Origin of the sequence: Thalassotalea castellviae (assembly GCF_031846185.1) — a bacterium.
In the GTDB taxonomy this organism is placed as follows: Bacteria; Pseudomonadota; Gammaproteobacteria; order Enterobacterales; family Alteromonadaceae; genus Thalassotalea_H; species Thalassotalea_H castellviae.
Window position 1 is genome coordinate 403698 of record NZ_JAVRIF010000001.1, and the last position, 57671, is coordinate 461368.

Genomic DNA, 57671 nt, shown 5'->3' on the forward strand with positions numbered 1-57671 from the left:
ATCCTGTGAAAGCCTTTTCGCTGTCATATTATTTTGCTGAAAATAGACTTGAGCATGAGTTGATTGCTCTGAGCGATGCAAATAATACAAGGTTTTAGTGGTACTGGCGTAAAATGGATTAAAGGCACTCCCCATGGTTGAAGTGACAGGTTGTCGATCTACAATTTTTACGTGAGCAGTTTTTTTAGCATCATTGAAAATTAAAATAAATATCGCCATCAGTAAAACTGAACTTACAATCCAAATACTTTTGAGGCTAAACAATTTTAAACGTTGAGTGATCTTGAGCTTAGGTTTGACATTCTTACTGTCATTTTCAAAAGAGCCGATTAAACGTGGTTTGACTGTAAGTCGATAACCAACTTTGCTGACGGTTTTGATCCATTGTGGCTTAGATGGTTGATCTTCGATTAATTTTCTTAACTCTCCAACCGCTCTATTTACGGCTGCATCACTGACAATTCGCCCATCCCATACTTCGTTGACTAATATTTCTCGGGGGATTGCTTCTAAAGGGTGTTGACAAAAAAAGACTAATAGCTCAAAAACACGCGGCTCAAATTCTAAAGGCTCACCTTGCTTAGTGACGATTATTTGTTCTGTGTCTACAACAATACTGCCAAAAGCGTAGTGCATTAAGTACCTTATTTGTCATTCATTACCATTTCATTATCTATTCATTGTCACCTCTTTATTGTGTTGAATCAATAAGCTGACAAACTAAAGCCAATTAACATCAAACAAGTTTTGTAAACAACAAGGAATGAAAATGCGTTCAATTATTTATATATTTTTTCTGCTTTTTCTTTTGTCTGCTTGCTCTAGCGACTCAAAAAGCGCGAAGACTTCAATATCAGAAAAAGATAAAGCGGTGGTGGAAACTGGATTATCGTCTTCAAATCTAGCCATACCTGATAATCGCTTTGCCAGTCATTATCAAATTTTAATGTTTGGTAATAGTCATACTGCTGGCTTAGACTCGCTGATAAAATTACTGCTCCATGCAAGTAATGAAAATCTAACCGTCAATATTGTTAATGCCGGAGGAGGCTTTCTCGATAACCAAAGTAGCCAGCAAAGACGCTTAACATTATTAGAAAGCCAACCATGGACACATCTTATTTTACAAGGACAAAAATATTCGCAATCAGGTGCGTATGATTACTCAACAGCTTCTACGAAAGCATGGATAAATACAGCAAAGTCATTGAACATTACACCAATTTTATTTCCCGAACATCCCCAAAAAGGGAATACCGAGGAAGGAAAACGTATTCACGCGCTTCATACTAGCATAGCTGCCACACAAAGAGCTTGTGTGGCACCGGTTGGCTTAACTTGGGACAAAGTGATGATGACTGAGCCCACAATAAATTTACATCATGACGATGGTAACCACGCCTCATTAACTGGCCGGTTATTAACCGCTTTTATTTTCTACGAAGTGATCACCGGTCAATCAGCTGAGTTACTGCCTGTGCTCAATTCAAATGAAGTCGACGGGGCTACCCAGCAACTTTTAAAACAACTTGCTTCAACAACCATTCAAACGAACCTTCCTTGTACCTTCGAAAATGAGTAACCATTTCGACTTCACTTTCGTCACTTATCGTTTTTTATTGAGAAATAATTTACGATAAATGACGACTAGCTTTCATGTTTCTGTCATTTTCATAAGCGATAATCTAGTGTAAAAGTTTATTTAAGGTATAGTTATATAATCTTAAATAATAGCAATATAGAAGAGTCAAAAAATTAATCCTGCTACCCCTTTGTTACCTCCGAAGATAAGCCATAGTCAATTAAAAATCGCGACATTCAATTTATTTAATTATCTTGAACCACCGAACGCTTACTATGAATTTGAACGAATTTATAGCCTTGAACAATGGCAAAAAAAACAACATTGGATAGCGAATTATCTCAATGAATATCAACCAGATATTATTGGCTTCCAAGAAGTTTTTAGCATTGAATCTTTAAAAGCGTTAGTTGAGAAACAAGGCTATAACCACTTTGCTGTTGTTGATGAACCACATATTGAAGATGACTTTATATATTCGAAACCCGTTGTCGCCATTGCATCTAAATTCGCTATTATTCAAACCAATTCAGTAAAAGTGAATAATGAATTAGCCTCTCTTATAGGATTATCTGATGAATTTTCCTTCACCCGTCAGCTGTTAAGAGCGACGATTGATATTCCTCATTTAGGTCATACCGACTGTTATGTCGTCCATTTCAAGTCTAAACGTTCGATGATCGAATATGATGAGCAAAATGCTAATCAGTCAGCAGAAAAAACAATCATAGAAACGCTTAAAGCTCAAGTGGTTGGTGGTTGGGGATCAACCGTACAACGCGGTAGCGAAGCCACACTATTGATGGCAGAAATAATTTCTCGGCGTGAACAAACACAATATCCCATCATATTATTGGGAGATTTTAATCACCCGTTAGACGATGGCGTTTTAAATCAATTACTAACCAATACGCTCCGCTTCGCTTCAACATCCGATTGTGATAAATACCTAGCCAAATATTGCCTACAAGATGCTTGGCAATTAAGTCAAAAAGTGGCATTAAACAACACCACTTATGCAAATAAGAATCACGAGAAGCTTGATGGAAATACTTTATTGGTCTCTAACTCACGTGAAGCAAACCAGCAAAAAACAGCAGAGCGTATCCCTACTCATTATTTTGCTGGAAAAGGATCAGTGTTAGACTACATTTTATTGTCTTGTGAATTTGATGCTAGTAATCACAACAGTCTTTATCAAGTAAGTAACCATCAAACTTATGATAAACATTTAATCAATCCTATCTTTGACTACGATGGTGAGAGTACCGACCATGGCATTGTTTTAGTCACTTTAACGTTACGATCGTAAAAATTAGCGCTAGTCGAATAACTAATTCTTACCTTATTACCTTATCGGTGCTACTGTTAAGGTAAAGGCGAAAGGGATTGAGTAAGACCTATTAGCCACTTCAGCTAAAGATTTACTCTTCGATTGTTTTAAACCAGCGATAAATAAAGAGTGAATATGAAACTTAATATTAAGAAGTTTTTCATACGTTTATTGACTTTAATGATGGTGAGTTTGTCATCTATTAGTGTTGCTGAACAACTCATTTTTGTTGCTGAAGATTTACCTCCTTATCATTTTAATGGCCAAAATAATCAACCAACAGGCATTTTAGTCGACTTGATTGATGCCGTCATGTTGCAAGCAAAAATACCCTATAAAATTGAGCTAATGCCGTTTGCTCGTATTTACACGGTAACCCATGAAACCCCCAATGTCGTTATGCTTTCATTGATGAAAAGTGATGACAGAGCAGCAGAATTCAAGTGGATTGGCAAAAGTTTCAAAAGCAAAGCTTTTTTAGTAGGTCTAAAAAATAGAGAGGATATAAATATAAAAAACCTCGAACAAGCAAAGCAACATATTGTCGGCACGATACGGGGTTATCATTCTGAAAAATATTTAAAAGATGCTGGATTTACTGTCAATAAAAACATGCATTTGTCGGTTAATTATAAACATATGTGGAATATGTTATTTGAACAGCACATTGATTTCATCTTAACTAATTTTATTGCTATCGAAAAAGAAATGACCAGTATCGGTTTTAAGCAAAGTGATATAAAAGCGGTTATTGAATTAACTGACTTTCCAGGAGATTTATTTCTTGCCACTGGATTATCAACACCAGACAAGACAGTTGATAAACTATCAAAAGCGTTAGCGCAGATTAAGGAAAACGGCACTTATGATAAAATAATGAGCAAATGGGGAGCATAAATTACAATAACGCTTGTTATTAAGCCATTTTAACTTTATCTGCTTTTATTAACATATCGCCGTATCCTTCTACTTTACAGTCGAGAGGATGATCGCCCTCAATTAACCGTTTTATCGTAGCTTTGCTGCCAATTTTTAGTACTGTCGAACTTCCCTTTACTCGTAAGTCTTTCACTAAGATTAGCTTATCACCAACGGATAATTGATTACCGTGAATATCTTTGACAATCAATTCATCTTCATCAGGCTCATCAGGGTTCCATTCATAATGACATTCAGGACAAATGAAAAGCGCTTGATCTTGATAAACATATTCTGAAGAACAGTTAGGGCAATGTGGTAAAGTTTCACTCATGGTTGATGTAAAAAAATTAATAAGACACTGAAGCTTATTTTATCAAGGTAACTTAAGCATTGAAAAGTAAAAATAACCCGCTAAGCCAAACATTTAAGGTGTACCTTCTGTCGTTTCTCGTTAAAATATTGAATCATCCTAACGCTATATCGCAATCGTAAGGTACAACCGTGATCAGAATATTATGTTTAAGCTTGGCAATTTTATCTTTTTCTTTTACTACCTTGCCGTTGAATGCCGCCAATACCAAAGGACAATATATTCAACCCGATAATTTATCACCTAAAGTGCGTATTGATACTTCTATGGGCAGTATAGTGATAGAGCTTGATCGCCTAAGGGCTAAAATCACCGTAGATAATTTTTTAGGTTATGTGATTCGTGGCCAATATGACCAAACACTTATTCATCGAGTCGAAGAAGGATACTTAATACAAGGTGGCGGCTTTATGACAAATTACACGGAAGTAGAACCTGATGAGCCTATTTTTAACGAATCAGGCAACGGTTTAAAAAACAAAGAAGGCACCATTGCCATGGCGAAACAGCTAAGTGATGCTCATTCTGCCACCAATCAATTTTTTATCAATTTAAATGACAATACAAATTTAGATCCCGGAAACTCATGGGGTTATGCGGTATTTGGCGAAATAATCGAAGGCTATGACGTGGTTGAAGCTATCTCTAAAGTAGAAGTAGGTTATAGTGAGCAATTAGGCTATCCAACCGTGCCGAAAAAAATGATCACTATTTTAAGGGTGGTTGTCCTTGATGAAGAATAGGCTGTCTGATTTTTCTACGATTTACCAACAAGCTATTTTTAATTGAATGATTAATTCTTGCCATGGCTAACATAATTAACTTACGGGGAAAATTGTGAATATTGGGTGAACAAGCTTAGTCACGAATTAATCAAACCAGCTTTGTGTGTTATTGATGATATAAACTAAAGACAACATCACCGGCACTTCCACCAAAACCCCAACAACGGTTGCTAACGCTGCACCTGAGTGTAAACCAAATAACGAAATAGCCACGGCAACGGCCAATTCAAAAAAGTTAGATGTACCAATTAAACAAGCCGGTGCGGCAATATTTTGAGGTAATTTCATCCATTTTGCCGCGACATACGCAATAATAAAAATTCCATAGGTTTGAATCATTAATGGGATGGCAATTAAGCCAATAGTGGCAGGGTCTGAGGCGATAGTATTTGCTTGAAAACCAAATAATAATACCACGGTTGCTAACAAGCCGATAACAGAATAAGGTTTTAAGCGCGATAGAAATTGCTCTATTGATTGTTCCGCATGCCATTCATTTAGTGCTTTTCTGGTGATAATCCCCGCTAGTAATGGTAATAGCACATACAAGACAACAGAAATAATTAAAGTTTCCCAAGGCACTTGAATATCACTAACCCCCAATAAATAGGCAGAGATTGGCGCAAAAGCAAAAATCATAATCACATCGTTTACTGACACTTGCACTAAAGTGTAATTTGCATCACCTTTGGTTAATTGTGACCACACAAATACCATAGCTGTACAAGGCGCCACTCCTAACAAAATCATACCTGCGATATACTCTTGTGCAGAAGCGGGATCGACTAAATCGACAAATATAAAATTAAAGAATAACCAGCCTAGGGCCGCCATAGTAAAAGGTTTGATGAGCCAATTTATCACCAAAGTTAACATCAACCCCTTGGGATTCTTTCCAACGTCTTTGATTGCTGAAAAATCAATTTGAACCATCATTGGGTAAACCATTACCCAAATAAAAACTGCGACAACAATATTGACGTTAGCCATTTCAAGGTTTGCGATGGCTTGAAAAACATTCGGCTGCCACAAACCTAAAATCACACCTAAAACAATGCTTAAAGCCACCCAAATAGAAAGAAAACGTTCAAAAATACCCACAAAAAATCCTTATTGTTTTAAGCTAGCTTACACCCATAATTCATCAGCATTTAAAAATAATAACGTGTCGGTTACCAAGCATAAATTAACACCGTAAAACACTTTGCTCTTCAAGAGTTATATCACTGGATCTAACAGAGGTGATAGTTATTTATATTGGTCAGTCTCTTTGGGGAGATACTTATAACCATTCACCATTGAAGACACTAAAGCGCTTCGCTCTCGTCTCTCCGCAATGATAACTCCAATAATATGCAGTGGGATCAAAAATATCAGTCCATAAAAGCCATATACATGTGCAGTAATAAAAGGTTTGCGAACTTCTCTCATTTTTTTATAAGCGATTTCATCTACGTTATCCTTTGAATATGGCTTAATTTCATTCGCTTTGTCTTTATCAATAGCAATAGAATGGGCAAAATATTTTCCCAATGGAGGGTAGTAAATGTCTGTTCCTGCAATCACTAACCCTGAAATCATTTGAATTGTCATTAAAAAAAGTAAAGCAAATACCATCAATTTTCCCGCAGGGTTATGGCCTTTGTAAGTGCTCTTTTTCCCTTGAATAAAGTTCACTAACTCGGCTTTAAACCCTTTTTGAAAAGGTAAAATTTCAGTCCATCGTTCATGTGTTCTGCCTATAAAGCCAACCATAATTCTAATGATTAGGTTGAAAGCAAAAACGTAACCGACAAGCACATGTATCGTTTTTAATAACACTTTACCGTCAGTACTAACCCCAATCAGTTTACTATTAAGAATAATGACACCAATAATGATCAGTAATGAAATACAAATGACATTAATCCAATGAAAAAGCCTAATTTTACGACTCCAAACAAACACTTGCTCTCTTTTGTTACTCATAATATGTTCCTTTTCTGAGTTCATTCAAAATGACCACTGTCTAATACTGGAGTGATCCAATATTTTAACTTGGCACTAGGACAAACTGAACTTACGTTGCTTTTTAATTTATCAATATTGACTTTTGAAATCAGCACTTCAATTTGAAAATATGATTTATAGCCTTCAACCTGCTCCGAGATATCATATAAACTATGTTCTTTGCTATAACCATGAATATTTTTTAAATTAAACCCTGTGATGCTAGGTAAGGCAATTAACACATCAACAACATCATCTTTTAGCTCAGTTGGTACATTTAATGTGAATATGACTTGATCAACCATTTTTTTTCTCCAACCAAAAGTAAAAAACTGGCAATAAATAAAGGGTGGTTATTGTTGATGTTATAAGCCCACCAATAACAACGATAGCCAATGGTTTTTGAATCTCTGCGCCTGGACCTGTCGCAAAAGCAAGTGGCATTAATCCAAACATGGCAGTTGTTGCAGTCATTAACACAGGTCTAAGTCGTCGGTTTGCTCCATTGATAACACGAAGAATTAAATCTGTTGCAAAGACCTTTGTTTGTTCAAAATAACTTACCATTACAATGCCGTTTAACACCGCTACCCCTAGCAAAGCAATAAATCCAACCGAAGCGGGTACAGATAGATATTCTTTGCTTATATATAACGAAATCACGCCGCCCATCAAAGCAAAGGGAATATTGGCAAGAATTAAAGTAGATTTTGCAATTGAGTTAAAGGTTGTAAATAAAATAATAAAAATAAGCACCAGTGCTAATGGAATTAATAATAGTAAATTATTGGTTGCTCTTTGCTGACTTTCAAACTCTCCACCAAAAGATAAGGTATAACCTGTTGGGAGTTTTATTTTATCTTTTATTTTAGCTTCTAACTCATTCACATAACTGACAACATCTCTGTTGGAGATATTAACACTCACAGATGAAAATCGATTGCCTTTTTCTCTTTCAATAAGCAAAGGACCAGATTTGAAACGTATCTCTGCAATTTGCGCTAAAGGTAATAACGTATTATCAGGCATAAGTATCAACTGTTTTTTAAGTGCTTGAATAGACGATAGTTCTCTTTGATTTAATTTGTGATTATAGTTTCCATTAAACACAATGGGGATAGTGCGATTCCCTTCAAGTAACGAAGATACTTGTACCCCTTCGACTTGAGATTTTAAATAATCACTGAGTGCGTCAGTCGATAAAGCAAATTGACTCGCCACTTCGGGAAGCAGCTTAATATTGATAAATTTTCCACCTTCAATAATAGCCATTTGAACATCTGAAGCCCCGTCAATTTCTTTTGCTAATTGGGCTATTTGTTCCGCTAACTTGGAAAGTGTTTGCATTTCATTGCCAAAAACTTTAATAGAAACATCTCCTGTTCCCCCCGTTAACATTTCAGAAACTCGCATTTGAATTGGCTGAGTGAAACCAACATTCATGCCAGGGTAATCACTGAGTGTTGCCCTGATATTTTCAATAAGTTCTGCTTTACTATTAAATCGCCATTGCGCTTTCGGTTTCAATTCCATAAAAACATCTGTTTCATTAAGCCCCATTGGATCTAAACCAAGCTCATCAGAGCCAGTTCTTGAAACAATTTGTTTTATTTCCGGCGTATTTTTTAATAAGGCTTGTTCAACTTGTTCATCAATATCGATTGAAGCAGACAATGAAATACTTGGTGACTTTTCTAATTGAACGATAATATCCCCTTCGTCTAAGGTTGGCATAAAGTTCTTTCCAAGTCCTTGGAAAAGAAAGAAACTAAAAATAAAAACACTAAACGATAGTACTATTATTACGACAGGCTTATTGATCACCTTTGTAAGTGTTTTCGTATAAAAACTCTGTAACACTGTGATTAATTTCGGTTGAGTCACAGGGCCATTTTTTAATATGAATGAAGCTAATATAGGAATAATAGTCAGTGACAAAACTAAAGCGCTTAACATTGCAAAAACAATAGTTAGCGCAACCGGCTTGAATAGCTTACCTTCTAAACCAGATAGCAATAAAAGCGGAGTAAAAACAATAATAATGATCACTGTTCCTGAAAAGACTGGTGTTGCAACTTCCTTACAGGCTCGAAAAATCACATGTAACCGGGGTAAATGTTGATTGTTAGCTAACCTGTTGACTATATTTTCAACAATGACAACGGATGAATCAACTAACATGCCAATCGCAATGACTAAGCCACCTAAACTCATTAAATTTGCCGATAATTCAAATTGTTTCATTAAAATAAAAGTAACCAAAGCTGCCATAGGTAATGACAGTGAAACTACCAACGATGAGCGAATATCCCCTAGAAAAATAGCGAGTAAAATAATAACCAAAATCACTGCCTGACCTAAAGCAGTTGTTATTGTGCTTATAGCTGTATTAATTAAATTGGAACGATCATAAAAAACATTAATCTTGGTTCCATCAGGTAAAGATTTCTCTATTTCTTTTAATTTATTTTTTACATCTTCAACAACTTGTGCTGTATTGCTATTCTTTAATGCAATGATTAAACCTTGCGTTGCTTCAACACCATCTTTAGTGACCGCACCATATCGGGTTAAAGCACTTTCATTGACATTGGCAATATCACTAAGGCGAATCACTTTATTATCGATTATGCGAATAACGGTGTTTTTTATTGAATTAATGTCTTCAAATTTCCCTTCTGTTCTTAAAATTAAAGCATCATTACCTTTGATTAATCGGCCAATTCCGCCATTTCTATTCAGTAAAGAAATTGACGTTTCAATGTCTTTGTATGAAATGTTGAACTGTTGCATGGTTAAAATATTTGGCACAATCGCATAAGTTTTTACATAACCACCCAAACTATTTACATCAGCAACACCGGATACGGTTCTTAATAATGGCCGTATTTGCCAATCAAGCAATTCTCTTTTCTCAGTAAGCGATAACAAAGGGTTTTCAACCGTAAACATAAACACTTCACTCAAAGGCGTACTCATTGGCGCCATACCGCCACTAATATTAGCGGGAAGTGATGACATAATACCCATCAAACGTTCATTTACTTGCTGTCTTGCCCAGTAAATATCTGTGCCATCTTTAAAATCAATCGTAATGTCTGTGATGGAATATTTAGTTGTGGATCTAAGCATCTCTTGTGAAGGTATACCTAGTAATTCAGTTTCAATTACTTTCGTCACTTGAGATTCTATTTCAACCGCATTCATGCCTGGTAGCTTAAGCACTATTTTCACTTGAGTAGGTGAGATTTCCGGGAAAGCATCTATAGGAATACTTAACCACGAATTAACTCCAGCAAACATCGCCATTAAAACAAATACACTGACAAAAAGTCGCTGTGTTAATGAGAATTTAACCAGTAAATTCAGCATCATTCTGCTCCCAGTTTAAGTAAGTAACCTTGCAAAATGCTTACTGAACTAATTAATGCTTTTTGGTTTGCAATATTCTCATCGCTTGTAAAGTAATAATCTCCCCCTGTCGACCCCATTATATTAATTGGAGTTAATACGACTTCGTTGCTCAATTTTATAGCAATATAATTAATGTCCTCAAATTCAAAAACAGCTGATTTATTTATTTGAAACCCATTGAAATTTTCTATTAGCGTAGCTTGTAAAACTTGTCCAATTGTGAAATTGCATTCAGAGACTTTTCTTGGTGTTGCCCATAATATTTTATAATATTTATCTGCTATATTTTCTATGTTATTGATCTTTAACAAACAGTTCGGCGATACTTTAATGTGAGATATTTGAGTTGCGCGAAGTAACGGAAGGGATACTTTGACTTGAATAGCATCAGCATCAAAAAGCTCAAAAGCAACCTCTCCTTCTAAGCTATTTTCTGATAAGTCTGGTATTTTTACTCTGCCTGCTCTAGGACTGATTAACGTCACTCTTTCATTTTCATCAATATTTAGAAAGGCCATTTGATGTTGGAAATGTTCAAATTTTAACTTCAAGTCGAAGTAGTTTTTTGTGATCGCCAGCCATTGAGAGCTTTTGATTATGTTGTTTTTAAAATATTCTTTATTGGTTTTATAATGTTTTTCAGCCGTTATAAAAAATGTTTGAGCTGCTTTATATTCATCAATAAAATGATGAACATCAAACCCTTCTACGGTTGCAACAGTATCTCCTTTATTAATCAAACTTCCATTATTTATAAGGTAACGAACACTTTGTACATTAAATGGAAAATTGACCGAATACATCTCACCGGGTTTAATGCTAACTTCGCCAATAACATTTTGCCCTTCAATAACGCTAACTTGTTTGATCTCATTAAAGTGAGTCTCAAAACTTCCAAGTGTTGATAATGCAATTTTTTTTACATTATCGTAAGAAAAAGCGTGCGGTGTTTGAAGTAAAACAATAAATAAAAGACAAAAAAGTGTATATTGAAACGTAGAATAATTTAGACTTTTTTTTATAAATAATAACATCATATGATTCGATTAACGTTTAAGAAATGTATGATGTGATAATTGCTTATTTTGAAAAGTCAATCATGAGACAAATGTCGAGCTTCCATAAATAAATTGTTTTTTTGTTGTATGGTACAAATGTCTATTGTTATTTTAAATAATTGTTAAATAAAGGTTTTACTATGAGAGATGGTGTAATAGCAATAATTTTATTACTCATAATGATCTTAAATTTTTTTGATGTACTAACAGATATTTCATTAGGTGTGCCCCTATGGCATATTTTTTCTGAGAGTTTAATTGTTGTTGTTTCTGCGATAGGTGCATTATTTTTAATTAGAGATATGAAAATTAGAACATCTAATATTGTTAATTTAAAGAAAGAGTTAAATTTATCTGATGACAAGTTAAGAAATATTTCTGATGAAATGAAAAATGCTCGTCATGAATACAGTGCCATTATTCAAAATCAATTCGATCGTTGGGCACTGACCTCAAGTGAACAAGAAGTCGCTATGCTGCTATTAAAAGGCCTCAGCTTTAAAGAAATGAGTGCTGTGAGAAACACCAAAGAAAAAACAATTAGACAACAAGCCTCAACTATCTATAGTAAGGCGAATGTTGAAGGTAGACATGAATTCGCTGCTTGGTTTTTTGAGGATTTTATACAAGATTAAATGCCCCAAAAGCTGCTTTGTTTAAAACTCATACTCAAGTGCCACTCTTAACGTATGATCTTTGCCTGCATTTGAAATTTCGGAGATAAAGGCCGCTTCCCATTTTAATTGTTTTTGTCCATCAAATCGTTGAATCCCCATAAATGCTGGTCCAATTCCAACAAAGTTTTCACCGGTGTAAATTTCAATCGCAGGTTGAATTTGAGGGATCCAGCGGTAGCGATATTTCATTCTAAACTCAACTTCGACTTCGTCCTGTATATTGTCGCCCCATTCATAAATACCAAACAAATTCATCGTAAGACTAGTACGGCCAAACTCTTTTTCAAATAAAACGCCAGTCGTTACTTCCCAGTCATTGCTAGAATGCATTTTCTCAACTTCAAATAACATCCCCCAGTCAGCCCACAACTCTCCTTGTTCGGTAAGCATCCAGCGCACTTCTATTTCGTATGCTTGTAAATCAAAATCTTCTTCAACCGTTTTTTCCCCTACCAAATAGCCTTCAACGACAACAGAATCACTCACAGATTGTCCATAAGCAATTCTTTGTCCTAACAAGCTATTATCTTCTGTTTGTCGTGACATTAACCGCCATTCAAACTCTTTTTCATTGGGTAAGACATAAGGATGATAAACTTTATCAACAACGATACCATCTGCCCAAACCACTTTTGAGCCTATTAGTAAGATCAATAATAGCAATCGATAGTTCATCATTAATTCCCCACTCTATTATTTATAGATTCATCCGTTTTACTGTGTGCATAGCAATAAAAGTAACTAGTAAGCATGAATAAACTCAGGCTATATAACGAGATAAACTCAAATGAAGGCTGTGCTTCATAACCTACAAGTGCATTTAATAAGTGACCATACTCCGAACTGTCTTCAATAAAGCTTGAACTGTCCCATAATGCCCCACTCATATTAACAATATCGACTTGTTGCAATAAGTTGATAACTTCGCAGAGTTGTCCAGTTAGAAAGAGAGTCCAAAAAGTATACGTAACTCCACGGTAGTTTTTTTTATTCAACCACAATAATAAAAATAACAATAACGCACTAAAACTTAAGGAAATACCAAACCCAATGGTTAATCCCGCAACGACAATATTGATTGATTCACTATTGCTCAAGTAACTTTCTAAAAAAACAATAAAAGTGCTGGTATTTAACACAACAAACACCACAAAGGCCGCCGCTACAATATAAAGTTGCGGAGAAGTTGGCGGCTGATTTTTGATCGCAAACGAAGCGGTAGTGCCTAAAGCCAGATATACCAATAAAATTTCAAAGGTTGTAAGTATTTCTATGCCTGCCCCGCCCCATAATTCGCTTATAAATGGCAACCATTTAAACGTGGCAAAGATACCGATCCCACTGGCTAAAAAAATTAAGCCAATAGCGCGTTTACTAAGCTGCATATTAGCCAGATTCGCTTTAAGTAAACAAAATAAGATAAAAATTGGCAGTAAATCTTTTAGAAAGAGAATAACGGTATTAATTAGCATTATTAACCTCCACTAAAATGACTCCTCTGGCAATATTGGGATGATATTCACCAAAGTACTCATACCTTCCCGGTGAAAGAGGACCGACAAAAATAGTTGTTTTTCGACCGGGAAAAAGGACTTTTTCTCGGTTTAAGTCAAAACTATCAAATTCTTCCGAAACATTATCTTTGTTGTAAATAATCAACTTTACTTTGCTATTTGCAGGAATAGTTAACTCTGAAGGAGAGAAAATATGGTTTTCAATGGTTAAGTAAAACTCTTTAGTTTTTGCTAATAACGTAAACGGCAAAAGTACCATACAAAAACCAATAATTAAGCTAGTGCTCTTAAACATGACCAGCCCCGCGGTTAATATTTTGAGGAAATATTAAAGAAACACTAAGTCCTCCTAGTGGAGATTGAGTTAATGCTATTTCACCATGATGCAGGTCAACGATATGCTTTACTATCGATAATCCTAAGCCACTCCCCGTTTCAGCATGTTGTTTTATTCGATAAAAGCGTTGAAAAACTTTGTCGAGTTTATCTGGCGAAATTCCAATCCCAGAATCTTCAACAATGACTTCAATCCTTTGTGCCGTTGTGTAAATTGAAATCATTATTTGGCTATTATCGCCGCTGTACTTATTCGCGTTTTTAATTAAATTATCAAAAAGTATTTCCAGTGAAAATGCGTCACCATAAAATGGCGTAGCTTTAGCATTTAAGGCAATAGACTGTCCTACTTTATCAACTTTCTCGTAATTATCCGAAATCACTTTTTGTAATAATTCTCTTAGATCTACCAGAGCGGTATTCTGTGAAAAATTTTCAGGTGTTGTTCTATTAAGCGTAATAATTTGTTCAATAACATGTGCCATACGCAGTGTATTATCATTTAATTCGTCAATATGTTGTTGGCTAATATTATTGGCTTGATAGGCAACAGATAAATTATGTGCTGTAATTTTCAAGACACTAATTGGCGTTCGTAATTCATGAGCGGCATCAGCAGATAATCTTTTTTCTCGCTCAAAAGCATTATCTAAACGCTCTAGTAATAAATTCAGAGTTTGCTCTATCGGCTTTAATTCAGCAGAGTTTTCATTTACTTTTACTGGGGTCAAATCATTAACGTTTTTTTGTTTAAGCTGTTTCGATAATAAACTCAGTGGTTTTAAACTTCGGTTTATCGCAAAAAACACCACTAATCCTATTATGGGGATCACATAAACAATAGGCAGTATCGCTTCTAATAAAACATGTTCTACCGACTCAACTCTTTGTTCTATCGCTTGTGCAACAATGACCTTAATATTGCTATTCACTAAAACAAAAACACGCCATCTTTTATTTAAAAAATTATCGTCTACAAAGCCTTGGTTATTCGTTGTCATCGCTTTATCGGGCGCATTATTACTTTTTAATAATAATGAATTATTGTCAAACACCTGATAAGCAAATGTGGAAGGTAGCGTTGTTTGTTGACCGCCTAATTTTATAGGGCTATTCATCAAAGCCAGCGCAAAAGACTTCATTTCTTCATCAAAAATTTGCGTAAGACGCTCTCTACTGGCTTTATACCCTTGCAAGGCAGCCGCAAAAGATGCCAATGTAACCACTGACAAAATCACAATTAACAAATAACGTTGAACGCTCACTTAAGCTTTACTCACCACGTAACCGACTCCTCTGACAGTTTTAATAAATGCCTTGGGTAATTTTTTTCTAATATTACTAATGTGAACCTCAATGGTATTTGAAGCAACCTCTTCACCCCATTCGTAAAGTTTACTTTCTAACTGTTCTTTTGATTGAATTCTTCCAATATTTTCCAATAAAGACTTCATGATCATGTATTCTTTACGTGAAAAACTCACTTCGGTTCCATCATGAACAATCGTATGAGCTTGAGTATCAAGAGCAATACCATGATGTTCGATAATCGAAGAAGTGTGCGTTCCTATTCTTCTCTCTATAACCCGCAACCTTGCGAGGAGCTCAGCAATACTAAAAGGTTTTGCTAAGTAATCATCTGCTCCTAAATCAAGGCCTTTTACTTTGCTTTCAATACCATCTCTCGCGGTTAAAATGAGAACTGGCAGTGCCTTGTTGATATTCTTCGCTTGTTTTAAAACCGCTAAACCATCGATATCAGGTAAACCTAAATCAAGTATCACCGCATCAAAATCACCACTTTTAATTGCTAATAAACCATCATTTCCATTAAATACCGTGTCAACACTATAGCTTTCGTGCCTTAATGACTCAGACAAGCCTTTAGCAAGCTGTGTATCATCTTCAATTAACAGTAATCTCATTTGGTAGCTTTCCCAATATTAAGGTGGTAATTATTAACGTATCGACCAATGTGTAATGCCTTGCTCTGCAAGAAACGTTTCCGCATTTTCGCCTTGTAATAATGATAATGTTGCTAAAAAGCCAGCTTGAATACATTTAGGAGCTGCCACCGTGATAGCGTTTGGCGGTTTTTCCACCGGCCAACCAGTCGTAACATTTAAAATATGGCTATATCTGTGCCCTGCTTTTAATAAATACCTATTAGCATCACCACTGGTGGCTATTGCACCATTATATAAAGTAACTATGGATGATTGATTTGCGTTAAAAGCAGGATGTTCAATACCAACTTGCCATGCTTCATTATTTTTTCTCTGTCCGCTAACCGCTAAATCACCACCATAATTAACTAAAAAAGGAATATCGGCAGTACGGCTTAACAATAACACCGTGCGATCAACCGCATATTCTTTACCTAGGCCACCAAAGTCAATTTCCATGCCTTTTTTTAACTGGATATAATGATGAGAAAAAGTAACCTTTTCCCAACCAATATAAGGTAATAAAGCTGCAACACTTTCTGCACTGGGTAGGTTATCACTGCCATCAAAATGCCAAACTTTACGTAAAATACCTGACGTAATATCAAAAGCACCGTCACTAATGTCATAACATTGTTGAGCAAAACTGAGCAGATTAAAGGTTTCTTCATCTATTTCAATCTGCGTTCCTGCGTTGTTATTAATTTGACTACACAAGCTGTTTTGATCATACCGAGAATATTTATCTTCAATACGCCACGCTTCATTGGCGGCAATATTACCCATTTTAATAGCCAACGCTTTATCATCAGTATCAATTAACACTTCACAAGTACTTGCCATTGAAAAAAAAGAAAGCGTAAACCCCTCCGCGCGGGATTTACACTTCACAATTCTGTTCGGTTTAGCTATTTTCCTCATGAAACTCGCTTAAAATGAATAAGTTACCTGTGCAATTATAGCATCTACTTGCTCATATAACTCAACATCATTTAATACACCAACGGCCTCTATACCATTATTTTTAGGGGTTTGATGATAATATTCCAACCGAAAAGCTAGTTCATTTCCATTGCCAACAGGTAAACCATATTTAATGCCAACCGTGTAAGTGTCTAAATCGCCGATACGGTAATCAGAACTGATATATTGCGGCATGATCTGATCATCACTGAAAAAAGGTTGATAAAAATCAGCGGCACTTTGCGTATATACCCTTAGATGAGGCTCAATGTAATGCCCATTATCAAATGGAATTCGATACATGACATCAACGGTATGAGAATCAATCTCCCAATCGTCGGTCATAAACCGATAACTTGCGTCTAATATTCCTGTATCAAAATGATATTTTGTTTGGCCAAAAAATGAATGTTTAGTTCGTTCATCCGGACGGTTTTCATATATATAATCTTCCGCGACACCACTGGCATTAATGGCACTCACCACCTTAAATGGGTCGGTTAAATAACCACTAGCCGTTGAATATGAATAATTCAACTGAACAATCATATTTCGGTTGATCACTTGTGTAACACCAAATAATAAATCAAGTGTTGTTTTAGAATCATCACTCCCCATTCGTGTGTGATTAAACGCTTCATCAAACCCTGACTCATTTGAGTCACCAATAACCATTGAAGAAAATGGCGTTGGTAAGCCACCTTCAGGTTCAATCACATCATAAGCATATGACATACCTGCCGACAAGGTAGTATTTTTTTGATTAAAGTCTCTCGCTAAATTTCCGTTGATGGAAGCAGACATATAATCATATTCTTTCGAAAAATTACCACCGACACTTACCACATAATCAGATAATAATGGTTGGCTCCACTGGCCAGTAAGCTGAACACGCGTGTCATGAAAAGTATCATCTAACGGAGTTTCTCCGGCGTTTACAACATATTGTCCATTACCTGAAGGTCGTGTGAAAGTTTGTGCCGTGGGTTGTGCCGTTGCACCATTAGGAGATGCCCCAGTTAACGCATCAACAGTCAGTTTAAGATTAAGCACTTCATCATTAGCAAATGTTTTTTTACCGGCAATAATCGCTTCGGTTGCAGAAACTCGGTCAATTTCAGCATAATGCATAATTGCGGTATCAAACTCCCAGCTTTCTTCTGTTGAAGCCTGCGAAGCAGTACCTAATAACGCGCAAGTTGCAGTGCTTAACAGTACTTTTAAGTTAGGCTTTGTTTTATTTTTTAATTGCATCCGCAACCTCCACCACCAAAACTACGGCCACCACTTGTTGCCTCTTTACTAAAATAGATATGATCATTAAGTGCAGCATCAATTGGAGCACTGGTTAAAGCCATTTCTTTTTTCGCCAATAAGTCTCTTTGCCATGGCTGTACACCAAGGCTAGAGCAACCACTTAAAAGAGTGACGCTAACAATCAGTAATATTTTATATTTATGCATATTAATCCCCTTGCACTAAGCTAATTATTTCTTGCTCATATTGTGATTTCTTGTTTTCCGTGAAGCCGACATGCGCACTTATTACCCGACCTTTTGAGTTAATGATAAAACTGCTTGGCATTCCCTTTAATTTCATTTGTGTTGCGATATTCCCTTTAGGATCATACAACACAGAAAACGTGGCGGGATTTTGTGCTAAAAACTTTTCAGCAAGTGACTTTTCAGCATCCAGATTAACACTGATCACCTTAAAGCCTTTTTTGCCGTATTTTTGCTGCATTGCATTCATCCAAGGAAATGATCTTCGACAAGGTACACACCAAGATGCCCAAAAATCTAAATAAATAACATAACCTGCATTTTTATTAACAATATCTTGCAAATTCACTGGCTTGATTTCATTTGCATTCACCCAAGGCATGGAGAGAACTGTAATAGTGACAAAGCTGATTATTCTTTTCATCGCTCACCTACGGAAAAACTGATTTTAAATACGATAAGTGACTTTCCTTAAGAAACTCTTAAGAAACGTTGTTAAATTTGAAATGAAAAAAACTGATAGTTTTACTGCCACTAAAAGCAACCAAATACAATTGCTAATAACAAGGCAATTAAATAAGGTTGCATCTGTATTAGCAATCAAATATAGTTGCATGAGAGATAACCATGAGTAAATAACGATGATTGCAGTATTAACAGGAGACCTTGTACATTCTACAAAAATGACAAATAAAACCTATGCAAATGTCATTCAGAGTCTTAAAAATTTATTAAACGAAGCCAATGAAAAATATGATGCGATTGGTGAAATATATCGAGGAGATGAATTTCAAATTCAGTATCCTAACCCGGTTTATGCGTTAAAAAGTACCCTTTTACTTAAACTGGCGTTACATTTATCAAGTTTTTCACCTAAGCCTATTCAATGTACGTTATCGTTAGCATTTGGTGATCATAATATTTACGGAGAAACACCAAACACTTCCTCAGGGGAGGTTTTTATACAGTCAGGTAGAGGCTTAGCAAAAACACAACGTGGTGAATTATCAATACAATTTGCTCAACAAACTCACACATACGAATTAAACCTATTAACCCAATTTTTAAATCATTTGCTAAATAGACTGACTAAAACACAAGCCGAATTATTATTTCAATACATAGAAAGCAGTTTCGCTGAACATAAAAAGTTAGCCGAAATTACCGGTACAACACGTCAAAACATCAGTAACAGGCTAGCTAACATAGGCGCTTTTCTTGTACGAGATTATATGGAAGTTATTAACGAAAAAGTCATGCAACTGCAAAGGCAGCGCTAATGGAATTATTACTGTTATTACTTACTGTTCACTTTATTGGTGATTTTTACTTGCAACCAACCGCGTGGATTGAGCGTAAAAGTGAAAATCATTTAAAATCGATTAGGTTGTTAAGTCATATTCTTATACACACAATACTTAATACGGTAGTTTTTCTCCTCACAGACTATCCGTTACTGCCAGCAATAATCGCCATTAGTTTCATCTCACTTTCACATTTAATAACGGATCTATTCAAGCCACATAAAAAGCAAAACCTCAGCTACTTTTTAATTGAGCAAAGCATTCACCTAATTATTATCATTTTAATATGGCTCTATTTCTCAGGGTTCACGGTTGAACAAGTGGCAACTTTTACCGCCAACTTATTTAGTACCCAAAATATGATCATCGCAATATCTTATTTACTTGCATGTAAACCTGCTTCGGTCATCATCTCTCTTGCGTTAAAAAAACATACCGATAGTTTAATCAAACACAGTGAAAATCAAGAACTTGGTTTAGTATCTGCAGGAGCATGGATCGGTTACTTTGAACGCTGTTTAGCCATTTCATTTATCTTTATGGGCCAATTTGCCGGTATTGGCTTTTTAGTCGCAACCAAAACCATCTTCAGATTTGGCGACTTAACGAAAAACAAAGACATGAAATTAACCGAATATATGATGCTTGGTACCTTACTCAGTTACGCCATTGCCTTGTTCATTGGTTGGAATGCGCAACAATTATATTTCGCTTTATAGCTTACTTGATACGGAACTTACAAACTCTATGATAACAATAAAAAAAACCATCAGTGCCCTTTTCATCTTAGCGCTAACCTTTGCGCTTGGTTGGTATGTATCCTCTCTTTCTGTCACACCAAAACCACAAGACGAAAAACAACATACCGCCGCAGACAATGTGCAAAACCCAATTACCTTAGAAATGACAGCGTTAAATCGCAGCCGTAACCTTCGAATATATTTACCACCAAACTACAACACGACGAATAAACGTTATCCGGTACTTTACATGCACGATGCGCAAAACTTATTTGATGAATTTACCAGTTACAGCGGCGAATGGGGTGTTGACGAAGCACTTAATACGCTAGCGCATACTCATCAGTTAGAGTTAATTGTTGTTGGCATTGATAACGGCGAAGATAAACGCATTACCGAATTGAATCCTTGGGACCACGCCAAGTATGGAAAATCAGAAACAGATGGCTATTTAGACTTTATCGTCAATCAAGTAAAACCTTATATAGACGAACATTTTCATACTCTTAAAGATCGCGATAACACCGGCATTATGGGCAGTTCACTTGGCGGTATTACCAGCCATTACGCCGCATTAAAACACCCGCTAACTTTTGGTAATGTTGGGGTTTTCTCGCCTTCTTATTGGATTGCCTCTGACATAACTACTTTTCTTCAACAACATACTATTGAACTACCTCAACGATATTTCTTTCTAATGGGCGAAGCAGAAGGCGGTGAAATGTTGTCAGACTTTAACAAAGTTAAAGCACAATTGAAGACACAAAATACAGAAAACTCCAATGCTGATTTAATATTCAGCACCGTAGCCCATGGCAAACATCACGAATCAATGTGGCGTACACAATTTTCCGCCGCAGCCCTTTGGTTATTTCAACCACCGATAAAAACGGCTAATGAAATAAAATAGCCACAAAGTATAAAAACCAATAGGCAAATCGATATCAAAAAGGCGAGCCTAATGGCCCGCCTTTTCAAATCTTTATGAGTCACAGACTTTATTAGAGTACGACAACAACTATCATGCTTAACTAAGGGGGCCAAAATCGTTATATCACTACATTCCTAACTAGTAATGGGACACTAACGAGTCAAATTGAAAGCAGCTCGCCTCATTTTAATTTATGTAGCTATTTTATTGTTTTCTCATGGGTTGTGATTTGTGTTTCCCCAAATGAAAATTCCATAACCCATTTATCTTTTTTAACTTTTGGTTTTTCTTTGTATTGATCAATGTTTACTGAATACTGATGTAGGTTTGCCTTAAATAACTCTGAAGGATCTAATTCTCTGTGTTGGATTGCTTTAAATAAATTACTGTTAGTAGTTATTTTTGCTAATTTGTTAGTTGAATCATTGTAGATCAATTTCGGTTCTACATTTCGAACTCTTTGAAGAGCTAATTTATAACTAAGGTTTAAATTTGAATCATATCCATTATATTTCTTCTTGGATAACTTTCCTTTCGTTTTAACTTTATTTCCTGAAAGAGTTACTCTTTTTGTGCAACGATATTTATTACTATCATCTGCTTTACAAAAAGAAGGATAATGTGTAGCCGTTCTTGTAGTATTTCCTCTCCTTGATTTCACTTTATGCTTTGGTTTGAGATTACCTTTATCGAAGTATCCTCTTACTGAAGACTGGTTAGGATAATATAAGGACCCATAACCTTGGTACTTGCCATCTTTTAGCTCCCCTTCGTAAATTGTTCCGTCAGTATATAAAATGTTTCCAAACATAAATTCCGAGTTTTCAAAATAACCAATGTATTTGGTTTTACTGGATTTAACAGTATAAGCCCCCATACCATGTAATTTATACTTACCTTTTTGAGGGTCACCTAAAACAGCCCCTTCATACAAGAAAGTTTCATTATCGATCGTTACATCGCCAACTCCGAACTCAGGTGAATACTGACCGTCAATCGTCCTTTGTCGGTTTGATTCAGATATATTCCGATACCATATTTTTAAATCCGTAAAAGGGGTTTGATTTTTTTTCCAACTTTTCTTTATTGACTTTTGGTCATTAAACGAAATTTTGCCTTTTTTTGGCATTCCATTCTCGTAGATTTCACCTTTAAATTGAAATCCTTCAGCTAGATCCGTACCACTGAAATTTATAGTTCTAATGTTTGTGGTTTTAGAGTCGATAATATGGGTTTCTGTACCCCAAGGTTGTTCTTTCAATTGCACATTATTACCGTTTTCCAACTGAAAGTTATAATCGTCAGTCCTAGATTTAGCCAATTCAATTAAGTAATCTAAATACTTTAATGGTTGATTAATTGTATAGAACCAAGGTTTTGAATACCTTAGCGGCATTTTAATACCGATAGACTTTCCAACGTTCATCACTAAGCTTAAACAGTCTCTTGAACCAAGCGAATAATCACCATCATTATAAAAACCACTTATAGTCTTCTTTGCATTTTTTAATTGATTTTCATCAACTCGAAAAAACAACTGATTTAATGAAGAGTCTAAGGAACCATTGAACCAATCGTTTCTTAATTCATCTTCTGTAGGTACAACAATCGAAGATATTACTTCAGCATCTAATTTTGGGTAGTAACCAATAACTTCTTGAATAGTCATTCTATTGTTTATTGGGCGGCCTATGACAACGAATGCATGACCTGACAAACTACTGACTTCGTCACCATTTATATCCTTATAATTCTGTCTTGAAACTAAACCTACATAGAATTCTTTTGACGTAATATTTTCTCTAATATCTACAAATTGCTTTTCTACTGCATTTGATTTCAAGGGAATAAGAGCCAATAAGAACAGAAATAAAGGTATTGTTTTCATTAAATTATCCAAGTTAATTTAAAATATAGTTTTACAACCCAAAACGAGCCCTAAAGTATTTAATTTATACTAGACGGTTGAAGTAAAATAACCAGTAAAAATCGATTTAAACATAAACTCGGCAAAATCACTTTATGTAACTTACGATAAAATTTCACAACGTCTGTTGTCCATATAGACCAAAGGAACATTATCTTTTTATTGCAATAAAAGTGGTGTTATGGACTGGACTTCTCGGAGTTTGAAAATGCGACTGAAAGTGTATGTCATTTTATTGATAAATTATGTGGCAAACTAAAAGAGCTAAAAAATGAAATATCTAAATAGACTTGAGATTAAAAAAGCGAACCATCTCTGGTTCGCTTTTTTCTTATTTATGCGTTCACAATCTTAATTGCATTCACATTTTTAATTGCAGCGTTCACAATCTTAATTGTTGATCGCCAAAACTGTCGTGCTCGAATAAAGTTTGTGACTTAGCCTCTAAAAACAAAGGAATACAGGAACACACAATTTGAATTAAGTTTCTATCGCTGAGTATTTTACCACATGAAAATTCAATAAAGTTTGTGACTTATTCACCCTATTAGAATTCACGTAATATTGCTCTAATTGCTTGAATGTTAGCCTAAATACTTTAAGATTAAATTTCATACAAATGTATAAGATATTAAAGGGATTTAAGTGTGATTTCGATTTTAAGTTTATTTCTTGGTTTGACCCTGATTGGCTTAGCATGCACCATTTTCGGAATTGTATTAAGCTTCGTAATGGGACTTCTAGGTTTCACCAGTAAAAAAATAAGCTTTTCCGATTCTTTTGAAGCCGCTTTCGAATCAATGAAACCTGCATTTATTACAGCCGCAATTCTTGTTGTCCCTGGCTGTTACAACCTCCTTAGGCCAAGTAATGAAATACCCGACTTTTTATATTATGAAGATAGGTTCGGAAAAAATAACGATACCACCAGCGGTTTTTTCCTTTTCATGTATATTTTCGCTGCCGTATTTTTAGTGTTGTACATAATAAAAATTAAAGAACGAATGAAGTGAGCTAACGACTTACTCTCAATCTAAAATAAAAAAGGACAATCATGCCAGCACCACTTCTCCCTCCCAAATCGCTAAATGACGATGGTCTTTTGTTGGCTTGGTCTTTAGAACACGAACACCAACGGTTGCCTATAGGTTTTAACTACGGTGAGCAAACAAATCAAGCAAATATTCCAGCAAGTGACTTCCTAGATCCTGTAATTTTAGAGTCTGGTGGTCATGTGGTTACAATTGCTCCAACAGGTACAGGCAAAGGCGTTAGTTGTGTTATCCCTAACCTGCTCCATTATTCAGGACAAGCTGTTGTTATTGATCCCAAGGGTGAAAACTATGCTGTTACAGCAGAGCATAGGAAGAAAATGGGGCAAAAGGTTGTAGTTATAGACCCCTTCAATGTAGCCAATGCCGAAAAGAAAGATTGTTTAAATCCTTTAGATTTAATCTCTATCGATAAAAATGCGATGCCTTCAATGTTAGACGAATGTTCCGCGTTAACAGCTTTATTAGTTGAAGAAACCAATAGAAAAGACCTTTTTTGGGATCACGCTGCGCATAGAGTTATTGCAGCTTTAATTGGTGTAGTGGCTATCGATGGTAACGAAGAAAGGCACTTAGATAAAGTTGCAGACCACCTCAACCAAAGCGAAAAAAAATTACGAGAATTATTTTTTGTTTTAAATAAAAAAACTGACAATTTATTTAATGGATACTCATCAATTTTAGATACAGCCGCAGGTAATACTGTTGCCAGTATAGTTACAACAGCTAAGCAACATTTACAACATATTCAAAAAGGTGCTGTTGGTGATTCAATAGGGAGCACAAGCTTTTCATTACTTAATTTTATATCAGGTAAACCAATGACTATTTACTTAGTTTTACCTCCTGACAAATTGTATACACACAGAAAGTTATTGCGCTTATGGATAGGAACATTAATTAGATTGATATTAAAGCGCCCAGGCTCTCCTGCCAAACCAACCTTAATGATGTTAGATGAAGCAGCACAACTAGGACACTTAACAGAATTAGTGCAATCTATAACATTACTGCGTGGTTATGGCATGCAAGTATGGACATTTTGGCAAGACATTAATCAACTTAAACAACTCTACCCTGACAATTGGCAAACCTTATTAAACAACTGTAAAGCAATACAAGCTTTTGGTTTTCCAAATAAGCTGGCTTGTGACGAAATATCAAATATTACCGGATACAACCAAGTAACAGACCTACTCGATTTGGACCGAGACGAAATGTTGTTGCAGTTGGCTGACGATGAAGCAGTTATCGCACAAAAACCTAACTACCTGCAAGATGACACATTCTCAGGTAAGTTTAATAACAACCCTTTTCATAGTGCAATTGACGCAAAGGGCTTTGTCCCTATTCATCCTCAAAGAATATATGTAAGGCCGAAAGTAAAAAAGACCATAATATCTAAAGAGAAGAACAGTCCAAGCATTCCGAATATAAACCTAAGGTCACCAAAAAAGGTAAATGAGAAGTTAGAAGAGTTTTTAAAGCCTTGGCAAGAATATAGTGGTAAAAAAAATGAAGATTAACGAAAAACAAGTTACTCACATTTGTTTAATTGGTGATGACCCAACAGCGAACCTCACACCAATTATTGATAAAGTTATCCCTAGTGATAGAGTAATCATTGCTCATGAACAGTATCAACAAGAGCAAGTTGAACAACTTAAAAAAGTGATTCAAACCAGAGGCTATAAAGTTGATAAATGGTTGTTACCAACAACATTTAATACTGAAGAAATTAAATTTAACTTCATGCAGCTATTCGAGCATGAAGCTACTCACCCAAGTGAAACATGGCTAAATGCAAGTAATGGCTCTCGTTATCAAATACTAGCCGCTTATGAAGTCGCAAGAGCTTATGATGCCCAAATTTATATTGTTGAACCAAAATACGATGCACTTTGTTGGCTATCACCTGAAAACAAAAAACTAACACCCGTTGCGGACAAAATTAAATTACATGAATTCCTTTCGGTTAATGGCTGTACATTAACATCACAGCAAAATAAAAATGGTATATCTGCTGATTTAAGAGCTATTGGCGAGAACTGGCTTAAACAAGCTGACAAACTACAAACAGGTTTAGCTAAACTCAATTACCTTGCACAATTTACCCATGACGATACATTTGTAAGCAAAGAGCAAGACAGTGTGATGCTAAATGATGAATCATTACAATGGTTACTTAATGACTTAGAAACATTAGACCTAATTAAAGTTGAAGATAAAGCAGTACACTTTCAAAACGAAAAAACGCGTTTTTTTGCTAATGGTGGTTGGCTTGAAGAGATCACCTTTAGCTATATCCGTAGCTTAAGTAGTGAAATACCTGAACTACAAGATGATGGTCATAGTTTGGAAATTGAACGATCTATTAATGGCAAAACGATTAAGAATGAATTAGATGTGGTAGCACTAGTAAACAATAAACTTCATGTTATTGAGTGTAAAACTAAAAAGTTCAAAAATGGAGATGGCTCCAACATGCTTTATAAAATAGATTCTCTAGCAGAGCGACTAGGCGGACTAAAGTGCAAGGCAGCTCTAGTTACTTTTTATCCATTAAATAAAAGTGAATTAGCAAGAGCTAAAGAATTAAATGTCGAAATATTTAGTGGAATAGCTTTGTCTAATTTAAAAAACAAATTGAATGACTGGTTACAAAATAATAAACAATAAAATATAGGAAATCATTTTGAAAAATAATGCCAAAGACTCGTATTGGATGCTTGCAGAAGTAGCGCTCCCTCTCGCATCAAATATTGAATACAAAAACTCTTTTGAAGCTTACTTTAAACATGGGTTACTGTTTAACTCCAGGTTAATGATTTCAGACACCCAAGCCTTAAACTGTACTAACTTAAGGCAATTAATCATAGATAATGAAGGTTTTGAGCAGTTTATTTCCCCTGATTTTTTAAGTATTGCGTTACGAAATGATGCTAGTTCATCCTATAACCCAAGTTTAATAGACTTAAGAGATGAGTTTTATAGGGAGAATAAAACTGCGGGTTCTGATAAATCATATTTGAGTAATGGGGAACTAGAATTGCTCCAACAAAATAGCAACATAGTAGAGTATGGCTTCAAAGATCTAGCTCAAAATTTCACATCTAAAACCATTGATATTTTCAATAATGATAAATCCAAAAAGCTGTTTGGAGATGATGCGAGTAAAATTATAACCGAAAGGATCAATATTGAATATGAGAAGAAGAAAAGCCTCTCAAGGCAATTCCTTCATATAGATCTTAAATCTGATTTAAATAGTTTAGGTTGTGGTAATATTTGGGAAACACATAAAGAAAATATAATGAAATTGGCTGATGCACCATATATCACTGGAATACCGACTGTATTAGACGCCAATCCAATTTATTCTCCTGTACATCAAGAAAGCTTTACTTTAGCTAGTCGAGCGCCTAAAACAGGTAAAGCTGAAAAAACAGGATTCGAATTAGACTTATCATTAATGGACGACTTAAGCGTTTATGAACACGCATTATCAATTTTGACGGCTGAAGATATCCTTATTCTAAGAAATACGGGAGAGTATCAAAAATATCAAAGGTACATTACAGGCGGTGTATCAACGGAAAGAGAGCAACAAGATGCAATGGTCTCATTATCTCAATACCAACAGGTAATTAATGAGCATATTCTGAGTAAAGTTCTTGGAAAAAAAGTAGGAAAACAATCATTTATAAGAAAAAACCTTCAAGCTATCAAACACACAAATGATGGGGCTAATCAAGTTTTAGGGCTATTAGTTGATATGGGTGGGCTTGGAAGTATTTACGGAATAATTAACTATTTTGCAAGTAAGAAACTTGATAGTCATGGATATCTTTCCGAAAAAGAAAAAACTCAGGGAAAAACATTATTAAATAAAGAAATTAAAATTAATACCAATAAAATTGATGCTAAATTGAGTGCCACGGCAAGTAATAATGAAGTGATTTACTCTTCCATCATTGAATAACTTAAAAAAAACAAAGTAATTGGATCTGAGACTTCGTCATTAAAAATTAATGATTGAAACTCTTTTTTACTAAAAAAACGCACTTCTGAGATAGACTCACCAACTTCTGGAGTGCTTTGTTCTTTCTTGTGAAGTATCGTAACATTATAAATATGAGTCTCAAAATCAGAGTTTTTCAATGTTTTAAGCTTGTTCCAGTTAATCCCTTCGAAACCTGTTTCCTCTTCCAACTCTTTTTTTGCACACTCTAATGAAGATAAACCTATTTCCCCAAAACCTTTAGGAACTTCCCACGTCCAACTTCTATTTTCATGTCTAAAATTTCTAATTAACAATATATCCCCTTGAGAATTTTTAGGAAAAATCATAACTCCGTAAGGGGCTTTCCATTCAGTGCGCAAATATCGACCATCCCCTTCAGGGAATTTAACATAATCATCATAAATTACAGCAAAATCATTTTCATATACAACTTGCTCTTTAATAATTTCAATTTCGCCTTTCTCTGTATTACCTAAATATACAGCCATTAAATCTCCTTATGTGTCATTGTAAATAAATTGTTGAGCTGTAAATTATGTACTTTTATTTTGCTATTTGATATGTTCAATAAATATACAGCAATAATATGCTTTTTTGTATTTTAAGCTATAAACAAGTTAGACGTACAGTAAATTAAGGAAGATGACTAAATGATTGAGCTACTTACCATAGTACTAATAGTATTTGTTTGTTATATGTTTGTTAAAAAACAAAATAAAAAAAATCCGAACATTATAAAAACTACTGTACCAGATATAAGTCCCCCAGAGATCGAAAAGCCAAAATTCCTAGATGGAAGGGATATTCCCGCAGAATGTTTGGATTCATACGAGAAAAAAGGTGGCTTTCACTATATTAGAAAAGTAAATAAGGAACATTTATTTTGGGATGACTCTGTAGAAATAACATGTACTGATGATGGAGAATGGTTTTGCGTTGAATGGATAACAACACAATACCAACCAGAAGCTATTTTTGATGGAGAGCGAGTTTGGACAAACAAATGTAGTTCTAGAGAGTCAATGGATTATTTAAACCTATTAGTGAAATACTCATCGAATTCTGATTTAAATTTAGGCGTTTATGATTCAAAAGATATCAAAAAGTTAGTTGATGAAAAGGATGGAGCAATTTATTCAGATCCCAAAATACCAAGAAAAATGGAAATTGAAATATTAGAAAATGTAATATCTAATTTTGAAGGTCATACTTACCATTTCCCTCCAGGATTCTACGATACAAAAGTACGATTACATGATGCAAATTCGGGGGATGTCTCTGAATTACAAATACTAGGCAATGTTGAAGGGAAAATGGATCAATCAAAGTATGATGAACTTGTTAACAACAATAAGTTAAAAATTCTAAACGTGATATCTCTGAACTAATAAAGTTAGGCAGTATTAGTAACTTAAACTGTTATATTATTAAAATGGCAGTTTTAAAAAGTAATAATTAGCTATGCGAAAGCAGCAAAGCCGAACTTTGCTGCTTTAAATTATGATATTAACGTTTATTTTTTTCTGGCGTATCCCCCTGATAACCATCGTCTATAATTTTTTTAGTTTTTTGGAAATTCCTTTTGACTAAACCTTTACTATCGCCACGAAATACATCTTTCGCTTGATAACTTTTACCGTTATCAAAAATTAACTCACTAGGAGTGCCCTTGGTTTCAAATTCAGCTTTTTCATTAGTCATTTTATTTCTCCGGTTTTCTATTTAGTTTGCTGGGTGGTAGGTTTTGATAAAGCCATTGCTTGTCATTCTTGAATAACCACAAATAACTAGCGCTCACTTTTAGCTTTAACTTAGTACGTGAATAATTTGGATTTTTTGCCATAGCAGCAGATAGTATTGAACGATGCTTTAGTTGTTTTTCTCTAAAACGAAAGTGCTGCCTTTGGCTAGCGATGTAAGGATGTTGAGTTAAAATTTGCTCTACCGCCCCCACACTGACCTTAAAATGTTTTGCGATAACATAAGTAGGTATGCCTTTAAATAATTTTAGTAAAATTGCCCTACGCTCTTATTTAAATATTTTAGAAGCATGTGAATTTATTTTTCCGCCAGCAGCAACAACTTTTGATTTAACCGCTACAACGCTTAACTTTAACGCCCTACCTATTGAACGTAAGCTTTGGCCTTTACTAAACATTTTCATTATCTGGACTTCCCAGATTTCACTAGACAGTTTCTAGTTCAGAAAAATACGCTTCCTCAAATTTAGCAGGTGAAACACCGCCTGTATGTGAGCGACGCTTTTTAGGATTGTAAAACATTTCTATAAAATTAAATATCTCAGCTTTCGCATCATTACGTGTTGAGTATATCTTGCGTTTAATTATCCGTTTTTTAATCGTAGCAAAAAAACTCTCAGCAACCGCATTATCATGACAATTTCCTGCCCGACTCATTGATGGCACAAGATTATGTTCTTTCATAAACGCTAAGTAATCAGCACTACCATATTGGCTGCCTTGATCGCTATGTACCATCACTTCAGCTTTGGGTTGTCGTTGATAAACAGCCATGAGTAATGCTTTAATTACCAGGTGTTTGTCCATGTTCTTATCCATCGACCAACCAACAATACGCCTTGAGAATAAATCCATGACAGTTGCTACATACAAGAAGCCTTCATAGGTTCTCACATAGGTAATGTCACTCACCCACGTTTGATTGGGCGCAGGAGGATTAAACTGGCGAGCTAGTAAGTTATCTGCAATGCGTGATGTTTTACCGCCTTTAATATGGCGACGTTCATAGCCTATTTGCGCTTTGAGTTTATGCTGGCGCATGATCTTAGCTACTCGATTAACACTGCATTGCTCACCAGTTTCACGTAAATCTGCGTGTATCCAAGGACTGCCGTAAGTACCGCCACTGGCCACATAGAACTCTTTAATAAGCTTGAGCAAACGATTATCTTCGATCGCTCTGTCACTTAAGGGCTTTTTTAACCATGCATAGAAGCCGCTGCGGTTCAGCTTGAAAAGGCGACACATAGCCACGACAGAAAACTCATCTTGATGATCTCGGATGAAGCCGTACTTTACTCGGGGTTGCTGGCAAAGTACCTTGCGGCCTTTTTTAGAATGTCCCGTTCCTCCGTGACACGTTTTAACTCAGCCTCAAGTTTAGCGATCCTGAGTTGTTCATCTGATGACTTGGTTTGCTTAGGTTTCTCTGATAACTGACTTCGCCAGTGATATAACGTTTTGGTACAAATACCTAATCGTTCAGACACTTCTGTAACTGAATAACCTCGTTCAGTGATTTGCTTCACTGCTTCGATTTTGAATTCTTGGGTATACCGTTTGCCTTTGCTCATAAACACCTCTAATTGAAGTTACAATGTAACTCATTTGGTGTCTAGCAAAGTCTGGGAAGTCCAGATTTCAAAGGACTTAAGGGAGGGATATTCTTTGAACTCATTGCCATTCCACTTTTTAGGATTTCCAGTCGAAATTACGCTGAGTACTATCGGATATTCCTTAAGTTTCACAACTAACTCTTCCATAACTGGTTTTGGAAAATTTCCTAGTTTGCCACTAGTTTCAGAAACTATTCCATCAACATCAGGCTTCAAATTCAAAAACCGATGTAAATAGGTTATGTTACCAAAAATTTTGGCGCAGATGCTTGTCAGAATGCCCAAAAGCTCACCCGGAATACATTCATTCTTAGAAAAGAAAATATCAAATCGTTCCGCTTTGTACGGGTATAACCTTTGCGAATTGGCTGTTAACAGTAAAGCCTCTGAACCATATGAAGAAATCAGCTCTTCCACAGTTTCGAGACATTCTACTTCCCATAGTTGAGGATGATCATCGTCGTGCATTTTTACAGACAACGTAACCCTTAAGTCATCAGCATACCAATCGGCATCGACTATTCTTATCCAGCCTTCGGCTTCATCAAAATGTTCGTCAATAGCACTTAGCAGTTCATCCATCAGATAGTATCATCCTTTGGGTTACCATGTGTCTGACAGCCGAATAGTAGGCATCCACAATGTTCATTAAACAATGTAAGGTTAGTATTGGGTTTACCAACTCCAAATTTAGATTTGAGGCCAGCACGCACATTAATTTCTTCTCGTAATTCTACTATGCGTTCTAACTTTTCGGTTGCCGTGTAATCTTCCCAGTCCTCGTAATCATTCGCTAGTTCAATGATCCACTCTTTTCTTTCTTCAATTAAAGTAGAAATTGTTTCATTAAAAAGTTTGGGATTAACTTTGTAAACGGCATAGCCCAATTCAGGCCAATCAGACAAATCGATTCCATCAAGTCCTAACTCAATGACAAGTTCAGTTGCTTTGTCATATTGCCCCATTTCAGCGTAAACAGAAGCGATCTCATAGCTACAAATTACATCAAGAAACTCATTGCTAATGTTTTTAACTAATATGCCCAAAAGCTCTTCCGTTTCTGAGTAGTCCTTTAAAGCTAAATTAGTAATAGCTAGGTTGTATAAAGAAATATTTTCGTTATCGTTCAAGTTGGATGCTTTTAAGAAGCAATTTTTCGCCTCGTTATAATTGCCCAGATAAAAGGCTGCAACACCGATATTGTTAACAATATCCCTTGAATCTGACCTAGCTTCAGCCAGCTTCAAATACTTTAATGCTTCTTCGTAATTTTCTAAATTTAATTGAATGTAACCGATTTGGTTATATGGGAAATAGGAAGATGGGTGCAGAGCTATACACTCGCTTAATATTTGTAATGAACGTTCTGTATCACCATATTCGAAATAAAGTTGCCAAGCGAGATTGTTTGTTGCTTTAACAGTTTTTTTAGTGTTATACGCTCTCTCAAATAATTTTAGGTCTTCATCATCGCTTACCCATTCTGGATTTTGATAATAAGCCATTGCAACATCATTGATTAAATCCAAGTCGTTAGGTGCCCTCTCCAACTTTGAGAGAAGAGCTTTTAATTGTGCTGACATTATTTTTCAAGCCACCTAACGTCAGTTATAGCCATATAAATAAAACCATTGCTGGTTGGTGTACGATATACACCTATAGCATCAATTGCTTTTGCCAGAACCGATGTCATTTCCCAACCATCAACTTCGGTCCCTATCCATCTCCCGGCTACTAACTGTTTCAAATCAAGATCTTCACCTAATTCCTTTATTAACCTAGAAGACACTTTCACTTTTTCATCTAAACTACTGTTTGCCCATGCCCACATCCATGATTCTGACGCAGTTGAATAGGAACCCGAAAAATGAATATCTGCTTCTAATTCAGGAGTACCATTGTTTGAAAACACAAGCCTTCCTGTTTCCTGATACCAGTCCCATCGCTCGTAATTGCCAACATTATACATTTCAAGGAACTCTTTATGGCGAGGTTCAATAAAGGCAAAACTTTCAGTGACTAAATTGTGGTAAACATCATCATCTTGAATCCAGTTTCTATCGCGGATTTCCTCATAACAATGCTCACACATAACCTTTATATCAGCGAAGGCTTCTGATTTATCATTCCATTCGCCTTCAGCATCTAATACTTCTTCACATTTATCGCACCAAGCATCAGGGCATAATTCGTCTGGGTTATCAGGGCCGTAACCCAAATTAAAACCTAAACCTTCTCCGCTGGCTAAGTGTTGGCAAATAAAAGTTGCGTTAGAGTTGCCGTGAGTATCGCAAGCGATTTTACTATCATGGTTAGACACTAAATTACATCCATCCTTTGGTTAATTCGGGTAGTTTGCTTTGTGAGATAGTTACTCGGCATACTTCTCTAATGCTTCTTTAAACTGTGAATCACACTCGTCCTTAAAAACTTTTCTTTCATCAAACAATTTAAGGAGCTTTTCATAAATATTAGAGTAAATTATCTTATGAGCATCATTGCCAATTTTACTCTCTCGTGGGTCATCCATAAAAAACTCGTTTTCTAATGCATGATCAACTATTGATAACAGATCTTCTTTTGTTATCTGTTCTATCGAGTTCCATTGCTCTCCATCGATAGAATACTCAGCTTTCAGTTCATTAATTCTTAAGTATTTCATATGATTTGCCTCTATCCTTGTATGGTTCTATGCCTGCCTCTAAGCAGTTAAGTTGAATTGTATGATTTGGATGAATCTCCCCATTGGGGTTTTTTAAGTGCTTATCATTTGGATAACCAGAATAAATGTCGTACTCGACCTCTCCATTCTTCACCTCTTTCTTCGTGTATAACAAATAATCAGGTTCGATAGACGCGCCAACAGTACTGTTATGTGTAACAACTACAACTGGCATTTGCTTAGATAAATCCTTTATCAATTTGTTTACTTTGTTCAACAAGAAAATATTATCAAAGGATGACTCCGGTTCATCTATCAAAAGTATGTCATATTTATAAGCATCTTTAATACTTTGAAGTAATCTAAATTCAGAGCGCTCACCGCCAGAAACCTTATAACCATTGTTGTTTAAAACTTCATACTTAATGCGTGAAAAAAACCTGTAATAATCACTTGAGTCTACTGAGTCGTTTTCTTTTAAAGTTTGTAAGAATTGGTAAGGGTTAAAGTATGATTTATATGCATCAGTAAACGATCCAACATTTCTATTCACGGCTCTCAATTCCCCAGCACCACTATATTGGCCTTTTCTAGCTACAACCTGAAACCCCTGAACATATTCAATAGTCTCATCTGCTGGTTGCCTTAAAGAATCTGAAATTTTTGAAAACTTTCTCACCTTTTGTCTGTCAATTGCACTCTGGTATAAATCAACTTCTGAGATTGGAGTTGTGGCAGACTGAACGTTTAATTGCGCCTGAATGTCTTTAACGATCCCATTAACAAATATCTTTTCCTTATTTACTTTATAAAGCAGCCTATATTCGTTAACTAATTCTGATAGTAAATTAACTAAATTATTCCGATCTATATTTTTATCAACTATCTCTTTATAGGCCACATTATCTAGTAGTACTTGAGTTGCCTTAATTAAGCTTGTTAAAGAATCCGTGCTTGTAGGCTTAAACTTTTCTTCATTGAACATTGAAGTCGAAGAATAGGAGTCATGTCGGTTTTTATTAAAAGCAAATGTTTTTAATGATTCTAAGTAATTTCCTATTAACTTATCTGAATAATCAAGATCTATATGCTCAACTTCTTCAACAACAGATTTAAATTCTTTTAGATAATCCTCGATATAAGAGCGCCTACCATTTCTTAACTTTTCTTCAAATTTTGATTCATCTTCAGATTCACTTTTTTCTAGCAATTCAAACTGCTTTATATATTTTACTTCTTCGTCTAAAGCCCCTTCCAAAATCGAATCAAGTGTATGTGACTTTCCGCTTGATCTTTGCCCTAGAATCACATTAAGACCAGTCGAGATTTGTACACGCCCATCTAGTATTGCAAAAAAGCTATTACCTTCAAGCTCTGACAGAAACAACTTGTCTCTATTTCTAATTGTAAGTTTTAAAGATTGAAAACTAAGTTCACCTAGATCCACATATGTTTGTCTAGTAGGGAACTGTTTAAGTCCATCCTTGGCTCTCAAATCACTGAATAAAACAGGTGGCAACTTCGCCCCTTGTTTCATCGCATAAAGAAACTTCTTAACACTACGTACTTCTCCACAGTCTAAAAAGTCACCAAACTTATCAAGTGTTTGCTTATTAATTGCGGGGGATTTATCGATATGAGGTATCAAAATGTAATTAGATAAATCACCAAAAATTTCAACAAATCGATTAAAATCTATGTGCGTTTTAGCATCAGGTATATCTTGATTAACCAATTCGCATTTCTTTGTGAATTCATCTATCTCAGAAGGGTCACAAATCACTAATATATGTCCCCCCTCAAGATCTACTTCAATCCCCGGTAATACAAGTATTCCTAAGTGCTCACATATTTTTAAGTATTGGGTTTTATCAAACGTATTGTGATTTGTTATGGCAATACAATCTAACTTTGCTGAAGCAACATATTTTGAAAGCGCATCAATAGAAAACTCAAAATAACTATCGCTAGGTGTTGATATTGTATGCAGGTGTAGATCAATTTTTTTCATATTTTATCCCTACCTATGAAATACATGTAATTTTTAAAGAGTTATGAATAACAAACTAACAAAAACCGTAATTTTGTCCACAAAAAAAGGCGAGCACTAAGCTCACCTTTCCGCTTCTTTATGAGTCACAAACTATATTCGACTCACAAACTACCAAAATAAAGTCACAGACTTTATTAGAATACGACACAAACAAAAACTTAGTCTTTATAAGTATCAACACTTGGACAAGAACATATTAAGTTTCTGTCGCCAAACACGTCATCAATCCGGTTAACGGTTGGCCAGAATTTATTGGCTGCAGCTGCTGGAACTGGGAATACCGCTTCTTGAATACTGTAATTTCTGTCCCAAGGTGCTGTTATATCAGCTAATGTATGCGGAGCATTGTGAAGAGGGTTATCTTCTAGCGTCCATTCACCTGATTCAACTTTTCTTACTTCGTCACGAATACACACCATGGCTTCAATGAAGCGATCTAATTCAACTTTTGATTCAGACTCTGTCGGCTCAATCATAAAAGTGCCAGCTACAGGGAAAGACATAGTTGGCGCATGGAAACCGTAGTCCATTAAGCGTTTCGCCATATCTACTTCAGTAATGCCTGATTCTGCTTTGATTGGGCGTAAATCAATAATACATTCGTGAGCAACGCGACCATTTTTACCTGTATATAAAATAGGGTAATGTTGGCTTAATTTTTTCGCTAAATAGTTTGCGTTGGTAATTGCGTATTTAGTTGCATCAGTAACCCCTTTTTTACCTAACATAGCAACATAAAGGTATGAGATACATAATATGCCTGCACTACCATAAGGCGCGGCTGAAACGGCACCGTTACCTTTTGTGCCTTCATTCACATTAATTAAAGTGTGATCGGGTAAAAATGGAGCAAGGTGAGATTTAACACCAATTGGTCCCATACCTGGGCCACCACCACCATGAGGAATAGCAAAAGTTTTATGCAAGTTTAAGTGAGAAACGTCAGCACCAATATGACCTGGCGACGTAACCCCCACTTGAGCATTCATGTTGGCGCCATCAAGGTACACTTGACCACCGTGTTCATGCACAATGTTACAAATTTCTGCAATGGTGGTTTCATACACACCATGCGTTGATGGGTACGTGATCATAATACAAGAAAGGTTATCGGCCATTTCGCTTGCTTTAGCACGCAAGTCGTTCATGTCAACGTTACCTTCTTTGTCACAATCAACAACCACAACTTTCATGCCCACCATTTGCGCAGAAGCAGGGTTAGTACCATGAGCAGAAGATGGAATTAAACAGATATTACGATGGGCATCACCACGGCTTTCGTGGTATTTGTGAATAGCGATTAAACCGGCGTATTCGCCTTGTGCACCTGAGTTAGGCTGCATTGATATGTTGTCGTAACCTGTTAATTCAACTAACCAGTCACCTAACTCGTCAATCATTTGCTTGTAACCTTGTGCTTGGTCAACCGGAGCAAATGGATGCATGTTAGCGAACTCTGGCCATGATACTGGGATCATTTGCGCAGTCGCATTTAATTTCATGGTACATGAACCTAATGAAATCATTGAATGGTTAAGTGCTAAATCTTTGTTTTCTAATTTTTTAATATAACGAAGCATTTCTGTTTCGCTATGGTACGAGTTAAATACAGGATGAGTTAATATCGCTGATTCACGTACTAATGACGCAGGGATTGATGAGTGACCACAAGCGATAATTTTTTCATCAAGTTCAGCAACATTTAATCCGTGCCCTTCCCCTAATAAAATATCAAACAAGCCTGTTACATTTTCACGCGTGGTAGTTTCATCTAAAGAAATACTAATTTGGCCGTCAACATCAGTACGGAAGTTAACGCCAGCGGCTAATGCGCGGTTAACAATTTCGTCTTTGTTGGTAACGTTAAACGTTAACGTATCAAAGTAATGTTGATGAATCGCCGTTAACCCTTTGGTTGCCGTACCTAAACATAAAATATCGGTTAAACGATGAATACGTTCAGCTATCACTTTTAAGCCTTTAGGGCCATGATAAACCGCGTAAAACGCAGCCATATTGGCCAATAACACTTGTGCCGTACAAATATTTGAGTTGGCTTTTTCACGACGAATATGCTGCTCACGCGTTTGCATTGCCATACGTAATGCAGGGTTATCACGCGTATCTTTAGATACACCAATTATACGGCCCGGTAATGAACGTTTATATTTATCAGAAGTGGTAAAAAATGCCGCATGAGGACCACCGTAGCCCATTGGTACACCAAAGCGTTGCGTTGAACCGATAACGGCATCAGCCCCTAACTCACCCGGCGCTTTTAACATCACTAAACTCATGATGTCGGCAGCGACAGCAACAATGCCTTTTTTCTCATGAACCTGAGTAATAAGATCTGAAATATCACGTACTTCACCTGTAGCACTTGGATATTGTAATAGTGCACCAAATACATCGTGATCTACTACTTCGTTAGCTGGTGCAACGATGATATCAAAACCAAACATTTCGGCACGTTGCTTAACAACGTCAATGGTTTGTGGATAAACATCTGATGAAATAAAGAAAAGGTTGGATTTTTTATTTTTAGAAACACGTTTAGCTAACGCCATTGCTTCTGCAGCAGCAGTACCTTCATCTAATAACGAAGCTGATGCTAAGTCTAAACCGGTTAAGTCTAAACACATTTGTTGATAGTTTAATAAAGACTCTAAACGGCCTTGAGCAATTTCTGGTTGATAGGGCGTATAAGCCGTATACCAACCTGGATTTTCTAAGACGTTACGTAAAATAACGTTTGGCGTTAAGGTACCGTAGTAACCTAAACCAATGTATGTATCGTTAACTTTGTTTAAGCTAGCGACTGCTTTTAAATCAGCTAACGCTTTGACTTCTGTTTTACTTTCTTCAATCGCGGGTAAATTAGCTAAACGAATATCGCTTGGCACTATTTCATTGATAAGTGCGTCGACAGATTCTGCACCAATGTCATTTAACATTGCTTGCGTTTGCTCGGCATTGGGCCCGATGTGACGACGGATAAAATCTTGTGTTTGCTCTAATTCAGAAAGTGATTGAGTAGTCATAATACAGCTTCTTTAGTGAGTATTTATCATTGATAAATACAGTAAAATAAAAGAAAGCCCCGAACAGTTTTAGTTTGAGGCTTTAGTTTTAACGAAAGCAATCGAGTTTTATACGAAGTGCAATGATAATAAAGTATAAAGCTTGAGTGCGAACGATAAATTAGTCTTCGTCGATAGAGTTAGCGTAACCTTCAGCATCTAACAATGCGTCAACTTCACCAGCGTCATCTAATTTAATTTTAAACATCCAACCGTCACCAAACGCATCAGAGTTAACAAGCTCTGGTGAATCTTCAAGTTCTTCGTTTACTTCAATAATTTCACCAGAAACAGGAGCATAAATATCAGACGCAGCTTTTACTGACTCAGCAACAGCAACATCGTCACCTGTACTAACGTTTTCACCTACTTCAGGTAACTCAACAAAAACCATATCACCTAATAGCTCTTGTGCATGCTCAGTAATACCAATAGTAACAGTACCGTCACCTTCATTTCGTACCCATTCATGTGATGTAGCGTATCTTAACTCTGAAGGAATATTGCTCATTTTTTTGTTCCTAATATTTTATTAAATTATTTATTAAAGTTAGCTGAATTCAGCTTGTTTAACTATGACGTGCTCTACTCAAATACAGAATATAGAGCATCTTTAAAATTAATCCAACTGGCTTTTGCCGTTACGCACAAAGCTTGGTTTAACAACTTCTACTTTGACCAATTTTTTGCGCATTTCTACTTCAACGGTATCACCAATTTTAACACTGCGTGGTACGCGTGCCATTGCAATGGAATGACCTAACGTTGGAGAAAACGTACCTGAAGTAATAACGCCTTCGCCTGTTTGACCATTTTCGTCAACCGAAATCACCTTTAAACCAGTGCGAAGTACGCCTTTTTCTTTTAACACTAAACCCGTTAATTTTAATTGGTCGCCTGCCGCGCGTTGCTGAGCTAATACTTCACGACCATTGAAGTTTCTATCTTCGTCATCCCACGAAATAGTCCAAGCCATATTCGCTGCTAATGGTGAAATGCTTTCGTCCATGTCTAAACCATAAAGGTTCATACCGGCTTCTAAACGTAACGTGTCACGAGCGCCTAAACCACATGGTTTAACGCCAGCGTCTAATAATTGTTGCCATAAGTCTTCGGCTTCATTTTGTGGCACAACAATTTCATAACCATTTTCACCGGTATAACCTGTAGTCGCGATAAATAAGCTTTCAGCTTGAGCACCAAAAAAAGGTTTCATGCCTTCAATCGCTTGATTTTGTTCTGCAGATAATATGGTTGCCACTTTTGCTTTTGCTTGTGGGCCTTGTACCGCGATCATTGCAAATTCAGGACGTTCAATAATTGAAATATCAAAACCTGTGGCTTGTTGATGCATCCACTCGAGATCTTTTTCACGTGTAGCTGAGTTCACAACTAAGCGATAATCAGTGTCTGAAAAATAATAAATAATTAAATCATCGATAACTCCGCCGTTGGTATTACACATTCCGGTATATAAAGCTTTGCCTGCCACTTCTAGCTTAGCAACATCGTTAATCACTAAACGGCGTAAATAGGCTTTGGCATCATTACCGTGTAAATCAACAATAGTCATGTGTGAAACATCAAACATGCCAGCGTCTTGGCGTACGGCGTGATGTTCTTCAATTTGAGAGCCATAATTAATTGGCATTTCCCAACCGTGAAAATCAACCATTTTTGCGCCAGCTTCAATATGCTTAGCATGTAATACGGTTTTATTTGTCATCGTAACATTCCACTTTTAATTATTAGTCTAAACTTATTAGCCTTTCAGTTAAGGGTAAAAGTCGATTCTTTGCAAAATTCTAAAGCAATTATAACCAGCATCACCCGTTGATTCAACAGTTAAACCACTACAATCAAAATATAAAACCACTTAAAGAAAATAAACAAAATTTTATTTTCAAAACCCTTCCCTTCAAAAATTATATTCAATTTACATAATTATAACCGTAGCTCTACGGTGATATATTCGCTAGCATTAGTTAAAATAAAACTTTGATTATAATTTCAGCGTTAATTCGCAAGTTTTGCTTATTTATTCAGATAAATAATCTGTGCATGTAAATACGGTTTTCAAATGCTAAGATAATTATATAGCGCTTAAAGTAGTAGAAGAATACTTGGGGTTTTCCCCCTAGTTCAGGAAAAATAAATGACTATATTGGGTTTACAGAATTTGATTCAATCGGCAACAGTTGAAGATACGGTCGATCTTAAAAGTATCTGTCAAAAGCTTAAAATAAAAATTAGAATGGATGATAGTTCACAAGACCTCTGCAAAATTGGCCAAAATTCTGATAAACAAATTATTATTTGGCTTAACAGCTCATTAGATCAAAAAACTAAATTTACTTTTGTTGCGATTGCCGTTGCTGACTATATGCTCGATTCTGATAGAGTTTGTAAACAAGGTGTAGTTTACGACATGTTCTTTTTACGTGATTTAAATGCCAATAAAGCCACGAAATTAATTATGCTGGCTACTCGTTTAGCCATGCCAGAGCATATCATCGAAAAGCTTTCAAATGCCTTAGAAGTACAATTTTCAAAAGATAACAAAGAAACCTTCGACGCCGATGCATATGTGAGAGATTCTAAATTTCTCCCTGAATTTGTACGTTGTGCTATTAAAGAAAGCACCAGTATCTTTCTAATGGATAATTTGAAAAACAAGTATGAGCATTAACTTTTTTAAATCGCTCACTGCCACCTTATTCGAATAAACGTTTAGCCGATAATTTAATCAATAACTTTCGATAACTCAGGTAAATGACTTTTAAAACCTAGCGCTTGTTTAATCATCACATTTTTAACGGGCTTAATTTGGTTAATAATACTCATGCCTATGCCCCTCAAAAATTTTACGGGCGCTTGTTGAGGGGTAAACGTTTGTTTGATCGCTTCCATTGCCGCTATCATTTCACCCGCTTCAGCTTTTCGCCAGCGTTCGTATTGTTTTAAATGAATGGGGGATAACCACTGAGGGTTATTGCTTGTTACACTTCCTTGCTCGTTATTTAATGGCTCAGTCAAGGTTTGAGCTATTGCAGCAGCGTCAAGTAAACCTAAATTCACTCCTTGACCGGCAAGTGGATGAATAGTGTGGGCAGCATCCCCCACTAATACAACCCTGTCTTTGATAAAATTTTGTGCATAACGCATGGTTAATGGGTGGCTAAAACGTTCGCTTACTAACGATATATTGCCTAATTTACCGTCTGAGGCTGCAGTTAATGCTTTGGCAAATTCACCCTTTGAAAGCGCAATCAATCTTTTTGCTTCTTCTGGAGACGTTGACCAAACAATCGAACATAAGCTGCCATTAGCGCTGTCGGCTTCGGCTAACGGTAACAAGGCTAATGGGCCGGTTTCTAAAAAGACTTGCCAAGCCGTTTGTTGATGTCCTTGTGGACACTTAACGGTAGCAACAATGGCATGATGATCATAATCACGAAAAGTTAACGCCATTTTCATTTGTTGTCTCACCCAAGAATTGGCACCATCAGCGCCAATGACAAGTTTTGCTGTGATAGGAGCTTGAGTGGAAAAACTAGCAAAAACCTCGCTATCTCCCATGGCAATATTGGTGAGTTTTTCTTGCGTAAAAAAACAAATGTTAGCCTCGTGTTCAGCTTTTTTCCATAACGCTTGGCGAATAATACTGTTTTCAATGATCCAACCTAATTGGCCGTTATGCTCGCGCGTTGATAAGTCCGACAAATCAAAATCAATATGACCATAACCAGTTTTGTCCCAAATATGCATATGTTGATAGGGTTGCGCTCGAGAGCTTTCAATGTCTTGCCATACATCAAGGTTAGTAAATAATTGTTGGCTAACACGATTAATAGCACTTACCCGCACATCGTGATGTGCTGATATTTCAGCTAAAGGTTGAGTATCAACAATAGCGATCCGTAAATCACTTTTTTTACTGATCGCCAAAGCGGTAGTTAAACCAACCATGCCGCCGCCAACAATAATCACATCAAATTTTTGCATTATTTATCACATTCATATTTATTAATTTATTTGTCGATAAAGCTAACATCGCCTAATAGCCCATAGTTTTATTCACTAAGCGATTTTTTAAAGGTGTACAATAATTTAACACCTTTAAACCAATATTTCTTCCGGCAACTAATGGTGGTAAATCATTAGAAAAAAGCGTAACCAATGAGTCAGTTAACGCAATAACTTGTTGATGATCGGTTTTACGATCATTGGCATAACGCATTAACGCACTAAAGTCAGCAGTATCGGCTCCATTGGCGAGATTAGTAGCGATAATGTCAGATAATTGCTGGACATCTCGTAACCCTAAGTTAAAACCTTGCCCTGCAATAGGATGAATCGTATGAGAGGCATTACCTATGAGTGCCATTCGGTGGTAAACCTGTTCGTTAGCTTGAACTAAACTAAGCGGATAAATCGCCCTCTCACCCAATGTTTTAACCTGTCCTAACCAACTACCAAACGCGAGCTCTAATGCCTGTTTAAAAAGGGTATCGTCTAATGCCATCATATTTGTTGCTTGCTCTGGAGTTAAGGTCCAAACAAGGGAGCATTTATGACTGTCTTTGCCATTATCCGTTAACGGTAACATGGCGATTGGCCCTGATTCGGTAAAACGCTCAAAGGCAATATGATGGTGAGGTTTTGCCATGCTAACATTCGCGATAAGTGCACATTGGTCATACGGTTTAGTAGACGAAGTAATATTGGCAAATTGACGACAAGTTGATTGTCCGCCATCACAAGCTAATAAAAGCTTAGCACTTAGTTGCTGTGAAGAGTTTAAGCTAACCTTGACCGAGTCGTCGTGCCAGCTAATATCAGTTATATGATCTGGACAAAACCAAGTAATGTTTTGATCAGCCTGAGGTGTCGATTTTCCAACCGATTGGAGTTTACTCAGCTTTGATAAAAATGCCTGGCCTAATATCGACATTTCAACCACATAGCCCAGCGCACTTACATGATGATCACTTGCAGCAAGTCTCGCTTTACCATAATAGCCACGATCAGAAATATGAATATTTTTAATCGGTGCGGCATGTGGCGCAATATCTTGCCAAACGTTCAACGACTTTAAATACTCAGCACTACCATGCGAAAGTGCTAAGACTCTTGAATCAAAAGTTAACTTAGCTGTTTGTTGAATATCATTCGCTTCGATAATAGCAATAGTTAACGCAGAGCCATCAGCTTTAGTTAGAGATGCTAAACCTAATGCCGATAAAGAGCCCGATAAACCACCGCCTGCGATGATAACGTCGTATTGATTATGCTGTGTTTGAGTTGTGTTATTCACTTTTATTCTGCTTTTAGTGCGATATTTATCACAAAGAATGCACTGTTTAGTTCAATTATCGTTAGAACCAACTCAGCCATGTTCGCTACCATTTCACGACATATTAAAGGAAATGAGCTGTTTTCTTAACTTTTCTTTATTTCTATTCTTAAAATAAAAGACTCATTAAACTTTGGCGCTTATGTTTAATGTTTAATGTTTAATGTTTAATGTTTAATGTTTAATGTTTAATGTTTAATGTTTAATGTTAGCTTTCGCCATAAGTTGTTCTATTTCCACAATTGATTTTGGCGCATTTACCGTTAAATTTTCATGACCTTGATCAGTAACGGCAATATTATCTTCAATTCTTATACCGATCCCTCGCCACTTAACATCGACATCGATATCATCTAACGGAATATATAGGCCTGGTTCAATGGTCATAACCATGCCCGCTTCAAACGGTCTAGTTTGTGCGCGATTCACCATTTGATAATCCCCCACATCATGTACATCTAAACCGAGCCAATGTCCTAAACCATGAATAAAATATTTTTTACAGGCTTTTTCAGAGAGCAGCGTTTGATAATCGCCAGTCAAGATCCCCAACGCTAACAGCCCTTTGGTTAATACTTCACAACACAATTCATTTAAATACCCTAACGTTTGGCCAGGTTTGATTGCTTGAATACATTGTTCTTGCGCATCAAGCACTAGCTGGTATAACGCTTTTTGTGGCGCTGAAAAAACGCCATTAATTGGGAACGTTCGAGTAATATCGGCAGCATAGCCAGCTAGTTCACCACCGGCATCAATTAACAATAATTCACCATCATTTAATGATTGGTCATTATTGGTATAGTGCAAAATATTCGCATTATCCCCGCCTGCCACAATAGAGTTGTAAGCAGGAAATCTCGCACCATGACGAGCAAACTCATGTAATATTTCCGCTTCAATTTGGTATTCAAACTTACCCGCCGTTGTTTTTTCCATGGCTCTTTGATGGGCTTTACCACTAATTACATTGACTTCTCGCATGACCGTGAGTTCTTTAGCACTTTTGATCAAACGTAATTCTTCAACCATTTTCTGGCAATCGATAATCTGCTGAGGAAAGCCTACGCCGAGACGATATTTTGCTTTATTGGTCTCTAACCATTGATAAATCTGTTGATCAAAAAATTTATTTTGACCACGACAAAAATATAAGGTGTTTGCATGATTAAAAAAGTTAAACATCTGCTCGTTTAATTCGGCTAAGGTAAAGCATTGATCAAAACCATAATCTTGTTTTGCTTTCACCTCTCCTATTCTTCTGCCATGCCATACTTCGGCTAACGGATCTTTTGGCTGACAAAACAATATTGCTTGTGGCGTTGCCGATTTTATTAACACCAAAATAGCTTCAGGTTCATTAAAGCCGGTTAAATAATAAAAGCTTTTATTTTGACAAAATGGATATTCAGTATCATTACTGCGGGTCACTTCTTTATTTGCTGAAAAGATAGCGATACTGTCATCAAGCATTTGCGCAAAAAAGCGTTGACGTCGCTGAGTAAATTCAGACAAAGGTAATAAGGTATTATTCATAAAATGGCCATTATCCAATAGAAAATCAAAATGTTGCTTTATTTTAAAAATGAAAAGCTTTAATGAACCGTTTCAGAAGCTTCTTTACTTTCTGGCGGTGTGCCTAACTCGGTAAAACACAATAACGCAGAAATACGAACATATTCAGATATTTCAAAATACGCTTGTTCCGTCGTTTCATCTTCTTCAATTTCATCAGATAAATTGGCGATATCAGCAAAATCAGTCAACACTTCTTTGACATCTTCAGAATAAACAGCACTACTTTTTTGTTGTAAACCAAAGCCTAGATTAAAACCCTGAACCCAAGCTCCCAAAGCATGTGCACGCTCTACAAGCGAGTCTTCGTCATCAGGTAAGAGTAAAGTAAAGCTATAAGAGTCATCTAAAATATTTTGCCATACCTGACTAAACAGCAATTTAACCGTGACTTGTAATTTATTTGGCAAGGTTTCACCATTATTGAACATATCGTTTATCATGGTGAGATAGTCTTGATCTTCAAAACTATAGCCTGCACAAATTAAACCGGTTAATACTCCATGTAATTCTGAACCATGAATTTTAACATCTTGGGTGGTGATTAACGCTTGAACAGTGGCAAAATCTACTTCGTTATTTTCTGACATTTAGCTAACATTTATTAAGGATGTGATTATAGTGATATCCTAACATTGCACTAAAAGTGATGCTAGCGCCTTATAAGGGAAATTCTCGCTTGCATCTGAGATCTTGCACCGTTATAGTTCATTTTTATAAGTTCAGTTAAATTTGTTTATTAAACAAACAACTAGCTTTATTTTAATTATTTTAGCGTGTTCAGATTTCCCAGAGCATAAAGAAAAGAGCCTATATTTTTATGAGCCAACACAACGTTACAATTGAAGTGGCAAACCGCCGACTTAAAATTGCTTGCCCGAAAGGGAAAGAGTCTGCGTTGCTGCAATCGGCCAATGAAATTAATCGTCGACTCGAAAAAGATAAAAAATCTACTAAAACGCCCGAGCAAGCTATGCTGATGGTTGCCTTAAATCTAGCGAATGATTTATTAGACAGTCAAAATGCGGCGAAACAACAACTTCAAGAAATGCAAAATAAAATCGATTTATTACAAGAGACGATCGAGCAAGCGGTAAATCCCAAAAAGAAAGCTTAATTCTGAAATAACCTCATATAAGAGCAAAGGATATGCTTAGAAAAATCAAAATACCCCTACTATTATTCTGCTCTTTATTCTGCTTATATTTATATATTAACTTTCAAAATCAGCCCCAAAAACTTCAGGCTGAAACTAAAAGTGATTTAGTAATTAAACATAAAAACTCAAAGGTTGAAGTAAGATCAGACAAGTTGGCAAGACCAACTCAAGAAAAGAGTATACAAAAGAGATTTTCTAACATTAAAGAAAACGAGATTGAAAACGACAATGAAATTTTTGATTGTTTGCAACAACAAAATGTTTTATTTCAAGAAGAAACTACCAAGAAAGAACATTTCGTTAATTACCTTGATAATTTAAAAGCAAGCAATAAAGTCACTGATAAATTAGCACTTCTATTCCATTCCCCTATCGATGAAACTAAAAGCAAACTTCAGGATTATGCAGCCTTGCATGAAGAATCGCCTTTAAATAAGTTAATTTATAAAGAAATATTAGAGCTTTGTAATAAAAATTTTGATGAAAAAATTTGTAATGATGAATTATTTAATAAAGCCAAATTGATAGACAACGATAATGCAATGTTTTGGCATAACATAGCCACAATAAAACTAAAAAATAATAAAATAGATGAGGCGGTTTTAGCATTAAAAGAAGCGAACAAAAAATTAGAATATAGTAATTATTATTATGAGAAATTTGAATTTATTGATAGCATTCTAAAAGAGCAAAGTAACTTAAATTTTTCCGAAAGATTTTCGGTAGCTTCAATAGTAAATGGTGCCAGTTATATCTCAAGTCTCACAGCAATTGTAGAGTTTTGTAAAAATAACTTTTTCACCGACACAAATATCACTGATACCTGCTATCAAACAAGTTTACATTTAGAAAATCAAAGTAAGAATTACCTTCCATATTTTATAGCCCTTGAATTACAAAAAATTTATCATGAGTACTATGAAAATATCCACATGATTGATGAAGTTACGACAAAAATAACTACAAGACAGAACTTGCTCAGAAATAAAAATAATCAAAAGGCGCAATCGTTAATTTTTTTCGATGAAACACTTGCCAGCGATTGGTTAAAGTTATCCCGTGATAAAGGTGAAATAATTGCTGCTGAACAGTTAATGAAAGATGCAATATTATATTCTAAAAGCCCAGATTATAATCCATGCCCTACTCTCTAATAACAAAAACTGCTTAAAGATAAATCAGTTAGTTTAAAACATCAGCGGTTAGTACATTTCATTATAAAAAACAGTTAATCCTTTCTATTAGATTCGCTATAATATATTTAAGTCTTCTGGGATGTTTGTATGTTAACTATGTCCCTGAGCCGATAAGTTTTACCTATGGAAATTGACATTTAGCTATTGTGCAAACCCGGCTCGTATCGGGAAGCCTACGGTTGAAAAGATATTTCCGCCCTGAACACACGGTGTTCAGGACTAAAGTCGACTGCGGCATTCTGGAAGTCTTACCTTTCTTATATTTTATTGAAAATTCGAATATTTAGTTTCCACCCTAGCCTTCTTATAAAAAGATATTTCCGCGCAACGCTAAAAGCCACGAAAGAAATAAAATATCTGTGAACCGCTAACTTCATCTTTACTTTAATGCTTAACTCCCTATAACATCACCATTAGTCATTAACTATTACTCTTTTGGTTATAAACACGTTGCCTTCAGACACATTCACTCATAATACAAATGCTCCGATAGGTATTTTCGACTCTGGAGTTGGCGGCTTGTCTATTGCAAAACGCATTTCTGAACATTTACCTAACGAACAACTCATTTATTTTGCTGATTCACAGTTTGCCCCGTATGGTGATATTTCCAATCAACAAATCATTGAACGGGTAAATTTTATTGCCGATACGTTAATAACCAAACAATGTAAAGCAATAGTGATTGCTTGTAATACGGCGACTGTCAATGCCATTGATCAATTAAGAAATCGTGTAACCCTCCCTATCATTGGTGTTGAACCGGCAATTAAACCGGCAGCAAGGATTAGTACAACCCAAAAAATAGGTATTTTAGTCACTCAAGCCACGGCAAACAACGCCCGCTTCTTAGCCTTAGTAGAACAATATAAAAATGGTGCACAAGTCTTTATTCAGCCCTGTTTGGGCTTAGTTGAATTGATCGAGCAAGGTCTGCAAACATCAGATAAATTTATTCATTTACTTGAACAGTATCTTGCCCCTTTGATTGCTCAAGGGATTGATACACTTGTATTAGGCTGTACTCATTATCCATTTATGAGCGAGGCGATCAAAAAGATAATGCCAAGTGGTATTGAACTTATTGAAACCGCTACGCCTGTGAGTGAACAGTTAAAAAGGCAACTAATTAAACATCACTTGCTTGCAAAAAAAACATCGAATTTAGCACATCAGTTTTATAGCTCGTCGGAAACCCCAACGCAAAATAAAATATTTTCTCAATTATGGGGAACAAGTATTAATGTTGAATTATACAAATAAAACAATCAGTTAATAAGTATACCTCCGTTAAAGTTGTTAGATATATCATTTAAGTTTAAGCCATTTAGACGTCTAGGCGTAAAAAACTAGAAATATTTTAAAACTCGGGTTACAATTCATTTTATTGAATAAAGTACTATTTTAACCAGCTTAATTTCCGAGGGTTTATGTCTAAACATTATTTTACTTCAGAGTCTGTTTCTGAAGGTCATCCTGATAAAATTGCCGATCAGATCTCTGATGCCGTGTTAGATGCGATTATCGCGAAAGATAAATTTGCACGTGTTGCCTGTGAAACTATGGTAAAAACCGGCGTAGCGATTATTTCGGGTGAAGTTTCTACAACAGCTTGGGTTGATTTAGAAGACTTAACACGTAAAGTGATTACTGATATTGGCTATACCTCATCTGATGTTGGTTTTGACGGCGATACCTGTGGCATCATGAATTTGATTGGCCAACAATCACCAGAAATCGCGCAAGGTGTAGATCGCGTAAAACCTGAAGATCAAGGAGCTGGTGATCAAGGGTTAATGTTTGGTTACGCAACTAACGAAACAGAAACGTTAATGCCTGCACCATTATTTTATTCACACCGTTTAGTTGAAAGACAGGCTGAAATGCGTAAATCAGGTGTTTTGCCTTGGTTACGTCCAGATGCAAAATCTCAAGTAACTTTCATCTATGAAGATAATAAGCCAGTTGCCATTGACGCGGTAGTATTATCAACCCAGCACAATCCTGAGATTTCTCAAGAAGATTTGCATGAAGCGGTAATGGAAAACATCATTAAAGCTGTATTACCTGCTGAAATGTTAACGCCTGAAACCAAGTATTTTATCAACCCAACCGGTCGTTTTGTTATAGGTGGTCCTGTGGGTGATTGTGGTTTAACCGGACGTAAAATAATTGTAGATACCTATGGCGGTATGGCTCGTCATGGTGGCGGCGCTTTTTCAGGTAAAGATCCATCAAAAGTTGATCGCAGTGCTGCTTATGCGGGTCGTTACGTTGCAAAAAACATTGTAGCTTCAGGCTTAGCTGATCGTTGTGAAATTCAAGTGTCTTATGCCATTGGGGTTGCTGAGCCAACGTCTATTTCAGTTGAAACATTTGGCACAGGAAAGGTGTCTGAAGAGCGTTTAATTGAATTGGTCCGTGAGCATTTTGACTTACGTCCTTACGGTATCACAAAAATGTTAGATTTATTACATCCTATGTACCGCCAAACAGCGGCATATGGTCACTTTGGTCGTGAGCCTTTTGAAATGACGGTTGGTGACGATACCTTTACGGCCTTTTCATGGGAGAAAACCGATAAAGCTGAGGCATTGAAAGCTTCAGCGGGACTATAAACGTTAATTATCTAATCGCTTGAAACAAAAAACCGACATTTACGTCGGTTTTTTTATGGGTACAAGTTCATTAACCTGGCATAGAATATCTATTCATAACGAAGTGATTTTATCGGATTTTTTCTTGCGACATTAATAGCATTACTGCCCACGGTAAACCAAGCAATTAACATTGAAATAGCACCAACAACAAAGCATAAAGGGATTAACCACCAAGACTCTAACCTATATGGAAACGCTTCAAGCCAATCAAGCATCACAAAGGCTGCAATTGGCCAAGCAATTAAATTCCCGATAACTACGGGTTTAGAAAATTGCCAGATAAGTAAAGTAACGATTTGAGATGCATTCGCTCCCATTACTTTTCTGATCCCTATTTCTTTTGTTCTGCGTTCAACAGTAAAGGCAGAGAGGCCAAAAAGCCCCAAACATGCCACTAAAATGGCTAATACTGAAAAAGCTAAAAATAATTGTGCCGTGGTTTTTTCAACTTGATATTGAGCCGCCATCATTTCACTTAAAAACTCCATTTCGATAGGCTGCATAGGAACATTGCGTTTCCAAATTTGGGTTATATCTTCCATAACCTTACCTGGGTTCGAACTATTAAAGCTAATGCTTGCAACGTTAAATCGACGTGGGTTTAACGTATAAACAGTCGAGCGAATACCAAATTTAATCGATCTAAAATGTAAATCAGGGATAACACCAATAATGGTTAACTGACGTTGACCTGAGATCAGTGTTTTACCTATTGCATCTTCAGCTTTATCAAAGCCTAAATTTTTAGCGGCACTTAAATTTAATATCGCACTTGCTTTATTAACCTGATCATCATTCGATGAATTTTCCGAGATAGCTTTAAATGCGTCACTCCCATATGCTTCATTAAATAAACGTCCTGCAATGGGCTTCACTTGATACGCTTCGAAAAAGCCAAAGCCCATATTATGATAATTAATAAACCGCTGTTCATTAGCCGTTTGACTACCCTGATTTTCTAATAATTTAAAATCAGTATTGTTTTCATTATCTTGCGTCGGTGCTTCAGATGAAAACACAACTGAGCTAACTTGAGGTAAATTAAGCAATTCTTGCTTTAAGCTGGATAAATTATCACGCGCAGGACGAATATTAAGTATTAATTTATTATCGCTTTGATAACCAACGTCAACATTATTTGAATAAAGCGTTTGACCATAAACAACAATGGTTGATATCACTAAAATAATTGAAGTGGCAAATTGAAACACAACTAACACAGTACGAAACTTGGCTGAATTGCCCGATTCAGCACTTTTACTCGATTTTAAAATATGACCGGGTAAAAAACGCGATAAATAAAGTGCTGGATACAAACCTGCCCCTAAGCCAACTAATGCGGTAACGGCTAATAAACTACCTAACATGAGTGGGTCATTTAGCAAATGAAAACTCAGCTCTTTTCCTATGATTTGGTTATAAAAAGGTAAGACTAATTCAACGGCTACTAACGCAAATATTAAGGCGATTAACGCGATCGCGATCGCTTCACTTAAAAACTGCACGGCCACTTGAAAACGAGATGCACCTAAGACTTTACGCATGGCAACTTCACGGGCTCGTTTACTGGCTTTAGCAGTCGATAGATTCATAAAGTTTATACAAGCAATCAATAACACTAAGCCGGTAACGATAATAAAAGTATTGATCATTTTTGCATCCCCCATCGGAGTCAAATCTCCCATGTTGCCTGCATGTTTTTTGGCATGTAAATGCAATTGAGTTAACGCCATCAATCGAAGTTCTACAAAGTTAGACACTTTCATCGTGTTGTTTAACCCAGACATTCTATCTTTATACATTTCCACAAATGGACTTTCATTATTTAGCCAATACACCATTCTTTCTTGCAATTTATCAATAGAGGTATTTTCTGTGAGTTTAAAGTAGGTATATACATTGACACTAGTCCATGTATGTAAGGTTCCTGTATCGTTGACGAATAATGCTGGGTTTAAGCGTATTATAAAATTCATATTAAGGTGTGTTGCATTCGGTAAGTCTTTAATAACACCTGCAATAGGCACCGTTGAGGGCCCTCCAGATAGGCAACAAAATGTTAATGTTTCGCCAACAACGGCTGTTTTTCCAAAATACTTGATTGCCATTTCTTCCGTAATAACAAGATCCATCGGCTTTGAAAACGAGCTAGCTTTATCACCATGAACAAAAGGTAAATCAAAAACATCAAAAAAACTTCCATCAACCATAGTTCCTTGTTCAGAAAAGCCTTCACCGTTTTGTTGAATAGTAGTACCAAATTGAATAAACCGAACGCCCGCCTCAACTTCGTTTTGAGCATAATCACGAATAGCTTCCATCATGCGGCCAGCTGAACGAACCGTTAAAAAATCAGGTTGATCACCCATTTTATAAGCCGTATGTAAACGAACAATACGATCACTGTCTTTTATCCATTGATCAAAGCCCATCTCTTCTCGAACAAACAGCATAATTAAAATGCAACTCATTAAGCCGATAGATAAACCGAAAATATTGATGGCTGAGAACATGCGATTTTTTAGCATATTGCGCCATGCTGTCACTAAATAATTTTTAAACATAATAACCTCGACTTATGCCGCTTTAACGTTTTCAGTTACAACCTTGCCATCAAATAAATTTATGGTGCGTCGGGCATAATCTGCATGTGAAGGACTATGCGTCACCATTACGATAGTGGTGCCTTCATCGTTTAAAGCTTGCAACATTTCCATCACTTCTTGACCATTGGCGCTGTCTAAATTTCCGGTGGGCTCATCCGCCAAAATCATCGCTTGATCTCCCACCACTGCCCGAGCAACTGCGACTCGTTGTTGTTGTCCCCCTGAAAGCTGACTTGGCATATGTTTAGCTCGATGTGCAATGCCAACCTTATCCATCACGTTTAGAACACGCTCTTTTCTTTCGGCTGCGGGGATATTGTGATAAAGCAACGCTAACTCGATATTTTCTTCAACGGTAAGTTCATCAATCAAATTGAAATTTTGAAAAATAAAGCCAATATTCTTTTTTCGAATAACAGACAGTTGTGCTTCGCTGTAAGTTGAAATTTCTTCATCATCGAAAAAATATTGTCCCCCTGAAGGGGAGTCGAGCATACCAATGGTATTTAATAAGGTAGATTTGCCACAACCTGACGGCCCCATAATAGCGACGAATTCTCCTTTTTCAATTTCGATATTTATATTATTTAATGCGGTTGTTTCAACATTGTCAGTTTGAAAGACTCTTGATAAGTTGTGTAATTTCAACATATTAAATTCCTGCTTCGTTCGTTATATTTTTCATTATTGATTAAAGTTAGCGGTTAAAGTCAGCGACTGAAGTACGCTTAAACATTAAAGTGCTAGCCGTTGCATATCTTGATAACTGGTATATGGGCTAGTTACGATTTTTTCGCCAACTTCTAAACCGTCAAGCACCTCTATAAATTGATTATTTCTTCGTCCTAACCGAATTGAACGTCTTACCGCTTCGCTACCATCTTCAGCAACAACAAAAACCCATTTTCCGCCCGTATCTTGATAAAAGGCACCATTGGGGATCAAGGTCGCTGAGCTTGCATCGCCTAAGGTCAGTTTGGTTTGTAAGGTTTGTCCTCGTCTGATACCAGGCGGTTGTTGATCTTCGAATTTGAAATCAATCTCAAATTGCCCGTTTTGTACTTGCGGATAAATTTTGGCAATGGTTAGAGGATAAAAATCACCATTATTTTCATATTGCGCTAACTGGCCAATGTCTACTCGTCCTAAGTAAAATTCGTCAATAAAGGCTGTGACTTTATAATCATTTGGAGTGTCTATTTGTCCTAGACGTTCACCCCGACCAATGCTCTGCCCTATTTCAACATTAAAGCCAGATAAAGTGCCATTAACGGGCGCTCGAACATTCATGTTATCTAAATTTTGTCGAGAGATGGCCAAGTTGCTTTCTAAGCGTTGGCTCGTGTCTTTTAGAAAAGCAAGCTGCTCTTCTTGCATTTTAGTATCGGAAGCTTGGCTTTCTAACGTTAACGTTAAACGACTTTTATACCACTGTAAGGTGTCAAAAGTGTCATCGTATTTTGACTGCATAATAGCGCCACTGCTCACTAAAGCTGCCTCACGCTTAAGTTGGCGAGTTAACATTTTTATTTGATAATTGATATCAACTAAATTACGTTTATGCTGCAATCTGTTTTGCTCTAAACTCAATTCAATTGAGCGCATGTTATTTAATTGTTCAGCAACTCTTGCTTCATTTCCTAACACGTTTAATTGCAATGAGGCATTTGAAAGTTCAACAATAAGTGCGCCTGCCGTTAATTTTGCACCATCTTCAACTAAAATTCTTTCGACCCGACCACCTTCAACCGCATCTAAAAAAACAGTTTTAGCTGGAATAACTCTGCCTCTAACCGGTATAAAGTCTTCAAATATTCCTTCACTTACTGTTGAAATAACAATACGTTGGCTATCCACTTTCAGAGTTTTTCCTGATGGAGTGGAAAAAACACTATAGCCAATGTAAAGCAAAATAAGGATACCGATAAAGATCATCACACGCTTAGTGTGACTTTTTTGATGCTCAACCACCTTGTCCATACTTGCACCAGAGACAGAGGCTTTCGCGGTAACAGCAGTTAAGGGTGTTTCTTTACTTGTCATAACGTTTATCGATTCCTTCTTATTAATAAAGAATGAAGTACAATAAACGTTCCAAAAATTAAGTTATTGATAAATAAGCACTTAATTTTATTTTATTCGATATACTCGAATTCTACTGTACGTTATCGAACAGTGGCTGTACGATAATGAACACTTTTAATCGTAAAAAGACAAATTTTTGTGAAAGAAAACGGCAGAATTTTAATTGTTGATGACGACGATGATATTTTAACGGCAGGAAAATTATTACTGAAACGCAAATTTTCGCATATCAGTACCTGTAATTTACCAGAACATATTCCTGCTTTTATACAAAACCAAGATTTTGACGTTATCTTGTTGGATATGAATTTTGGTCCAGGTGAAAGTACCGGTAAACAAGGGTTCTATTGGTTAAAAAAAATTTTAGCGATCAAACCAGAAAGTATTATCATCATGATCACAGCGCATGGCGGTGTTGATGTTGCCGTTGAAGCAATGAAACTAGGCGCAACTGATTTTATCGCTAAGCCTTGGCAAAATGAAAAAGTAATCGCCACCTTATCTACCGCGATTCAATTAGGGCAAACTCGAACTGAAGCCCAAGCATTAAGACAAAAAAATAATATCTTGATAGCAGCCAGCAATCAGGTCAATCAACCGCTACTTATCGGCGATTCAACCGCATTAACAGAGATAAAAAGCTTAATTAAACGAAGTGCACCTACTGAGGCTAATATTTTAATTCTCGGAGAAAATGGCACGGGAAAAGAACTTGTTGCCAGAGAAATACATCAACAAAGTTTACGTGCAAATAACATTTTTATGTCGGTAGATTTAGGTGCTATCTCTGAAAGTTTATTTGAAAGCGAGTTGTTTGGTCATAAAAAAGGCGCATTTACCGGCGCCCAACATGATCGGATAGGACGTTTAAAAGCCGCAGATGGCGGCACCTTGTTTTTAGATGAAATAGGCAATTTACCCTTACACCTTCAAGCAAAGCTATTAACCGTGTTAGAGCAAAGAGAAGTAACGCCGTTAGGAGAAAATAAAGCCATCCCGTTTGACGTTAGAATTGTGTGTGCGACGAATCTTGCAAAAGATAAACTTCAAAATGAAAGTATTTTTAGACAAGATTTATTGTTTCGTTTAAATACGGTTGAAGTAAACTTACCCCCCCTGCGCGAGAGGATCGATGACATTAAACCAATTAGCGAGTATTTCATCCAGTTGTATGGAAAAAAGTATCATAAAGCTAATTTAAGTATTTCAGCTGCAACTATTAAACGTTTACAACAAGAGCAATGGCTAGGCAACATAAGAGCCCTAAGGCACGCAATTGAACGCGCAGTGATAATGTCTGACAATCAAACCTTGACGATAGATGACTTTCAATTAACTGATGCAAGTTCAGCCCCTTCAACGAATCACAACAAAGAGTTCAGTATTGATAATCATGAAGATAAGCAATTTTTTCGGGGTGAATTAAATTTAGAATCAATCGAAAAGCAAACCATACACCAGGCATTAAAAAAACATCGATACAATATTTCAC

Annotated in this window: 56 protein-coding genes and 1 other RNA gene (2 of these 57 cut by a window edge); 20 read left to right on the forward strand and 37 right to left on the reverse strand. The window is 36.2% G+C overall.

The annotated features are described in order from the left end of the window. A protein-coding gene (locus RM573_RS01795; protein WP_311576315.1) for a winged helix-turn-helix domain-containing protein crosses the window boundary here: on the reverse strand, window positions 1-636 show its start. It extends 1398 nt beyond the left edge of the window; the window shows 636 of its 2034 coding nt (coding positions 1-636); the start codon lies at window positions 634-636; the stop codon falls past the left edge of the window. 133 nt (window positions 637-769) lie between these two features. Between RM573_RS01795 and RM573_RS01800 the strand changes: the two genes are divergently transcribed. From RM573_RS01800 to RM573_RS01810, 3 genes are all read left to right on the forward strand, one after another. Then, complete coding sequence (locus tag RM573_RS01800) at window positions 770-1582, forward strand: putative periplasmic lipoprotein (protein WP_311576318.1); 813 nt, start codon at window positions 770-772, stop codon at window positions 1580-1582. A 190-nt stretch (window positions 1583-1772) separates the two neighbouring features. Further along, entirely contained in the window at window positions 1773-2894 is a 1122-nt protein-coding gene (locus RM573_RS01805; RefSeq protein ID WP_311576321.1) for an endonuclease/exonuclease/phosphatase family protein, read from the forward strand. A gap of 156 nt (window positions 2895-3050) precedes the next feature. Further along, window positions 3051-3812: a substrate-binding periplasmic protein gene (locus tag RM573_RS01810; RefSeq protein WP_311576324.1), complete on the forward strand. Its 762-nt coding sequence runs from the start codon at window positions 3051-3053 to the stop codon at window positions 3810-3812. 19 nt (window positions 3813-3831) lie between these two features. Here the strand turns inward: RM573_RS01810 and RM573_RS01815 are convergent, their stop codons facing one another. Then, window positions 3832-4167: a zinc ribbon domain-containing protein YjdM gene (locus RM573_RS01815; protein WP_311576327.1), complete on the reverse strand. Its 336-nt coding sequence runs from the start codon at window positions 4165-4167 to the stop codon at window positions 3832-3834. Between the two features lie 170 nt (window positions 4168-4337). On the opposite strand from RM573_RS01815, the gene RM573_RS01820 reads away from it, so the two are divergent. Continuing rightward, window positions 4338-4949 carry a peptidylprolyl isomerase gene (locus RM573_RS01820; RefSeq protein WP_311576330.1) on the forward strand — a complete coding sequence of 204 codons (612 nt, stop codon included), beginning with the start codon at window positions 4338-4340 and terminating at the stop codon, window positions 4947-4949. A gap of 126 nt (window positions 4950-5075) precedes the next feature. Here the strand turns inward: RM573_RS01820 and arsB are convergent, their stop codons facing one another. The 5 genes from arsB to RM573_RS01845 form a co-directional block, all read right to left on the reverse strand. Next, window positions 5076-6092: an ACR3 family arsenite efflux transporter gene (gene arsB, locus RM573_RS01825; protein WP_311576333.1), complete on the reverse strand. Its 1017-nt coding sequence runs from the start codon at window positions 6090-6092 to the stop codon at window positions 5076-5078. 147 nt (window positions 6093-6239) lie between these two features. Then, window positions 6240-6959 (reverse strand): cytochrome b/b6 domain-containing protein, encoded by a 720-nt coding sequence (locus RM573_RS01830; RefSeq protein WP_311576335.1) that lies wholly within the window; start codon window positions 6957-6959, stop codon window positions 6240-6242. 20 nt (window positions 6960-6979) lie between these two features. Then, window positions 6980-7285 (reverse strand): DUF3240 family protein, encoded by a 306-nt coding sequence (locus tag RM573_RS01835; RefSeq protein WP_311576337.1) that lies wholly within the window; start codon window positions 7283-7285, stop codon window positions 6980-6982. After that, window positions 7278-10352, reverse strand: coding sequence for an efflux RND transporter permease subunit (locus RM573_RS01840; protein WP_311577411.1), 3075 nt, complete (start codon window positions 10350-10352; stop codon window positions 7278-7280). Before RM573_RS01840 ends, RM573_RS01835 begins: the two co-directional genes overlap by 8 nt. Next, entirely contained in the window at window positions 10352-11431 is a 1080-nt protein-coding gene (locus RM573_RS01845) for a type III secretion system chaperone family protein (RefSeq protein ID WP_311576339.1), read from the reverse strand. The genes RM573_RS01840 and RM573_RS01845 overlap by 1 nt, the downstream gene beginning before the upstream one ends. 161 nt (window positions 11432-11592) lie before the next feature. On the opposite strand from RM573_RS01845, the gene RM573_RS01850 reads away from it, so the two are divergent. Beyond that, window positions 11593-12087: a helix-turn-helix transcriptional regulator gene (locus RM573_RS01850; protein WP_311576341.1), complete on the forward strand. Its 495-nt coding sequence runs from the start codon at window positions 11593-11595 to the stop codon at window positions 12085-12087. A 21-nt stretch (window positions 12088-12108) separates the two neighbouring features. Here the strand turns inward: RM573_RS01850 and RM573_RS01855 are convergent, their stop codons facing one another. The 9 genes from RM573_RS01855 to RM573_RS01895 are packed head-to-tail and all read right to left on the reverse strand — an operon-like array spanning window position 12109 to window position 18814. Then, window positions 12109-12807 (reverse strand): hypothetical protein, encoded by a 699-nt coding sequence (locus RM573_RS01855; protein ID WP_311576343.1) that lies wholly within the window; start codon window positions 12805-12807, stop codon window positions 12109-12111. Further along, window positions 12807-13601, reverse strand: coding sequence for a hypothetical protein (locus tag RM573_RS01860; RefSeq protein ID WP_311576345.1), 795 nt, complete (start codon window positions 13599-13601; stop codon window positions 12807-12809). Before RM573_RS01860 ends, RM573_RS01855 begins: the two co-directional genes overlap by 1 nt. After that, entirely contained in the window at window positions 13591-13938 is a 348-nt protein-coding gene (locus RM573_RS01865) for a cupredoxin domain-containing protein (RefSeq protein ID WP_349254877.1), read from the reverse strand. Before RM573_RS01865 ends, RM573_RS01860 begins: the two co-directional genes overlap by 11 nt. Further along, complete coding sequence (locus RM573_RS01870) at window positions 13931-15244, reverse strand: ATP-binding protein (protein ID WP_311576346.1); 1314 nt, start codon at window positions 15242-15244, stop codon at window positions 13931-13933. Before RM573_RS01870 ends, RM573_RS01865 begins: the two co-directional genes overlap by 8 nt. Further along, window positions 15245-15904, reverse strand: coding sequence for a response regulator (locus RM573_RS01875; RefSeq protein ID WP_311576349.1), 660 nt, complete (start codon window positions 15902-15904; stop codon window positions 15245-15247). Between the two features lie 33 nt (window positions 15905-15937). After that, a complete protein-coding gene (locus RM573_RS01880) occupies window positions 15938-16816 on the reverse strand; it encodes an FAD:protein FMN transferase (RefSeq protein WP_311576352.1) in 879 nt (292 codons plus the stop codon). A gap of 39 nt (window positions 16817-16855) precedes the next feature. Next, window positions 16856-18142: a DUF3570 domain-containing protein gene (locus tag RM573_RS01885; RefSeq protein ID WP_311576355.1), complete on the reverse strand. Its 1287-nt coding sequence runs from the start codon at window positions 18140-18142 to the stop codon at window positions 16856-16858. After that, a complete protein-coding gene (locus tag RM573_RS01890; RefSeq protein WP_311576358.1) occupies window positions 18133-18351 on the reverse strand; it encodes a DUF4266 domain-containing protein in 219 nt (72 codons plus the stop codon). Before RM573_RS01890 ends, RM573_RS01885 begins: the two co-directional genes overlap by 10 nt. Window position 18352: 1 nt before the next feature. Then, window positions 18353-18814, reverse strand: a complete 462-nt coding sequence (locus tag RM573_RS01895; RefSeq protein ID WP_311576361.1) for a TlpA disulfide reductase family protein — start codon at window positions 18812-18814, stop codon at window positions 18353-18355. Window positions 18815-19031: 217 nt separating this feature from the next. Between RM573_RS01895 and RM573_RS01900 the strand changes: the two genes are divergently transcribed. From RM573_RS01900 to RM573_RS01910, 3 genes are read left to right on the forward strand one after another with little or no spacing between them, the layout of a single operon-like run. Beyond that, a complete protein-coding gene (locus RM573_RS01900) occupies window positions 19032-19670 on the forward strand; it encodes a hypothetical protein (RefSeq protein ID WP_311576365.1) in 639 nt (212 codons plus the stop codon). Then, a complete protein-coding gene (locus RM573_RS01905; protein WP_311576368.1) occupies window positions 19670-20413 on the forward strand; it encodes a DUF3307 domain-containing protein in 744 nt (247 codons plus the stop codon). The genes RM573_RS01900 and RM573_RS01905 overlap by 1 nt, the downstream gene beginning before the upstream one ends. Window positions 20414-20441: 28 nt before the next feature. Next, on the forward strand, window positions 20442-21344 hold the full coding sequence (locus RM573_RS01910; RefSeq protein ID WP_311576371.1) for an alpha/beta hydrolase: 903 nt from the start codon (window positions 20442-20444) through the stop codon (window positions 21342-21344). A gap of 220 nt (window positions 21345-21564) precedes the next feature. On the opposite strand, the gene RM573_RS01915 is transcribed toward RM573_RS01910, so the two are convergent. Then, window positions 21565-23253, reverse strand: coding sequence for an MORN repeat-containing protein (locus tag RM573_RS01915; protein WP_311576373.1), 1689 nt, complete (start codon window positions 23251-23253; stop codon window positions 21565-21567). Window positions 23254-23939: 686 nt separating this feature from the next. Here RM573_RS01915 and RM573_RS01920 point away from each other — a divergent pair. The 4 genes from RM573_RS01920 to RM573_RS01935 are packed head-to-tail and all read left to right on the forward strand — an operon-like array spanning window position 23940 to window position 28326. Continuing rightward, window positions 23940-24305, forward strand: coding sequence for a hypothetical protein (locus tag RM573_RS01920; RefSeq protein ID WP_311576377.1), 366 nt, complete (start codon window positions 23940-23942; stop codon window positions 24303-24305). A gap of 41 nt (window positions 24306-24346) precedes the next feature. Next, window positions 24347-25870 (forward strand): type IV secretory system conjugative DNA transfer family protein, encoded by a 1524-nt coding sequence (locus tag RM573_RS01925; protein WP_311576381.1) that lies wholly within the window; start codon window positions 24347-24349, stop codon window positions 25868-25870. Beyond that, complete coding sequence (locus RM573_RS01930; protein ID WP_311576384.1) at window positions 25860-27023, forward strand: Card1-like endonuclease domain-containing protein; 1164 nt, start codon at window positions 25860-25862, stop codon at window positions 27021-27023. The genes RM573_RS01925 and RM573_RS01930 overlap by 11 nt, the downstream gene beginning before the upstream one ends. Before the next feature lie 16 nt (window positions 27024-27039). Further along, window positions 27040-28326 (forward strand): hypothetical protein, encoded by a 1287-nt coding sequence (locus RM573_RS01935; RefSeq protein WP_311576387.1) that lies wholly within the window; start codon window positions 27040-27042, stop codon window positions 28324-28326. Here the strand turns inward: RM573_RS01935 and RM573_RS01940 are convergent. Further along, on the reverse strand, window positions 28305-28856 hold the full coding sequence (locus RM573_RS01940; RefSeq protein WP_311576390.1) for an NUDIX hydrolase: 552 nt from the start codon (window positions 28854-28856) through the stop codon (window positions 28305-28307). The two genes, RM573_RS01935 and RM573_RS01940, sit on opposite strands and share 22 nt — an antisense overlap. 162 nt (window positions 28857-29018) lie before the next feature. On the opposite strand from RM573_RS01940, the gene RM573_RS01945 reads away from it, so the two are divergent. After that, complete coding sequence (locus RM573_RS01945; RefSeq protein ID WP_311576393.1) at window positions 29019-29756, forward strand: hypothetical protein; 738 nt, start codon at window positions 29019-29021, stop codon at window positions 29754-29756. 118 nt (window positions 29757-29874) lie between these two features. Here the strand turns inward: RM573_RS01945 and RM573_RS01950 are convergent, their stop codons facing one another. The 12 genes from RM573_RS01950 to gcvT all read right to left on the reverse strand — a co-directional run bounded on the left by RM573_RS01950 (window position 29875) and on the right by gcvT (window position 41268). Then, window positions 29875-30069, reverse strand: a complete 195-nt coding sequence (locus RM573_RS01950; protein ID WP_311576395.1) for a hypothetical protein — start codon at window positions 30067-30069, stop codon at window positions 29875-29877. A 1-nt stretch (window position 30070) separates the two neighbouring features. Further along, a complete protein-coding gene (locus tag RM573_RS17485) occupies window positions 30071-30385 on the reverse strand; it encodes a TnsD family Tn7-like transposition protein (RefSeq protein ID WP_432280201.1) in 315 nt (104 codons plus the stop codon). A 12-nt stretch (window positions 30386-30397) separates the two neighbouring features. Beyond that, window positions 30398-30532: a hypothetical protein gene (locus RM573_RS01955; RefSeq protein WP_311576398.1), complete on the reverse strand. Its 135-nt coding sequence runs from the start codon at window positions 30530-30532 to the stop codon at window positions 30398-30400. 22 nt (window positions 30533-30554) lie between these two features. Then, window positions 30555-31702, reverse strand: a protein-coding gene (locus tag RM573_RS01960) for an IS3 family transposase (RefSeq protein ID WP_311576401.1) whose coding sequence is annotated in 2 segments (ribosomal slippage) — window positions 30555-31465 and window positions 31465-31702 — 1149 coding nt in all. Because the reading frame shifts where the segments join, the coding sequence is not laid out codon by codon here. A gap of 30 nt (window positions 31703-31732) precedes the next feature. Further along, window positions 31733-32326: a hypothetical protein gene (locus RM573_RS01965; RefSeq protein ID WP_311576404.1), complete on the reverse strand. Its 594-nt coding sequence runs from the start codon at window positions 32324-32326 to the stop codon at window positions 31733-31735. Next, on the reverse strand, window positions 32326-33327 hold the full coding sequence (locus tag RM573_RS01970) for a tetratricopeptide repeat protein (RefSeq protein ID WP_311576406.1): 1002 nt from the start codon (window positions 33325-33327) through the stop codon (window positions 32326-32328). Before RM573_RS01970 ends, RM573_RS01965 begins: the two co-directional genes overlap by 1 nt. Next, on the reverse strand, window positions 33327-34064 hold the full coding sequence (locus RM573_RS01975) for a DUF6882 domain-containing protein (RefSeq protein WP_311576409.1): 738 nt from the start codon (window positions 34062-34064) through the stop codon (window positions 33327-33329). Before RM573_RS01975 ends, RM573_RS01970 begins: the two co-directional genes overlap by 1 nt. A 51-nt stretch (window positions 34065-34115) precedes the next feature. After that, the gene (locus RM573_RS01980; RefSeq protein ID WP_064662424.1) at window positions 34116-34406 is read right to left on the reverse strand and encodes a hypothetical protein; all 291 of its coding nucleotides are present in this window, start codon (window positions 34404-34406) and stop codon (window positions 34116-34118) included. Beyond that, a complete protein-coding gene (locus RM573_RS01985) occupies window positions 34387-36417 on the reverse strand; it encodes a histidinol phosphatase (RefSeq protein WP_311576414.1) in 2031 nt (676 codons plus the stop codon). Before RM573_RS01985 ends, RM573_RS01980 begins: the two co-directional genes overlap by 20 nt. A 200-nt stretch (window positions 36418-36617) precedes the next feature. Further along, window positions 36618-39506 (reverse strand): aminomethyl-transferring glycine dehydrogenase, encoded by a 2889-nt coding sequence (gene gcvP / locus RM573_RS01990; RefSeq protein WP_311577418.1) that lies wholly within the window; start codon window positions 39504-39506, stop codon window positions 36618-36620. A gap of 157 nt (window positions 39507-39663) precedes the next feature. Further along, window positions 39664-40053, reverse strand: a complete 390-nt coding sequence (gcvH, locus tag RM573_RS01995) for a glycine cleavage system protein GcvH (RefSeq protein ID WP_311576417.1) — start codon at window positions 40051-40053, stop codon at window positions 39664-39666. 108 nt (window positions 40054-40161) lie between these two features. Then, on the reverse strand, window positions 40162-41268 hold the full coding sequence (gene gcvT / locus RM573_RS02000; protein WP_311576420.1) for a glycine cleavage system aminomethyltransferase GcvT: 1107 nt from the start codon (window positions 41266-41268) through the stop codon (window positions 40162-40164). A gap of 429 nt (window positions 41269-41697) precedes the next feature. On the opposite strand from gcvT, the gene RM573_RS02005 reads away from it, so the two are divergent. Continuing rightward, on the forward strand, window positions 41698-42231 hold the full coding sequence (locus RM573_RS02005; protein WP_311576423.1) for a hypothetical protein: 534 nt from the start codon (window positions 41698-41700) through the stop codon (window positions 42229-42231). A gap of 53 nt (window positions 42232-42284) precedes the next feature. Here the strand turns inward: RM573_RS02005 and RM573_RS02010 are convergent, their stop codons facing one another. The 4 genes from RM573_RS02010 to RM573_RS02025 form a co-directional block, all read right to left on the reverse strand. Then, window positions 42285-43547 carry an FAD-dependent monooxygenase gene (locus RM573_RS02010; RefSeq protein ID WP_311576426.1) on the reverse strand — a complete coding sequence of 421 codons (1263 nt, stop codon included), beginning with the start codon at window positions 43545-43547 and terminating at the stop codon, window positions 42285-42287. Between the two features lie 52 nt (window positions 43548-43599). Beyond that, the gene (ubiH, locus tag RM573_RS02015; RefSeq protein WP_311576428.1) at window positions 43600-44859 is read right to left on the reverse strand and encodes a 2-octaprenyl-6-methoxyphenyl hydroxylase; all 1260 of its coding nucleotides are present in this window, start codon (window positions 44857-44859) and stop codon (window positions 43600-43602) included. A 234-nt stretch (window positions 44860-45093) separates the two neighbouring features. Then, window positions 45094-46434, reverse strand: coding sequence for a Xaa-Pro aminopeptidase (gene pepP / locus RM573_RS02020; RefSeq protein ID WP_311576430.1), 1341 nt, complete (start codon window positions 46432-46434; stop codon window positions 45094-45096). 59 nt (window positions 46435-46493) lie between these two features. Continuing rightward, window positions 46494-47063, reverse strand: a complete 570-nt coding sequence (locus RM573_RS02025) for a UPF0149 family protein (protein ID WP_311576433.1) — start codon at window positions 47061-47063, stop codon at window positions 46494-46496. A gap of 230 nt (window positions 47064-47293) precedes the next feature. Between RM573_RS02025 and RM573_RS02030 the strand changes: the two genes are divergently transcribed. The 5 genes from RM573_RS02030 to metK all read left to right on the forward strand — a co-directional run bounded on the left by RM573_RS02030 (window position 47294) and on the right by metK (window position 51446). After that, complete coding sequence (locus tag RM573_RS02030; RefSeq protein WP_311576436.1) at window positions 47294-47590, forward strand: cell division protein ZapA; 297 nt, start codon at window positions 47294-47296, stop codon at window positions 47588-47590. Window positions 47591-47622: 32 nt separating this feature from the next. Then, the gene (locus tag RM573_RS02035; protein WP_311576439.1) at window positions 47623-48786 is read left to right on the forward strand and encodes a hypothetical protein; all 1164 of its coding nucleotides are present in this window, start codon (window positions 47623-47625) and stop codon (window positions 48784-48786) included. Window positions 48787-48896: 110 nt separating this feature from the next. After that, a non-coding RNA gene (gene ssrS / locus RM573_RS02040) (6S RNA) lies at window positions 48897-49078 on the forward strand. A 200-nt stretch (window positions 49079-49278) separates the two neighbouring features. Continuing rightward, entirely contained in the window at window positions 49279-50091 is an 813-nt protein-coding gene (gene murI, locus RM573_RS02045) for a glutamate racemase (protein WP_311576443.1), read from the forward strand. 167 nt (window positions 50092-50258) lie between these two features. Next, window positions 50259-51446: a methionine adenosyltransferase gene (gene metK, locus RM573_RS02050; protein ID WP_311576446.1), complete on the forward strand. Its 1188-nt coding sequence runs from the start codon at window positions 50259-50261 to the stop codon at window positions 51444-51446. A gap of 89 nt (window positions 51447-51535) precedes the next feature. Here metK and RM573_RS02055 read toward each other — a convergent pair whose 3' ends face one another. The 3 genes from RM573_RS02055 to RM573_RS02065 form a co-directional block, all read right to left on the reverse strand. Next, window positions 51536-54052, reverse strand: a complete 2517-nt coding sequence (locus tag RM573_RS02055) for an ABC transporter permease (RefSeq protein ID WP_311576449.1) — start codon at window positions 54050-54052, stop codon at window positions 51536-51538. Window positions 54053-54064: 12 nt separating this feature from the next. Continuing rightward, entirely contained in the window at window positions 54065-54745 is a 681-nt protein-coding gene (locus RM573_RS02060) for an ABC transporter ATP-binding protein (protein WP_311576452.1), read from the reverse strand. Between the two features lie 84 nt (window positions 54746-54829). Further along, complete coding sequence (locus tag RM573_RS02065; protein ID WP_311576455.1) at window positions 54830-56137, reverse strand: efflux RND transporter periplasmic adaptor subunit; 1308 nt, start codon at window positions 56135-56137, stop codon at window positions 54830-54832. 180 nt (window positions 56138-56317) lie between these two features. Here RM573_RS02065 and RM573_RS02070 point away from each other — a divergent pair, with 180 nt between their 5' ends. Beyond that, a protein-coding gene (locus RM573_RS02070; RefSeq protein WP_311576459.1) for a sigma-54-dependent transcriptional regulator crosses the window boundary here: on the forward strand, window positions 56318-57671 show its 5' portion. 68 nt of this gene lie beyond the right edge of the window; the window shows 1354 of its 1422 coding nt (coding positions 1-1354); the start codon lies at window positions 56318-56320; the stop codon falls past the right edge of the window.

Coding starts and splice junctions, on each gene's coding strand:
- RM573_RS01845 (WP_311576339.1), bottom strand. CDS start 11,431: ATGATGTTATTATTTATAAAAAAAAGTCTAAATTATTCTACGTTTCAA.
- RM573_RS02055 (WP_311576449.1), bottom strand. CDS start 54,052: ATGTTTAAAAATTATTTAGTGACAGCATGGCGCAATATGCTAAAAAAT.
- RM573_RS01885 (WP_311576355.1), bottom strand. CDS start 18,142: ATGCAATTAAAAAATAAAACAAAGCCTAACTTAAAAGTACTGTTAAGC.
- RM573_RS01945 (WP_311576393.1), top strand. CDS start 29,019: ATGATTGAGCTACTTACCATAGTACTAATAGTATTTGTTTGTTATATG.
- RM573_RS01800 (WP_311576318.1), top strand. CDS start 770: ATGCGTTCAATTATTTATATATTTTTTCTGCTTTTTCTTTTGTCTGCT.
- RM573_RS01875 (WP_311576349.1), bottom strand. CDS start 15,904: ATGAGATTACTGTTAATTGAAGATGATACACAGCTTGCTAAAGGCTTG.
- RM573_RS01970 (WP_311576406.1), bottom strand. CDS start 33,327: ATGTCAGCACAATTAAAAGCTCTTCTCTCAAAGTTGGAGAGGGCACCT.
- gcvH (WP_311576417.1), bottom strand. CDS start 40,053: ATGAGCAATATTCCTTCAGAGTTAAGATACGCTACATCACATGAATGG.
- RM573_RS01940 (WP_311576390.1), bottom strand. CDS start 28,856: ATGGCTGTATATTTAGGTAATACAGAGAAAGGCGAAATTGAAATTATT.
- RM573_RS01955 (WP_311576398.1), bottom strand. CDS start 30,532: ATGAAAATGTTTAGTAAAGGCCAAAGCTTACGTTCAATAGGTAGGGCG.
- RM573_RS01930 (WP_311576384.1), top strand. CDS start 25,860: ATGAAGATTAACGAAAAACAAGTTACTCACATTTGTTTAATTGGTGAT.
- RM573_RS02035 (WP_311576439.1), top strand. CDS start 47,623: ATGCTTAGAAAAATCAAAATACCCCTACTATTATTCTGCTCTTTATTC.
- RM573_RS01855 (WP_311576343.1), bottom strand. CDS start 12,807: ATGATGAACTATCGATTGCTATTATTGATCTTACTAATAGGCTCAAAA.
- RM573_RS02005 (WP_311576423.1), top strand. CDS start 41,698: ATGACTATATTGGGTTTACAGAATTTGATTCAATCGGCAACAGTTGAA.
- RM573_RS01915 (WP_311576373.1), bottom strand. CDS start 23,253: ATGAAAACAATACCTTTATTTCTGTTCTTATTGGCTCTTATTCCCTTG.
- gcvT (WP_311576420.1), bottom strand. CDS start 41,268: ATGACAAATAAAACCGTATTACATGCTAAGCATATTGAAGCTGGCGCA.
- RM573_RS01865 (WP_349254877.1), bottom strand. CDS start 13,938: ATGTTTAAGAGCACTAGCTTAATTATTGGTTTTTGTATGGTACTTTTG.
- pepP (WP_311576430.1), bottom strand. CDS start 46,434: ATGAATAATACCTTATTACCTTTGTCTGAATTTACTCAGCGACGTCAA.
- RM573_RS01950 (WP_311576395.1), bottom strand. CDS start 30,069: ATGACTAATGAAAAAGCTGAATTTGAAACCAAGGGCACTCCTAGTGAG.
- RM573_RS01895 (WP_311576361.1), bottom strand. CDS start 18,814: ATGAAAAGAATAATCAGCTTTGTCACTATTACAGTTCTCTCCATGCCT.
- RM573_RS01965 (WP_311576404.1), bottom strand. CDS start 32,326: ATGGATGAACTGCTAAGTGCTATTGACGAACATTTTGATGAAGCCGAA.
- RM573_RS02065 (WP_311576455.1), bottom strand. CDS start 56,137: ATGACAAGTAAAGAAACACCCTTAACTGCTGTTACCGCGAAAGCCTCT.
- RM573_RS01925 (WP_311576381.1), top strand. CDS start 24,347: ATGCCAGCACCACTTCTCCCTCCCAAATCGCTAAATGACGATGGTCTT.
- RM573_RS02010 (WP_311576426.1), bottom strand. CDS start 43,547: ATGCAAAAATTTGATGTGATTATTGTTGGCGGCGGCATGGTTGGTTTA.
- RM573_RS01910 (WP_311576371.1), top strand. CDS start 20,442: ATGATAACAATAAAAAAAACCATCAGTGCCCTTTTCATCTTAGCGCTA.
- RM573_RS01830 (WP_311576335.1), bottom strand. CDS start 6,959: ATGAGTAACAAAAGAGAGCAAGTGTTTGTTTGGAGTCGTAAAATTAGG.
- RM573_RS01905 (WP_311576368.1), top strand. CDS start 19,670: ATGGAATTATTACTGTTATTACTTACTGTTCACTTTATTGGTGATTTT.
- metK (WP_311576446.1), top strand. CDS start 50,259: ATGTCTAAACATTATTTTACTTCAGAGTCTGTTTCTGAAGGTCATCCT.
- RM573_RS02025 (WP_311576433.1), bottom strand. CDS start 47,063: ATGTCAGAAAATAACGAAGTAGATTTTGCCACTGTTCAAGCGTTAATC.
- RM573_RS02060 (WP_311576452.1), bottom strand. CDS start 54,745: ATGTTGAAATTACACAACTTATCAAGAGTCTTTCAAACTGACAATGTT.
- RM573_RS01835 (WP_311576337.1), bottom strand. CDS start 7,285: ATGGTTGATCAAGTCATATTCACATTAAATGTACCAACTGAGCTAAAA.
- RM573_RS01980 (WP_064662424.1), bottom strand. CDS start 34,406: ATGAAATACTTAAGAATTAATGAACTGAAAGCTGAGTATTCTATCGAT.
- RM573_RS01850 (WP_311576341.1), top strand. CDS start 11,593: ATGAGAGATGGTGTAATAGCAATAATTTTATTACTCATAATGATCTTA.
- RM573_RS01815 (WP_311576327.1), bottom strand. CDS start 4,167: ATGAGTGAAACTTTACCACATTGCCCTAACTGTTCTTCAGAATATGTT.
- RM573_RS01840 (WP_311577411.1), bottom strand. CDS start 10,352: ATGCTGAATTTACTGGTTAAATTCTCATTAACACAGCGACTTTTTGTC.
- RM573_RS01860 (WP_311576345.1), bottom strand. CDS start 13,601: ATGCTAATTAATACCGTTATTCTCTTTCTAAAAGATTTACTGCCAATT.
- RM573_RS01900 (WP_311576365.1), top strand. CDS start 19,032: ATGATTGCAGTATTAACAGGAGACCTTGTACATTCTACAAAAATGACA.
- RM573_RS02030 (WP_311576436.1), top strand. CDS start 47,294: ATGAGCCAACACAACGTTACAATTGAAGTGGCAAACCGCCGACTTAAA.
- RM573_RS01810 (WP_311576324.1), top strand. CDS start 3,051: ATGAAACTTAATATTAAGAAGTTTTTCATACGTTTATTGACTTTAATG.
- RM573_RS01890 (WP_311576358.1), bottom strand. CDS start 18,351: ATGCATAAATATAAAATATTACTGATTGTTAGCGTCACTCTTTTAAGT.
- RM573_RS01985 (WP_311576414.1), bottom strand. CDS start 36,417: ATGAAAAAAATTGATCTACACCTGCATACAATATCAACACCTAGCGAT.